This is a genomic window from Roseovarius sp. CAU 1744, assembly GCF_039839345.1.
GTDB lineage: Bacteria > Pseudomonadota > Alphaproteobacteria > Rhodobacterales > Rhodobacteraceae > Roseovarius.
In genome coordinates this window covers 452,341-510,011 of sequence record NZ_JBDOQV010000002.1, presented here as the reverse complement: position 1 = coordinate 510,011, position 57,671 = coordinate 452,341, and the positions used below count along the sequence as shown (strand labels likewise).

The 57,671-nt window shown below is 62.8% G+C and carries 49 protein-coding genes (2 of these 49 only partly in view); 28 read left to right on the top strand and 21 right to left on the bottom strand.

The features are described from left to right. Nucleotides 1–1,060, top strand: the 3' portion of a protein-coding gene (locus AAFO92_RS06375; RefSeq protein ID WP_347533832.1) for an FAD-binding dehydrogenase. Its footprint begins 584 nt before the window's first position; the window shows 1,060 of its 1,644 coding nt (coding positions 585–1,644); its start codon lies off the left edge, out of view; it ends in the stop codon at nt 1,058–1,060. A 108-nt stretch (nt 1,061–1,168) separates the two neighbouring features. Here the strand turns inward: AAFO92_RS06375 and sucD are convergent, their stop codons facing one another. From sucD to AAFO92_RS06350, 5 genes are all read right to left on the bottom strand, one after another. Beyond that, nucleotides 1,169–2,050, bottom strand: coding sequence for a succinate--CoA ligase subunit alpha (gene sucD, locus AAFO92_RS06370; protein ID WP_347533831.1), 882 nt, complete (start codon nt 2,048–2,050; stop codon nt 1,169–1,171). After that, complete coding sequence (locus AAFO92_RS06365) at nt 2,050–3,240, bottom strand: malate--CoA ligase subunit beta (protein WP_347533829.1); 1,191 nt, start codon at nt 3,238–3,240, stop codon at nt 2,050–2,052. The genes sucD and AAFO92_RS06365 overlap by 1 nt, the downstream gene beginning before the upstream one ends. 12 nt (nt 3,241–3,252) lie before the next feature. Next, nucleotides 3,253–4,194 (bottom strand): CoA ester lyase, encoded by a 942-nt coding sequence (locus AAFO92_RS06360; protein ID WP_347533828.1) that lies wholly within the window; start codon nt 4,192–4,194, stop codon nt 3,253–3,255. A gap of 590 nt (nt 4,195–4,784) precedes the next feature. Continuing rightward, nucleotides 4,785–5,759, bottom strand: coding sequence for a D-glycerate dehydrogenase (locus tag AAFO92_RS06355; RefSeq protein ID WP_347533827.1), 975 nt, complete (start codon nt 5,757–5,759; stop codon nt 4,785–4,787). Between the two features lie 10 nt (nt 5,760–5,769). Next, entirely contained in the window at nt 5,770–6,942 is a 1,173-nt protein-coding gene (locus AAFO92_RS06350; RefSeq protein WP_347533826.1) for an aminotransferase class V-fold PLP-dependent enzyme, read from the bottom strand. Between the two features lie 257 nt (nt 6,943–7,199). Here AAFO92_RS06350 and AAFO92_RS06345 point away from each other — a divergent pair, with 257 nt between their 5' ends. Next, complete coding sequence (locus AAFO92_RS06345) at nt 7,200–7,826, top strand: response regulator transcription factor (RefSeq protein ID WP_347533825.1); 627 nt, start codon at nt 7,200–7,202, stop codon at nt 7,824–7,826. A 67-nt stretch (nt 7,827–7,893) separates the two neighbouring features. Here the strand turns inward: AAFO92_RS06345 and AAFO92_RS06340 are convergent, their stop codons facing one another. Both AAFO92_RS06340 and AAFO92_RS06335 read right to left on the bottom strand, forming a co-directional pair. After that, the gene (locus tag AAFO92_RS06340) at nt 7,894–8,649 is read right to left on the bottom strand and encodes an SDR family oxidoreductase (RefSeq protein ID WP_347533886.1); all 756 of its coding nucleotides are present in this window, start codon (nt 8,647–8,649) and stop codon (nt 7,894–7,896) included. A 217-nt stretch (nt 8,650–8,866) separates the two neighbouring features. Further along, a complete protein-coding gene (locus AAFO92_RS06335) occupies nt 8,867–10,921 on the bottom strand; it encodes an ASKHA domain-containing protein (protein WP_347533884.1) in 2,055 nt (684 codons plus the stop codon). A 249-nt stretch (nt 10,922–11,170) separates the two neighbouring features. On the opposite strand from AAFO92_RS06335, the gene guaB reads away from it, so the two are divergent. From guaB to AAFO92_RS06305, 6 genes are all read left to right on the top strand, one after another. Continuing rightward, entirely contained in the window at nt 11,171–12,619 is a 1,449-nt protein-coding gene (gene guaB, locus AAFO92_RS06330; RefSeq protein WP_347533823.1) for an IMP dehydrogenase, read from the top strand. Between the two features lie 39 nt (nt 12,620–12,658). Beyond that, nucleotides 12,659–13,825, top strand: a complete 1,167-nt coding sequence (locus tag AAFO92_RS06325; RefSeq protein ID WP_347533822.1) for an RsmB/NOP family class I SAM-dependent RNA methyltransferase — start codon at nt 12,659–12,661, stop codon at nt 13,823–13,825. A gap of 220 nt (nt 13,826–14,045) precedes the next feature. Then, nucleotides 14,046–16,226: an ATP-binding protein gene (locus AAFO92_RS06320; protein ID WP_347533882.1), complete on the top strand. Its 2,181-nt coding sequence runs from the start codon at nt 14,046–14,048 to the stop codon at nt 16,224–16,226. A 534-nt stretch (nt 16,227–16,760) separates the two neighbouring features. Beyond that, nucleotides 16,761–17,855 carry a recombinase RecA gene (recA, locus tag AAFO92_RS06315; protein WP_347533820.1) on the top strand — a complete coding sequence of 365 codons (1,095 nt, stop codon included), beginning with the start codon at nt 16,761–16,763 and terminating at the stop codon, nt 17,853–17,855. A 125-nt stretch (nt 17,856–17,980) separates the two neighbouring features. After that, nucleotides 17,981–20,644 (top strand): alanine--tRNA ligase, encoded by a 2,664-nt coding sequence (gene alaS, locus AAFO92_RS06310; RefSeq protein ID WP_347533880.1) that lies wholly within the window; start codon nt 17,981–17,983, stop codon nt 20,642–20,644. A 1-nt stretch (nt 20,645) separates the two neighbouring features. Continuing rightward, nucleotides 20,646–20,933 (top strand): DUF1330 domain-containing protein, encoded by a 288-nt coding sequence (locus AAFO92_RS06305; protein ID WP_347533818.1) that lies wholly within the window; start codon nt 20,646–20,648, stop codon nt 20,931–20,933. 23 nt (nt 20,934–20,956) lie between these two features. Here AAFO92_RS06305 and typA read toward each other — a convergent pair whose 3' ends face one another. Together typA and AAFO92_RS06295 are read right to left on the bottom strand one after the other, a co-directional pair. Continuing rightward, nucleotides 20,957–22,777, bottom strand: coding sequence for a translational GTPase TypA (gene typA, locus AAFO92_RS06300; RefSeq protein WP_347533816.1), 1,821 nt, complete (start codon nt 22,775–22,777; stop codon nt 20,957–20,959). An 86-nt stretch (nt 22,778–22,863) separates the two neighbouring features. Continuing rightward, nucleotides 22,864–23,784, bottom strand: a complete 921-nt coding sequence (locus tag AAFO92_RS06295) for a GNAT family N-acetyltransferase (protein WP_347533815.1) — start codon at nt 23,782–23,784, stop codon at nt 22,864–22,866. Between the two features lie 45 nt (nt 23,785–23,829). Between AAFO92_RS06295 and AAFO92_RS06290 the strand changes: the two genes are divergently transcribed. Beyond that, a complete protein-coding gene (locus AAFO92_RS06290) occupies nt 23,830–23,967 on the top strand; it encodes a hypothetical protein (RefSeq protein WP_347533813.1) in 138 nt (45 codons plus the stop codon). Between the two features lie 59 nt (nt 23,968–24,026). Here AAFO92_RS06290 and ssb read toward each other — a convergent pair whose 3' ends face one another. Continuing rightward, entirely contained in the window at nt 24,027–24,506 is a 480-nt protein-coding gene (gene ssb / locus AAFO92_RS06285) for a single-stranded DNA-binding protein (RefSeq protein WP_347533811.1), read from the bottom strand. A gap of 191 nt (nt 24,507–24,697) precedes the next feature. On the opposite strand from ssb, the gene AAFO92_RS06280 reads away from it, so the two are divergent. Further along, nucleotides 24,698–25,291, top strand: coding sequence for a lytic transglycosylase domain-containing protein (locus tag AAFO92_RS06280; RefSeq protein WP_347533809.1), 594 nt, complete (start codon nt 24,698–24,700; stop codon nt 25,289–25,291). Between the two features lie 12 nt (nt 25,292–25,303). On the opposite strand, the gene AAFO92_RS06275 is transcribed toward AAFO92_RS06280, so the two are convergent. Further along, the gene (locus AAFO92_RS06275) at nt 25,304–26,116 is read right to left on the bottom strand and encodes a helix-turn-helix domain-containing protein (RefSeq protein WP_347533807.1); all 813 of its coding nucleotides are present in this window, start codon (nt 26,114–26,116) and stop codon (nt 25,304–25,306) included. A 73-nt stretch (nt 26,117–26,189) separates the two neighbouring features. Continuing rightward, a complete protein-coding gene (gene miaA / locus AAFO92_RS06270; protein ID WP_347533805.1) occupies nt 26,190–27,071 on the bottom strand; it encodes a tRNA (adenosine(37)-N6)-dimethylallyltransferase MiaA in 882 nt (293 codons plus the stop codon). A 145-nt stretch (nt 27,072–27,216) separates the two neighbouring features. On the opposite strand from miaA, the gene pyrH reads away from it, so the two are divergent. The 13 genes from pyrH to AAFO92_RS06205 all read left to right on the top strand — a co-directional run bounded on the left by pyrH (nt 27,217) and on the right by AAFO92_RS06205 (nt 40,192). Continuing rightward, complete coding sequence (gene pyrH, locus AAFO92_RS06265) at nt 27,217–27,948, top strand: UMP kinase (protein ID WP_347533803.1); 732 nt, start codon at nt 27,217–27,219, stop codon at nt 27,946–27,948. A 49-nt stretch (nt 27,949–27,997) separates the two neighbouring features. Beyond that, complete coding sequence (gene frr / locus AAFO92_RS06260; protein WP_347533802.1) at nt 27,998–28,561, top strand: ribosome recycling factor; 564 nt, start codon at nt 27,998–28,000, stop codon at nt 28,559–28,561. Continuing rightward, the gene (locus AAFO92_RS06255) at nt 28,561–29,304 is read left to right on the top strand and encodes an isoprenyl transferase (RefSeq protein WP_347533801.1); all 744 of its coding nucleotides are present in this window, start codon (nt 28,561–28,563) and stop codon (nt 29,302–29,304) included. Before frr ends, AAFO92_RS06255 begins: the two co-directional genes overlap by 1 nt. Continuing rightward, a complete protein-coding gene (locus AAFO92_RS06250; protein WP_347533800.1) occupies nt 29,301–30,086 on the top strand; it encodes a phosphatidate cytidylyltransferase in 786 nt (261 codons plus the stop codon). Before AAFO92_RS06255 ends, AAFO92_RS06250 begins: the two co-directional genes overlap by 4 nt. Beyond that, on the top strand, nt 30,083–31,255 hold the full coding sequence (gene dxr, locus AAFO92_RS06245; protein ID WP_347533799.1) for a 1-deoxy-D-xylulose-5-phosphate reductoisomerase: 1,173 nt from the start codon (nt 30,083–30,085) through the stop codon (nt 31,253–31,255). The genes AAFO92_RS06250 and dxr overlap by 4 nt, the downstream gene beginning before the upstream one ends. A gap of 9 nt (nt 31,256–31,264) precedes the next feature. Continuing rightward, complete coding sequence (gene rseP, locus AAFO92_RS06240; protein WP_347533798.1) at nt 31,265–32,614, top strand: RIP metalloprotease RseP; 1,350 nt, start codon at nt 31,265–31,267, stop codon at nt 32,612–32,614. A gap of 428 nt (nt 32,615–33,042) precedes the next feature. Next, a complete protein-coding gene (bamA, locus tag AAFO92_RS06235; protein WP_347533878.1) occupies nt 33,043–35,292 on the top strand; it encodes an outer membrane protein assembly factor BamA in 2,250 nt (749 codons plus the stop codon). Continuing rightward, nucleotides 35,292–35,930: an OmpH family outer membrane protein gene (locus AAFO92_RS06230; protein ID WP_347533796.1), complete on the top strand. Its 639-nt coding sequence runs from the start codon at nt 35,292–35,294 to the stop codon at nt 35,928–35,930. Before bamA ends, AAFO92_RS06230 begins: the two co-directional genes overlap by 1 nt. 68 nt (nt 35,931–35,998) lie before the next feature. Next, nucleotides 35,999–36,463: a 3-hydroxyacyl-ACP dehydratase FabZ gene (fabZ, locus tag AAFO92_RS06225; protein ID WP_347533795.1), complete on the top strand. Its 465-nt coding sequence runs from the start codon at nt 35,999–36,001 to the stop codon at nt 36,461–36,463. Nucleotides 36,464–36,468: 5 nt separating this feature from the next. Then, complete coding sequence (gene lpxA / locus AAFO92_RS06220) at nt 36,469–37,272, top strand: acyl-ACP--UDP-N-acetylglucosamine O-acyltransferase (protein WP_347533793.1); 804 nt, start codon at nt 36,469–36,471, stop codon at nt 37,270–37,272. After that, on the top strand, nt 37,272–38,078 hold the full coding sequence (gene lpxI / locus AAFO92_RS06215; RefSeq protein WP_347533792.1) for a UDP-2,3-diacylglucosamine diphosphatase LpxI: 807 nt from the start codon (nt 37,272–37,274) through the stop codon (nt 38,076–38,078). Before lpxA ends, lpxI begins: the two co-directional genes overlap by 1 nt. After that, on the top strand, nt 38,078–39,229 hold the full coding sequence (lpxB, locus tag AAFO92_RS06210) for a lipid-A-disaccharide synthase (RefSeq protein ID WP_347533791.1): 1,152 nt from the start codon (nt 38,078–38,080) through the stop codon (nt 39,227–39,229). The genes lpxI and lpxB overlap by 1 nt, the downstream gene beginning before the upstream one ends. Nucleotides 39,230–39,556: 327 nt before the next feature. After that, complete coding sequence (locus AAFO92_RS06205; RefSeq protein WP_347533790.1) at nt 39,557–40,192, top strand: hypothetical protein; 636 nt, start codon at nt 39,557–39,559, stop codon at nt 40,190–40,192. Nucleotides 40,193–40,196: 4 nt separating this feature from the next. Here the strand turns inward: AAFO92_RS06205 and AAFO92_RS06200 are convergent, their stop codons facing one another. From AAFO92_RS06200 to AAFO92_RS06190, 3 genes are all read right to left on the bottom strand, one after another. Further along, nucleotides 40,197–40,409 (bottom strand): hypothetical protein, encoded by a 213-nt coding sequence (locus tag AAFO92_RS06200; protein WP_347533789.1) that lies wholly within the window; start codon nt 40,407–40,409, stop codon nt 40,197–40,199. Next, nucleotides 40,406–41,566, bottom strand: coding sequence for an aromatic ring-hydroxylating dioxygenase subunit alpha (locus AAFO92_RS06195; protein WP_347533788.1), 1,161 nt, complete (start codon nt 41,564–41,566; stop codon nt 40,406–40,408). The genes AAFO92_RS06200 and AAFO92_RS06195 overlap by 4 nt, the downstream gene beginning before the upstream one ends. Before the next feature lie 114 nt (nt 41,567–41,680). After that, the gene (locus AAFO92_RS06190; RefSeq protein WP_347533787.1) at nt 41,681–42,505 is read right to left on the bottom strand and encodes a helix-turn-helix transcriptional regulator; all 825 of its coding nucleotides are present in this window, start codon (nt 42,503–42,505) and stop codon (nt 41,681–41,683) included. Between the two features lie 237 nt (nt 42,506–42,742). Between AAFO92_RS06190 and AAFO92_RS06185 the strand changes: the two genes are divergently transcribed. Continuing rightward, nucleotides 42,743–43,102 (top strand): hypothetical protein, encoded by a 360-nt coding sequence (locus AAFO92_RS06185; protein WP_347533786.1) that lies wholly within the window; start codon nt 42,743–42,745, stop codon nt 43,100–43,102. A 43-nt stretch (nt 43,103–43,145) separates the two neighbouring features. Here the strand turns inward: AAFO92_RS06185 and ilvN are convergent, their stop codons facing one another. Beyond that, a complete protein-coding gene (gene ilvN / locus AAFO92_RS06180) occupies nt 43,146–43,706 on the bottom strand; it encodes an acetolactate synthase small subunit (protein WP_347533785.1) in 561 nt (186 codons plus the stop codon). A gap of 65 nt (nt 43,707–43,771) precedes the next feature. Continuing rightward, nucleotides 43,772–45,526 (bottom strand): acetolactate synthase 3 large subunit, encoded by a 1,755-nt coding sequence (locus tag AAFO92_RS06175; RefSeq protein ID WP_347533784.1) that lies wholly within the window; start codon nt 45,524–45,526, stop codon nt 43,772–43,774. A gap of 387 nt (nt 45,527–45,913) precedes the next feature. Here AAFO92_RS06175 and AAFO92_RS06170 point away from each other — a divergent pair, with 387 nt between their 5' ends. After that, on the top strand, nt 45,914–47,797 hold the full coding sequence (locus AAFO92_RS06170; RefSeq protein ID WP_347533783.1) for a PhoX family phosphatase: 1,884 nt from the start codon (nt 45,914–45,916) through the stop codon (nt 47,795–47,797). A 51-nt stretch (nt 47,798–47,848) separates the two neighbouring features. Here AAFO92_RS06170 and AAFO92_RS06165 read toward each other — a convergent pair whose 3' ends face one another. Next, nucleotides 47,849–50,251: an FAD-dependent oxidoreductase gene (locus AAFO92_RS06165; RefSeq protein ID WP_347533782.1), complete on the bottom strand. Its 2,403-nt coding sequence runs from the start codon at nt 50,249–50,251 to the stop codon at nt 47,849–47,851. A gap of 183 nt (nt 50,252–50,434) precedes the next feature. Here AAFO92_RS06165 and AAFO92_RS06160 point away from each other — a divergent pair, with 183 nt between their 5' ends. After that, a complete protein-coding gene (locus AAFO92_RS06160; protein ID WP_347533780.1) occupies nt 50,435–51,952 on the top strand; it encodes a trimethylamine methyltransferase family protein in 1,518 nt (505 codons plus the stop codon). A 190-nt stretch (nt 51,953–52,142) separates the two neighbouring features. After that, a complete protein-coding gene (locus tag AAFO92_RS06155) occupies nt 52,143–52,997 on the top strand; it encodes a DUF4394 domain-containing protein (protein ID WP_347533779.1) in 855 nt (284 codons plus the stop codon). A 64-nt stretch (nt 52,998–53,061) separates the two neighbouring features. Here AAFO92_RS06155 and AAFO92_RS06150 read toward each other — a convergent pair whose 3' ends face one another. From AAFO92_RS06150 to AAFO92_RS06140, 3 genes are all read right to left on the bottom strand, one after another. After that, complete coding sequence (locus AAFO92_RS06150) at nt 53,062–54,045, bottom strand: LysR family transcriptional regulator (RefSeq protein ID WP_347533777.1); 984 nt, start codon at nt 54,043–54,045, stop codon at nt 53,062–53,064. A 79-nt stretch (nt 54,046–54,124) separates the two neighbouring features. Continuing rightward, a complete protein-coding gene (locus AAFO92_RS06145) occupies nt 54,125–56,665 on the bottom strand; it encodes an ATP-binding protein (protein WP_347533776.1) in 2,541 nt (846 codons plus the stop codon). A 33-nt stretch (nt 56,666–56,698) separates the two neighbouring features. Next, a complete protein-coding gene (locus AAFO92_RS06140; RefSeq protein ID WP_347533775.1) occupies nt 56,699–57,184 on the bottom strand; it encodes a molybdopterin-dependent oxidoreductase in 486 nt (161 codons plus the stop codon). A gap of 239 nt (nt 57,185–57,423) precedes the next feature. Between AAFO92_RS06140 and AAFO92_RS06135 the strand changes: the two genes are divergently transcribed. Next, nucleotides 57,424–57,671, top strand: the 5' portion of a protein-coding gene (locus AAFO92_RS06135) for a response regulator transcription factor (RefSeq protein ID WP_347533774.1). It continues 358 nt past the right edge of the window; the window shows 248 of its 606 coding nt (coding positions 1–248); its start codon is at nt 57,424–57,426; the stop codon falls past the right edge of the window.

The following is a 57,671-nucleotide window of genomic DNA, read 5'->3' as shown; positions in this document are numbered from 1 at the left end:
TCCGGCCCGGCGCGGCGCCTCGACCAACCGGGACGTGATCGGTGAATTCCTGTTCGAAGCCGACAGTATCGTCATTGCCTCCGGTGGCATTGGCGGCGATCACGATGCTGTCCGTGCCCTCTGGCCCCGCGACCGGCTGGGCGCACCGCCCACGCGCATGGTGTCGGGTGTGCCCGATTACGTCGATGGCCAGATGCAGGCGGTGGCCAAATCCGCCGGTGCGGGGGCGATCAACGAAGATCGCATGTGGCATTATTGCGAAGGCATCCGAAACTGGGATCCGATCTGGCCCAATCACGGTATCCGTATCCTGCCGGGGCCGTCGTCGATCTGGCTGGATGCCGATGGCAACCGGATGGAGCCGCCCTGCCTGCCGGGTTTCGATACGCTCTCGACGCTCAAGCGCATTCTGTCCACCGGCCACCAGCACAGCTGGTTCATCCTGACGCAGAAGATCATCGAAAAGGAATTCGCGCTTTCGGGCAGCGAGCAGAATCCTGACCTGACCTCGGGCAAATGGCTGAACGTGTTGCGCGAACGGCTGGGCAAGGGGGCCACGGGCGCGGTCGAGGCCTTCAAGGAAAAGGGTGCCGATTTCGTCGTGGCCGGTGATCTGGCAACGCTGGTTGCCGGCATGAATCGCCTGACCCCCGATGCACCGCTGGACCCGGAACACGTCAGAAGCCAGATTGCCGCCCGCGATGCCGCGCTGAATGGGTCAGGTGCCGGCGATGCCCAGATCGACGCCATCCATCACGCCCGCACCTATCTGGGCGACAAGCTCATCCGCACTGCGCGGCCGCACGCGATCCTCGATCCGGCCAACGGTCCGCTGATTGCCGTGCACCTAAATATCCTGACCCGCAAGTCACTTGGCGGGTTGCATACCGATCTGAATTCACAGGTGCTCCGCCCCGATGGCACGGTGTTTGACGGGCTCTACGCGGCAGGCGAGGTTGCCGGCTTCGGCGGCGGCGGCTATCACGGCTATAACGCGCTCGAAGGTACGTTCCTGGGCGGCTGTATCTTTTCCGGAATCAAGGCGGGGCAGAACGCATGAACCCTGATCGGCTGCGGGATGGCCTTGACGCTGTTGCAAACTGCAACCTGTCTGTCTGCCGCTTGGTGACGCGGTCCCGGGGAGGGGCGGGACCGCGTCGGGGGCGGGTCAGGCGATCATCTTTTCCACGACCTCGCCGAACGAGGACGGGGTGGGGACGATGGTGACGCCTGCCTCTTTCAGTATCTCGACCTTCTCCTGGGCGGATTCGCCAAAGGCCGAAACGATGGCGCCGGCATGGCCCATCCGGCGGCCCTTGGGCGCCGACAGACCCGCGATGTAGGCCGCGACCGGTTTCTTCATGTGATCGCGGATATATTCCGCCGCCTCGGCCTCTTGCGGGCCGCCGATTTCACCGACCAGCACCACGGCATCGGTATCCGGGTCATTCTCGAACAGTTCGAGGATGTCGCGGAAGCTTGATCCGTTGATCGGGTCGCCGCCGATGCCGATGGAAGAGGAGACACCGATGCCCTTTTCCTTCATCTGGCTTGCGGCCTCGTATCCCAGCGTGCCCGAGCGGCCAATGATGCCAATGCGGCCCGGCGCGTAGATATGCGGCGGCATGAGGCCCGCGAAGGCCTGACCGGGGGTGATGATACCGGCGCAGTTGGGGCCGATCAGGCGCATCCGCTTCTCTGACTTGTAGCGGCGCATGTAGCGTTTGACGCGGATCATGTCCTGCGCCGGGATGCCGTCGGCGATGCAGACGCAGGTCTTGATGCCGGCATCCGCCGCCTCCATGATCGCATCCGCCGCGAAGGGCGGGGGGACAAAGCAGATGGCCAGCGTCGCGCCGGTTTCGGCCACCGCGCCCTTGACGGTGTTGAAAACAGGCAGCCCGTGATGGGTCGTGCCGCCCTTGCCGGGGGTCACGCCGCCCACGACTTTGGTGCCGTGGTTGATCATGTCCTGGGCATGGAAGCTGCCGATCCGGCCGGTGATGCCCATCACCAGAACCTTGGTATCCTTGTCGATCAGAATGGCCATCACGCGGTCTCCATTTCCTTGGCTTCGGCTGTTTTCCACTGGGCGACGACCTTCTCGGCGGCCTCGGCCAGGGTATTTGCGGTGGTGATGCTCAGCCCACTTTCGTTGAGGATCTTCTGACCCTCTTCGACATTTGTGCCGCTGAGCCGCACCACCAGCGGCATTTTCAGGTCAAGCTCCTGAACGGCGCGCACGACGCCTTCGGCGATCCAGTCACAGCGGTTGATACCGGCGAAGATGTTCACCAGGATCGCCTCGACATTGGGGTCGTTCAGCACTGCCTTGAAGGACATCAGAACCCGTTCCGGGCTGGCGCCGCCGCCCACGTCGAGAAAGTTCGCGGGCTCGCCGCCGGCCATCTTGATCATGTCAAGCGTGGCCATCGCCAGACCCGCGCCGTTGACGATGCAGCCGATCTTGCCCTCGAGCCCGATATAGTTGAGCCCGCGATCGTTGGCATAGGTTTCGCGCGGGTCTTCCTGGCTCTTGTCGCGCAACTCGGAAATCTCGGGGCGGCGGAACAGGGCGTTTTCGTCAAAACTGAGCTTGGCGTCGAGCGCCACGATCTCGCCGCTGCCGGTCACCACCATCGGGTTGACCTCGACCATGGTGGCGTCAAGCTCGTCCATGGCGCGGTAGCAGCCGATGATGGCCTTGACCGCCTGCGGGATCAGCGCCGCATCCAGCCCCAGCGAGAAGGCGATCTCGCGCGCCTGGAAGGCCTGCATCCCCACGGCCGGATCCACCACCGAGCGGATGATCGAATCCGGCTCATTGGCGGAAATCTCCTCGATCTCCATGCCGCCCTGCGCCGAGGCCACGACCACGACACGCTCCTCGGTACGGTCCATGACGAAACCCAGGTACAGCTCCTGTGCGATGTCGGTCGCCTCTTCGATATAGAGCCGGTTGACCAGCTTGCCCTGCGGGCCGGTCTGGTGGGTCACCAGCTTGCGGCCCAGCATCCAGCCGGCAGCATCCGAGATCTCGTCATCAGAAGAACATACCCGCACCCCACCCGCCTTGCCGCGGGCGCCGGAATGGATCTGCGCCTTGACCACGCATTTGTCGCCCGACAGCTCCTGCGCGCGGTAAACCGCCTGTTCGGGGCTGTAGGCGATGCCGCCCCGCGGTACGTTCACGCCGAACTTCTTGAGAAGCTCCTTGGCCTGATATTCATGAATGTCCATTTGCGGGCCTCCTCACCCTTTGGCTTCGATCGCGTCGGCGACCGAAATCACGTTGTTGGCCATCCGCTCGCTGGCGGCGTCGATCATCTTGCCGTCAAGGCTGGCGGCGCCCTTGCCCTCGGCCTCGGCCTTGCGCAGTTCCTCGATGATGCGCCGCGCGCGGGTCACTTCCGCCTCGGGCGGCGAAAACACCTGGTTGGCCAGTTCGATCTGGCTGGGGTGGATGGCCCATTTGCCCTCGATCCCAAGCGCGGCGGCGCGTTTGGCCGACAGGACGTAGCTGTCGGGATCGCTGAAATCGCCGAACGGCCCGTCAATGGCGCGCAGCCCATAGGCGCGGCAGGCAACGGTCATGCGGCTGAGCGCGAAATGCCACTGGTCGCCCGGATAGTCGGGATTTAGCCCGCCGATCACCACGGTGCGGGCCCGGTTCGACGCGGCATAGTCGGCAACCCCGAAATGCAGCGCCTCGAGCCGGCCGGGGGTGGCGGCAATCGCTTCGACATTGGCCATGCCAAGCGCGGTTTCGATCAGCGCTTCAAGCCCGATCTTGTGGGTGAAGCCCATCGCCTCTTCGATCTGGCTGACCATGGTTTCGACCGTATAGAGATCACCCGGAACCCCGACCTTGGGTACCAGGATCGTATCGACATGCTGCCCGGCCTGTTCGATGATCTCGACCACGTCGCGGTACATGTAATGGGTGTCCAGCCCGTTGATGCGGATCGACATGGTCTTGCCCTTGGCTTTCCAGTCGATATCGTTGAGCGCCTGAATGATATTGGCCCGCGCCTGAACCTTGTCCGGCGGTGCGACCGCGTCTTCGAGATCGAGGAAGATGTAATCCACGTCCGAGTCGGCGGCCTTTTCGATCATCGAGGGGTTGGAGCCGGGCACCGCCAGTTCCGATCGTTGCAGCCGTTGCTTCTTGAGAGGGTGCAGCGTGTAGCTCATGCAGTCGTTCCTTATGCCAGCCGGACACGCGGTATTGCGTTCCTTGGGTTGCACCAATGGTCGCGAAGATCGCCGATCAAAGACACTTTCCCCCGGGTAAGAATGCGTGCTTGGGGTTGGTGTCGCGGACCGAACGGGTAGGGCGGGACTACCCGCTACGGGTGTTCTGAATGCGATTGAACACAGGAAAGCCTGACAAAGTCCTGTAAAGAATCCAGGTGTTTACGATAGGAAACTTGGTTCGGAGAAACCGGAATTTTCGAAAATTCCGGTGCGGAAAATTGCAATTTTCCGGTCCGTTTTCTGCGAAGAAAACGGTTACGTGATTCGCCGGATGGGTTCCTGATTGCAAAAGATGACGAGTTGCCCGGCATTTTCCACCGCCGGGTAGCCGCGCCTTTTCAGTTCAGCCACGAAGCGTTGGCGCCCGACATATCGGTCGATATCGCGGAGGTTTCGCCGGATCACACGCCCGTCTCGCGCGGCTTTCGAACTGAAGAGGTCGCGCATCCAGGATTCAGCTGTAACCGGGCCATTGCAAATCTGCATGGCCCGATCATCGCGTATTCCTGGTAAAGGGAACGTAAAGATCAGCTGACCAGGTCGCGCGGTTTTTCACCGGCCAGGAACGCCTCGAGATTGTCGATGGCGCGGTGGCCCATGGCGTTGCGGGTGCCGTCGGTGGCGCTGCCCAGATGCGGGGCCAGAACCACGTTCTCGTATTTCAGGAAACGCGGATCAAGCGCCGGTTCCCCCATGTAGACATCCAGTCCGGCGGCGGTCAGCGTGCCCTTGTCGAGCGCGTCAAAGAGCGCGTCCTCGTCCACCACGTCGCCGCGGGCCGAGTTGACCAGCACGCAGCCCGGTTTCATCGCCCCGAATACCTCGGCATTGATCAGCTTGTAGGTGTCGGCCCCGCCGGGACAGTGCAGCGACAGGAAGTCGGATTGTGCGGCAACCTCTTGGATACTGCCAAGTTGCGTGGCATTGCCGGCTGCCGCCTTGATGTCTTCGGGCACGTCCCAGGCATCCTGGAACACGATCTTCATGCCAAATCCGAAATGCGCCCGTTTTGCCATCGCCTGACCGATCCGGCCGAAGCCGACGATCCCCAGCGTCGCGCCCGAGACCTTCTTGCCGATCATGTGGGTCGGGCGCCAGCCCTCCCACTGTCCGGCGCGGGTTTCGCGTTCACCCTCGCCGATGCGGCGCGCGGCCGCCAGCAGCAAGCCCATCGCCAGGTCGGCGGTGCAGTCGGTCAGCACGTCGGGCGTGTTGGTCACGGCGATGTTATTGGCGCGCGCCGCGTCCACGTCGATATGGTTGTAGCCGACGCCGTAGCTGGCAAGGATCTTCACCTTGCCCTTGGCCGCGGGGTAGAACTCTGCCGGGATCTTGTCCGACACCGTGGGCATGATCACATCGTATTCCGTGGCCGCCGCCATGAACTCGTCATGGCTCATGGTGGTATCGGGGTCGCGGAAAGTGACATCGCCCAGCGTCGCCACACGGTTCAGCGTTTCTTGCGGCCAGCGGCGGGTGACAAGGATCTTGGGTGTGCTCATGGGGCCCTCCTTAGCTGGCATGTTCGCGGTAATGTTCCTGCGCGGCAGCCACGCCTGAGCCGGGCTCGATCCTGGCCCCTGCATCGCGCAGGGCCATTTCCGCAGCCGAGATCGCCCCGCAGAGCATCACCGGGTTCAGTGACCCAAGATGCCCGATCCGAAAGGCCTTGCCCATCAGTTTATTGAGGCCGGTGCCAAGCGAGGTGCTGTATTTGCTGTAGGCGCCCGAGATCACGTCACGCGCATCGACACCGTCGGGCGCATAGATGGCCGACACCGTGTCCGAGGCCCATTCCGGGCCGCGCGCCACCAGCTCGCAGCCATCCCAGGCGGCCACGGCCTTGTGAACGCCCGCTGCCAGCCAGGACTGGCGTTTCCACACGTTTTCCATGCCCGCTTCCAGAAGCATGTCGAGCGACACGCGCAGGCCGCGGAAGAGCTGGGTGGCGGGGGTATAGGGAAAATACCCGTCGCCGTTCAGGTTCAGCATGTCCTGCAGGTCGAAGTAACAGCGCGGCATCTTGGCGTTTTCCCGCATGTCCAGCGCCTTCTGGCTGACGCCCAGGATGCCCAGACCGGCGGGCAGCATGAAGCCCTTCTGCGAGCCGGATACGGCGCAGTCGACACCCCATTTCTCCATCTCGAACTCGACCGAACCGATGGAGCTGACGCCATCGACGAAAAGCAGCGCGGGGTGGTTGGCATCGTCCAGCGCCTTGCGCACGGCGGCAATGTCCGATTTCACGCCGGTCGCGGTTTCGTTCTGGGTGGCAAAGACCGCCTTGATCCGGTGTTCCTTGTCGGCGGCAAGCTTCTCGGCATATTGCTCGACCGGCACACCTTTGCCCCATTCCACCTCGCAGAGGTCCACATCCAGCCCCAGGCGTTCAGCCATGTCGACCCACAGAAGCGAGAACTGCCCGAAGCGCGACATCAGCACCCGGTCGCCCGTGTTCAGCGTGTTGGTGATTGCGGTTTCCCACATGCCGGTGCCCGAGGAGGGATAGAGGAAGACGGTGCCGGTTTCGGTCCGGTACACCTTTTTCAGATCGGCCAGCAACGGCTTGGTGAAGGCGCCGAAATCCGGGGCTCGCATATCCTCCATCGGGATGTTCATCGCCTGGCGGACGGGTTCGGGCACATTGGTCGGGCCGGGAATGAAAAGGTGAGTGTTGCCGTACATGGGGTGTCTCCTGAGTTTTGAGTAGTATCGGCAGGTTTCGCGCATTTCATACGCCCGGTCAGATGGGGGTGGTTAACCGTGGCGTGATCCGGCCAACGAACGGGTAGGGCGCACTACCCGCCCGGGGAAAGCGCCATGAGCCGGCCCAGGCACAGCATACTTCTGCATACCGATTTTTCTTTTGGATTCATCGGTTTCCGGCGTGATATTGTCGGAATCCGGACCACAGCCAACAGTACTGACGATAGAAAGGGCACATGCAGGATCGTAGCGGAACAGGGCCGGAAGTGATTGTTGCCGACAGGCAGGTGATTGTCTGTCAGGGCATTGGTTCGCTGGTGACAAACATCCCCGAGGTCCGGCTGGGCAGCTTCGCGACCGATCAGGCCAGCCTGCGCAAGGCGCTCACGGCGGCGGGTGGCAAGGCGATCGTCATATTGGGTGTCCGGCTGACGGATTGTGACCTGAACCAGTCGCTGGCGATGCTGCAAAAGGAGTTCCCGGGCGCGATGATCGTCGTCGTCGCCGAGGATACCGAATTCGCGTTCATACGCACGGCGATCAAGTCCGGGGCCAATTCCGTCTGCATGATGAGTCAGATCCTGGTCAGCCTGCCCAAGATCCTGGGCAAGCTGGTTGACGGGCATTCCATCGTGCCCACGGAGATCCTCAAGCGGCTGACCTCCGAGAATACCGATACGCTGACCCGGCGGGAACACGAGATCCTGGCGCTGCTGGTCAACGATCTGACCAATTTCCAGATCTCCGCCCGGCTGGGCCTGAGCGAGAACACGGTGAAATATTACCTCAAGGCGATCTACCAGAAGCTGGATGTCAATTCCCGTGGCGGCGCGATTGCGAAATACGTGGCGGGGAATTACTGAGCGTGATGCGTGCTTGCACCGCGGGAAGGAACTGCCGTTGACCGCAACGCGGCCAACGGCCGAAATTTCAGAGCAACCGGGTCGCGATGCCACCATCAACCGCCAACGGGGACCCCGTTACAAAACTTGCCCGATCCGACAACAAGAACAGCGCTGACTGAGCGATCTCTTTCGGGTCGGCCATCCGTTTGAGCGGATGCAGATCGGCGATAAGGTCCTGGGTTGCCGGATCGTCGCCGGTCATTTCCGTCTTTGTACCGCCCGGCAGGATCGTGTTGATGCGAACGCCCTGTGCCGCGTGCTCTGAAGCCAGGGATTGTACAAGCCCGATCAATCCTGCCTTGGAGGCCGCATAGGCCCCCATGCCGGGCATACCACCGTTGCTGAAGCCAACAAACGTACCGGTAAAGACGATCGCCCCGCCGCCGCGTTTCATCAAGGCGGGAAGTTGGGCTTTGGCCGCAAAGAACGCGCTGGTGAGGTTCGTCGCAAGGACGGATTGCCAATTGTCGGTTTTCATCTCCGGTACCGGGCCCATGTCACCCATGATGCCGGCATTGTTGAATGCGCCATCGAGCCCGCCAAACCGATGTTCCGCCAAGTCGACTAGGTTCCTCGCGTAAGCCTCATCGTCAACATCGCCGGCCAGGCAGGCGGCCCGACCGTTACTTTGCGTGATCTGCGCGACAAGCGTGTTCAGCCGCGACTCCCTGCGCGCCCCCAGCACGACATTTGCCCCTTCTGCGGCAAACAACAGCGCTGCTGCCGCGCCGATTCCGCTGCTTGCGCCGGTGATGATGATGGTCTTGTCCTTGAGTTCCATGGTCATGCCTTTCCTGAGTTGCATGCCCATCGACTAGGGATTGAAACCGGCGCAAGGCGACCCGTTTCCTGCTTTTGTCGAACGCGTTGCCCTGAAAGCGCAAGAAACGGGTCCGGCTGATGGCTTCAAACGAAAGATGCGGCCACGTCACCGGGCCGCATACGATGGTTTGGGCCCACGGCTGTCAGCGAAAGCCGTCGCATGGCCGTCCGCGCGTTCAGCCCCGCCGTCTGCGCCGGCGGCCACCCCCTTCGCCCTCGCCGCCGTCGCGCCCGCCGGTGTTGAAGTTGGGCGCGGGCAGGGTGACGATCTTGGCAAGCTCGGGGAAGGGCGCGGTTTTGTGCGGGATCGCGTTGGCGGCCACGAAATGTTCCTGGAATTTCGGTTCGATCGCGGTCTCGACCTTGGTAATCTGGCGCACGATCTTCTCGATCTCGCGCCGCGATTCCACGTTGCAGAGCGCGATGCGCGCCCCGGTGCCCGCGGCATTCCCGGCGGATGTCACCTTGTCCAGATGCGCATCGGGGATCATGCCCAGCACCATCGCGTGCAGGCTTGAGATATGCGCACCGAACGCCCCGGCCAGCACCACCCGGTCCACCTTGTCGACCCCGCGCTCGTCCATCAGCAGGCGGGCGCCCGCATAGAGCGCGGATTTCGCCAGCTGGATGGCGCGGATATCGCCCTGGGTCACGGTGATGCGCGGGCCGCCCTCGGCGGTGGCATCTTGGATCAGGTAGGAATGGGTGCGCCCCTCGGGCACCGCCCGTGCCGTGCCGGTCTGTTCCGCCGATCCGATCAGCCCGTTCTCATCCATCAACCCCGCGAGGCGCAGCTCGGCCACCGCCTCGATGATGCCCGAGCCGCAGATGCCGGTGATCCCGGTGGTGGCGGTCGCCGCGGCAAACCCGTCCTCGTCCGACCAGAGATCGGAGCCGATCACGCGGAAGCGCGGTTCCTTGGTTTCAGGGTCGATGCGAATGGCGTCGATCGCACCCGGCGCGGCGCGCTGCCCCGAGGAGATCTGTGCGCCTTCGAAGGCCGGACCGGTGGGCGAAGAACAGGCCAGCACGTGGGATTTGTCGCCCAGCAGGATCTCGGCATTGGTGCCAACGTCGATGATCAGCACCAGATCCTCGGACTTGTTGGGCTCTTCGCTCAGCGCCACGGCGGCGCAGTCGGCACCCACATGGCCCGCGATACAGGGCAGGATGTAGGTGCGCGCACGGGGGTTGATCGCCGTCAGGTCCAGATCGCGCGCATCCATCGAAATACTTTCCGACGTGGCCAGCGCAAACGGCGCCTGGCCCAGTTCCACGGGGTCTATGCCCAGCAACAGGTGGTGCATGACCGGGTTGCAGACGAAGACGGTTTCGACAATGAGGTTGGCGTCGATCTCGGCCTCCTTGGCGATCTCCTCGGCCAGGGTGTTCATCGCCTCGCGCACGGCGGCGGTCATCTCGCGGTCGCCGCCGGGATTCATCATCGAATAGCTGACCCGGCTCATCAGGTCTTCGCCGAACCGGATTTGCGGGTTCATGATGCCCGAAGATGTCTTGACCAGCCCGGTTTCCAGATCGGTCAGATGCGCGGCAATGGTGGTCGAGCCGAGGTCGATGGCGAGGCCATAAAGCCCGCTTTCGTGCAGGCCGGGCCAGATTTCCGTAACCCGCGCTACCGCGTCGGTATGGGATTTGTGCAGCGCGACGGTGACCTTGAACTTGCCCTTGCGCAGCACCGGCTGCAGCTTGGAAATCAGGGTCTGGTCGGCACGGATCGCCTCGATCTCCCATTGCTCGCGCAGGGCGCGTTCCAACCGCTCCAGATCGCCGGTGGGCGAGTGCATGTCGGGTTCTTCCACCTCGACGAAATAAAGCCGCGTGGCCGGGTCCATGATGATGGCGCGGGCCGAAGCCGCCTTGCGCACGACCTGCTTGTGCACCTGGCTTTCGGGCGGCACGTCGATGACGATATCGCCCATCACCTGCGCCTGGCAGCCCAGCCGGCGGCCGGGCTTAAGCCCGCGCTTGTCCTGATAGCGCTGTTCGACCGCGTTCCACTCCGACAGGGCATCCTGGTGCACGGTGACGCCATGTTTGGAGAACTCTCCATAACCCGGCGTGATCTGACATTTCGAGCAGATGCCGCGCCCGCCGCAGACCGAATCCAGATCGACCCCCAACTGCCGCGCGGCAGTCAGAACCGGCGTGCCCTTGGGAAAATGCCCGCGCTTGCCGGACGGGGTGAAAACGACAAGGGGATCGGTGCTCATGCCGGTGCCTTTCAGCAATGTGGTCATCTTGCGCAGATCATAGATCAGCCGCGCGCGCATGGAAGACTGCAACCGGCAAAAAATGATGTCCCAGCGTCATGTTCTCAACGAAGAAGCCGTCAGATCACGCGTCGGGCCAGGATCGGCGGCCATTCGGGTAAATCCGCATCTCCGTTACGCGGCCCCTTTCCATTCCCGCCGACCCGTGCAATAGGGAGGCGTCAAACGATCTGTCCATGGAGAAATGCAATGGAGATTCGTGAGGCGCTGACCTTCGATGATGTTCTGCTGGTACCTGCCGCGTCCAATGTTCTGCCCAACACGGCCGACACGCGGACCCGGGTCACACGTTCGATTGACCTCAATATCCCGCTTCTGAGTTCGGCCATGGACACCGTGACCGAGGCCCGGATGGCGATCTGCATGGCACAGTCGGGCGGGATGGGCGTGATCCATCGCAACCTGGATATCGACGAACAGGCGGCACAGGTCAGGCGGGTCAAGCGGTTTGAATCGGGCATTGTCTACAACCCGATCACGCTGACCGCCGATCAGACGCTTGCCGATGCCAAGGCGCTTCAGGAACGTTACCGTGTCAGCGGGTTCCCGGTGGTCGATGAAAGGGGCCGTGTCGTCGGGATCGTGACCAATCGCGACATGCGCTTTGCCGAGGATGACAACACCCCCGTACGGGTGATGATGACCAGCGACAACCTGGCCATGCTGCAGGAGCCCGCGGATCTGGATGAGGCGCGCAGCCTGATGAAGGCCCGGCGGATCGAGAAGCTGCTGGTGACCGATGGCCAGGGCAAGCTGACGGGCCTGCTGACGCTCAAGGACAGCGAGCAGGCGGTGCTGAACCCGCAGGCCTGCAAGGACGGCCTTGGCCGTCTGCGCGTGGCGGCGGCCTCGACCGTCGGCGATGCCGGGTTCGAACGTTCCGAGGCGCTGGTGGATGCGGGCGTGGACATGATCGTGATCGACACGGCGCATGGTCATTCCGAAGGTGTGGCGCTGGCGGTCGAGCGGGCGAAGAAACTTTCGAACGAGGTGCAGATCGTGGCCGGCAACGTTGCCACGGCCGAAGCCACGCGGGCGCTGATCGGGGCAGGCGCGGATGCGGTCAAGGTCGGCATCGGACCGGGCAGCATCTGCACCACGCGGATGGTCGCCGGCGTGGGCGTCCCGCAGCTGACCGCGATCAGCGACTGCGTCGACGGGGCCGGCGGCATCCCGGTGATCGCCGATGGCGGCATCAAGTTTTCCGGCGATTTCGCCAAGGCCATTGCCGCGGGGGCGTCCTGCGCGATGGTCGGCTCGATGCTGGCGGGCACCGATGAAAGCCCCGGCGAGGTGATCCTCTACCAGGGCCGGTCGTTCAAATCCTATCGCGGCATGGGGTCCTTGGGTGCGATGGCCCGCGGCAGTGCCGACAGGTATTTCCAAAAGGACGCGGCCAGTGACAAGCTGGTACCCGAGGGGATCGAAGGGCAGGTGCCCTACAAGGGTGCCGCCGGTGGCGTCATCCACCAGCTGGTGGGCGGGTTGCGCGCGGCCATGGGCTATACCGGCTGCGCCACGGTCGAGGCGATGCGCTCGCAATGCGAATTCGTCAAGATCACCAATGCCGGCCTGCGCGAGAGTCATGTCCATGACGTGCAGATTACGCGCGAAAGCCCAAATTACCGTGTTGGATAACAATATCAAAAACGTAGAACCAGAAGCTAAGGTGCATTAGTGACCCCCGGCGCGCGGATTCAGGCGGCGATCGAGCTTCTGGACGAGATTTTTGACGGCACGCCCGCGGAAAAGGCAATCACCGGCTGGGCCAGACGGTCCAGGTTCGCCGGATCGAAAGACCGCGCGGCGATACGCGATTACGTGTATCAGGCCCTGCGGTGCCGACGCTCCTACGGGTGTCTTGGCGGGGCGCATACCGGCCGGGGGGTGATGGTCGGGGCGTTGCGTGCCGCCGGGGATGATGTAGATGAGTATTTCAGCGGCGAGGGCCACGCGCCGAAGCCGCTGACTTGCCAGGAACGTGCTGCCGGAGGAACACCCACTGAACCCGGCGATCAAATGGATCTGCCGGATTGGGTTATACCGCGTTTTATCAATTCTCTAGGTGATGAAGTTCAGGCAAGGAAAACCGCTTCTGCCTTGCAGGAACGGGCGTCGGTGATGCTGCGGGCAAACCTCAGGAAAGCCTCGGTGGCGGACGCGGTGGCGGCTTTGGCGGCTGACGGGGTCATGGCGCAACCGGCTGCGATTGCCCAGACCGCGCTGCAGGTTACCCAAGGCAGCAGGCGTGTGGCGCTGTCGCGCGCCTATCAGGACGGGCTGGTAGAGCTTCAGGATGGCGCCAGCCAGGCCGCGATGGAGATGCTGGAATTGCCGGGATCTGCCCGCGTGCTGGATTACTGCGCGGGCGGTGGCGGTAAGGTACTGGCCCTCGCCGCGCGTCTGGAGGCGGCGTGGTTCGCCCATGACGCCCTGCCGCGGCGTATGAAAGACCTTCCCGCTCGGGCGATCCGTGCAGGGGTCAACGTGGCGCTGCTGGACGATGCTGACCCGCGGCAACCGTTCGATATGGTCCTGTGTGATGTGCCTTGTTCGGGCAGCGGGACGTGGCGGCGGACACCGGATGCGAAATGGCGCCTGACCGCGGATGACCTGCAGGCGCTGACCCGGACCCAGGATGGTATTCTGGATCGCGCGGCGGAGCTTGTGGCGCCCGGCGGGCGGCTTGTCTATGCCACGTGTTCGGTTCTGCGCGACGAGAACGAGGCGCGCATCGAGGCTTTCCTGTCGCGGTCATCCGGGTGGCGCATGGTGTCCCAGCAACGCTGGCCGGTGGCAGAAACCGGTGACGGGTTTTTCTTGGCGCAGCTTCAGCGGGCATAGTCATTTGAAGCACAACCTTGACGGGTTGAGCCGGTTTCCGTTAAGTCCGGGTTAAGTCTTTTCGGCCAGAAACAACGGTACCGAATCGACAACTGGAACGCGGATATTGGCCTTTACGACGACCACAACCGGACCCATCCAGCGCGCCGCGGATCATCTGCGGTCACGTGTTATCCCGGTCGTGGGCGCGGCGCTTGTCTTTGCGCTTGTCGCGTGGTTCATGCCTGCGGGTACGGCCCGGATGGCGCTGGCCGCGGTGGCCGGGACGCTGGGCCTCGTGGCGCTGTGGACGGAATTGGCCGCACGGTTGGGCGGTGTCGGCCATCGCGGGTCGCGCGGCTTGGCCGATCTTATCCGGGAGGATACGGCGCCCACGATCGTGACCGCCGAAGATGGCAGGATCCTGTGTCACAACCCGGCGGCCGAAGGGGTTTTCGACGTGGCCGAGGCCGGTTCCCTGTCGGATGCCCTGCAGAAGGTGCTGGCCAATCCGGATGCTATCCTCTGCCGCATGGGATCGGCTGCGGGCGCGATTGGCGCGGCGCAGGAGGATGTGGTGACGCGGCAGGGCCATATCCGCCTGGCGGTTCATCGCGTCGGTGCCGAAAACTACCTGTGGCGGATCGAAAAATCGGCGGATCGGCCGCAGCGGAGCAGTGATCCGGTGCCGCTTCCGATGCTCACCGTGGGCCGGAACGATGCGATCTTGTTCATGAACACTGCCGCCCGCGAACTGATCGGTGAACGGGCACGCAACCTGGGCCGGATCTGCCCCCAGCTTCCGCTGCGATCCGGGCAATTCAACGATATCATCACGCCTGACGGCCCTTCTTCGTGCATGGTGGTCGAGCTGGAAGGCACGGCAGGGCGCCGCGAGTTTTTCCTGCTGCCCGGACTGGATGCCGAGGCGCGCCAGCCCGACGGATGGGCGTTTTTCGATGAAATGCCCGTGCCCCTGCTGAAGCTCAGCCGTGATGGAAAGATCGCGCTGTCGAACCGCCCGGCGCGCGAGTTGCTGGGGGTAGATGATTGCACGGACAAGGTTCTGGGCGACATGATGGAAGGGCTGGGGCGGTCGATCTCGGAATGGCTGGAGGATGCCGCGGATAACCGTGGAACCGTGCATTCTGAATTCCTGCGCGTGAAGCGTGAGGACCGCGAAGTGTTCCTGCAGGTCACGCTCAACCGGGCGATCGAGGATGGCGAAACGGTTCTGATTGCGGTGCTGAATGACGCAACCGAGCTGAAATCGCTTGAGGCGCAGTTCGTGCAAAGCCAGAAAATGCAGGCAATTGGCCAACTGGCGGGCGGCGTCGCGCATGACTTCAACAACCTGTTGACGGCAATATCGGGCCATTGCGACCTGCTGTTGCTGCGCCATGACGAAGGCGATGCCGACTATGGCGATCTGATACAGATCAACCAGAATGCCAATCGCGCGGCGGCGCTTGTGGGGCAGCTGCTGGCCTATTCCCGCAAACAGACATTGCGCCCCGAGGTGATGGATCTGCGCGACGCGCTTTCCGATCTGACCCATCTGCTCAATCGCCTGGTGGGTGAGAAGGTGACATTGTCACTCAGCCATGACCCGATGCTCTCGGCGATCCGCGCCGACAAGCGCCAGCTGGAACAGGTGCTGATGAATCTTGTCGTGAACGCGCGCGATGCGATGCCCGAAGGCGGCGACATTCGGATCGAGACCCAAAATCTGGTCCTGACCGAGCCGCTGCGGCGCGACCGTGCCGTTGTGGCCCCGGGCCGCTATGTCTCAGTGGAGGTGATCGACGAGGGAACGGGGATTCCCGCCGACAAGTTGCAGAAGGTCTTTGAGCCGTTTTTCACGACCAAGCGCACGGGCGAGGGCACCGGGCTTGGGCTTTCGACCGCTTACGGGATCATCAAGCAGACGGGTGGCTTTATCTTCGTCGACAGTACACCGGGCACGGGCACCAGCTTTCAGTTGCTGTTGCCGGCCTATGACGTCGTCGAAGAACGTCCGGCAAAGGAAAAGGCTGAAACCACGGTCGATACCCCGGCCGAGGGTGTCGTGCTGCTGGTCGAGGACGAAGCCCCGGTCAGGGCCTTTGCCAGCCGGGCCCTGCAGCTGCGCGGATTCACCGTGCTCGAGGCGGAATCGGCCGAGGATGCGCTGGAGCTGCTGGAAGATGACGAGCTCGACATCGATGTGTTTGTCACCGATGTGGTGATGCCGGGGATCGATGGTCCCAGCTGGGTACAAGAGGCGTTGAAGAAACGCCCCGATGTCAATGTGGTGTTCGTATCGGGCTATGCGGAAGAGACCTTTGGCGACACCCAGGCCAAGATCCCGAATTCGGTTTTTCTGCCCAAGCCGTTTTCATTGACCGAACTGACCGAAACGGTACAGCGCCAGTTGAACTGACCTGGCCCCCGCAGGCAACGCGCCGGGCGGCCGGTCCTGCACATGATGGTGTTTTCAGGGACAATTGACCGGAATGACTAGATCAAGCCGGTGTCTGGTGTGGGTTGCAGGGACCGTGATGGCGTGCCAGCTATCGGCTTTGCTGAGCGGCTGAGCGGCGGCGGCGGTGACAACCAGGCTGAGGCAACGAAACCACTGGTCGGGCGCCTGGCAAGACCCGCGTGCAGCGACCGTCGGAGCGGGTTTCGGCGCGGGCGCCGAGACGGGACTTTCGCAAGATGATTTGCTGCACACCCGGCTGCTTGCTGCGGAGGCGCATCGGCCTGACCCTTGAAAAATGGGGGTACGGGGGCCTGACCGCGGGGTTGGCGGTTTTTGGCAGTCGTAAACGACTCTTTAACTCTTGTCGGAAAAAGTGGGGTTACGAACAATTTTCTTGAAATGTTCTCCTTTTGTCTTCATACGTTGAGAACAAGAGGTGAACAAGGCAGTGATTGCCGCCCTGAGCTGGGTGTGGAATAAGGAAACTCTAACATGGCAACAGCAGATCTTTTGGCGATGGACAGCAAGAAAAACGCAGACAAGCAGAAGGCGCTGGACAGCGCCCTGGCCCAGATCGAACGGCAATTCGGCAAAGGTTCGATCATGAAACTGGGCGCGGACAACCCGGCGCAGGATATCGAGGCCACCTCGACCGGCTCGCTGGGGCTGGACATCGCGCTTGGGATCGGCGGGCTGCCCAAGGGGCGGATCGTCGAGATCTACGGGCCGGAAAGCTCGGGGAAAACCACGCTGACGCTGCATTGTATCGCCGAGGAACAGAAAAAGGGCGGGGTTTGCGCCTTTGTCGACGCCGAACACGCGCTGGACCCGATCTATGCGCGCAAGCTGGGTGTGGACCTGGACGAGCTGCTGATCTCGCAACCCGATACGGGTGAGCAGTCGCTGGAGATCGTCGATACGCTGGTGCGCTCGGGCGCCGTCAGCATGATCGTGGTCGATTCGGTGGCCGCCCTGACCCCGAAATCCGAGCTTGAGGGCGAGATGGGCGACAGCAGCGTCGGCGTCCATGCCCGGCTGATGAGCCAGGCGATGCGCAAGCTGACCGGGTCGATCAACCGCAGCAAATGCACGGTCGTCTTCATCAACCAGATCCGCATGAAGATCGGCGTGATGTTCGGCAGCCCCGAAACCACCACGGGTGGCAACGCGCTGAAATTCTACAGCTCGGTCCGGCTGGATATCCGCCGCATCGGTGCGCTCAAGGACCGCGACGAGGTGGTCGGCAACGCCACCCGCGTCAAGGTGGTCAAGAACAAGGTGGCGCCGCCCTTCAAGCAGGTGGAATTCGACATAATGTATGGCGAAGGCATCTCGAAGATGGGTGAGCTGCTGGACCTGGGCGTCAAGGCCGGGGTGGTCGAGAAATCGGGCAGCTGGTTCAGCTATGGCGACGAGCGTATCGGCCAGGGGCGTGAAAACGCCAAGGCTTTCCTGAAGGAAAACAACCGGATCGCGCTTGAGATCGAGGACAAGATCCGGGCGGCGCACGGGCTGGATTTCGACATGCCCGAGTCTGACGCCAAGGCCGAACGCGCCGCGTCGGACGACGACATACTGGAGGCGTAAACCGCCCGATGAGACATCTGAAAAAGCCCGGGCCGCGGCCCGGGCTTTTTCTTGCGGTGGACATGGGCCACGGGCGGGGATACATCAGCGGGACGCCAGGCCATTTTGCCGAAGAAGAGACGCCCATGCCGACGCTGAACGAAATCCGCTCGACCTTCCTGAATTTCTTTGAACGCAACGATCACGCGATCGTCGACAGCTCGCCCCTGGTGCCGCGCAACGACCCGACGCTGATGTTCACCAATTCGGGCATGGTGCAGTTCAAGAACCTGTTCACCGGCGTGGAAACCCGCGACTACAAGCGCGCCTCGACCAGCCAGAAATGCGTGCGCGCCGGCGGCAAGCACAATGACCTGGACAATGTCGGCTATACGGCGCGGCATCACACGTTCTTCGAGATGCTGGGGAATTTCAGCTTTGGCGATTATTTCAAGGAACAGGCGATTCCCTTTGCCTGGGACCTGCTGACCAAGGATTTCGAACTGGACAAGTCCAAGTTGCTGGTCACGATCTATCACACCGATGACGAAGCGGCGGAGATATGGAAGAAATACGCGGGCCTTTCCGATGACCGGATCATCCGCATCGCCACGGATGACAATTTCTGGTCGATGGGCGCCACCGGCCCCTGCGGCCCCTGCACCGAGATTTTCTATGATCACGGACCTGAAATCTGGGGCGGCCCGCCGGGCAGCGCCGAGGAGGATGGCGACCGGTTCATCGAAATCTGGAACCTGGTTTTCATGCAGAACGAACGGTTCGAGGACGGCACTCAGATCGACCTGGAGATGCAGTCGATTGACACCGGCATGGGGCTGGAACGGATCGGCGCGCTGCTGCAGGGCAAGCACGACAATTACGACACCGATCTGATGCGCAGCCTGATCGAGGCCAGCGCCCACGCCACCAGCCAGGATCCGGACGGGCCGGGCAATGTGCATCACCGGGTGATCGCCGATCATCTGCGCTCGACCTCGTTCCTGATCGCCGACGGGGTGATGCCGTCGAATGAGGGGCGCGGCTACGTCCTGCGCCGGATCATGCGCCGGGCGATGCGGCATGCACACCTGCTGGGCGCGAAGGATCCGGTGATGTACCGGCTGGTGCCGGCGCTGGTGGCGCAGATGGGGCAGGCCTTTCCCGAGCTGGGCCGCGCGCAGGCGCTGATCGAGGAGACGCTGAAGCTGGAAGAGACCCGGTTCAAGACAACCCTGGACCGGGGCTTGCGCCTGCTGGAGGATGAGCTGGGCGGATTGCCGGAGAACGTGGCCTTGCCGGGGCAGACGGCGTTCAAGCTCTATGACACTTATGGCTTCCCGCTTGACCTGACTCAGGACGCCCTGCGCGAAAAGGGGCGCGAGGTGGACGTGGCGGGCTTTGACGCCGCCATGGAAGAACAGAAGGCCATGGCGCGGGCGGCCTGGTCCGGCTCTGGCGAGGCGGCGGATGCATCCATCTGGTTCGACATCGCCGACGAGACCGGCACGACCGATTTCCTGGGCTATGACACGGAAGTGGCCGAGGGGCAGATCGCGGCGCTTGTCCGCGATGGCGCGCAGCTGCAAAAGGCCAGTAAGGGTGACAGCGTGCAGATTTCCCTGAACCAGACGCCGTTTTACGCCGAGGCGGGTGGCCAGGTCGGCGACAGTGGAACCCTGACAACCGATACCGGCGTGGCCAGGATTACCGATACGCGGAAAACTGCAGGCGTTTTCATCCATGTCGCCGAGGTGACCGAGGGCGAGATTTCCCGGGGCCAGCCTGCGCAGCTGGAGGTGGACCATGCCCGCCGGACGGCCATTCGTGCCAACCATTCGGGCACGCATCTGCTGCACGAGGCGCTGCGCAAGGCGCTCGGCGATCATGTGGCGCAGCGCGGCTCGCTCAACGCGCCGGACCGTTTGCGGTTCGATTTCAGCCATACCAAGGCGCTGACCCTGGATGAGCTGCGCCGTGTCGAGCAGGAGGTGAACGCCTATATCCGCCAGAACGCCCCGGTGGAAACCCGGATCATGGCGCCCGACGACGCGCGCGCCCTGGGTGCGCAGGCGCTGTTCGGTGAAAAATACGGCGACGAGGTGCGCGTCGTGTCGATGGGGGTCGAGGACGGGTCGGGCAAGGGGCTGGATGGCCGGACCTACTCGATCGAACTGTGCGGCGGCACGCATGTCCGCCAGACCGGCGATATCGGCGTGTTCGTGACGGTGGGCGAAAGCGCGTCAAGCGCGGGGGTGCGCCGGATCGAGGCGCTGACCGGCGAGGGCGCATTCCGGTATCTGAGCGATCAGGATCACCGGCTGGCCGAGGTGGCGCTGGAGCTCAAGGCGCAGCCGCAGGATGTGCCGGGCCGGGTCCGCGCGCTGATGGATGAACGCAAGGCGTTGACGAACGAAGTGGCGCAGTTGCGCCGCGAGTTGGCGATGGCCGGGGGCGCCGGGCAGGGCGACGGCCCCGCGGCGCAGCAGATCAACGGCGTGAATTTCCTGGCACAGGTGCTGAGCGGCGTGTCGGGCAAGGATCTGCCCGCCCTGATCGACGAGCACAAATCGCGTCTTGGTTCTGGCGCGGTGTTGCTGATCGCGGATACCGGCGACAAGGTGGCGGTGGCCGCCGGCGTGACGGACGACCTGACCGGCAGCATATCGGCCGTCGACCTGGTGCGCGCGGCGGTGCCCGAACTGGGCGGCAAGGGCGGCGGCGGCCGGCCCGACATGGCCCAGGGCGGCGGCCGGGACGCAAGCAATGCCGAGGCGGCGATCAAGGCCGCCGGCGCAATATTGGGAGAATAGGATGGCAGCACTCTGGATCGCGCGCGTCGATGTGAACGACGCTGAACTTTACGGGAAATACATCGAGGTCGCCTCGGTCGTGATCCCCGATCACGGTGGCGAATTCATCGCCCGCGGCGGCCGGGTCGAGCAGCTGGAGGGGCAGGGGCGCGCCCGCAATGTGGTGGCGCGTTTCCCGTCGGTTGACGCGGCGATGGCGGCCTATAACGACCCACGCTACCAAGAGGCGGTTGTCTGGGCTAAAGAGGCGTCAGATCGTGAGATTGTGGTGGTTGAAACCACCGATTGAGAAAGGTCACGGCCTGACCCAGATCAGGCCGTTTTCGACATCCGCTTGCGTTCATGCGGGTCAAGGTAACGTTTGCGCAGGCGGATCGCGTTGGGCGTGACCTCGACCAGTTCATCGTCGTCGATATAGGCAATCGCTTCTTCCAGGCTCATGGTAATCGGCGGGGTCAGGCGCACGGCCTCGTCGCTGCCGCTGGCGCGCACGTTGGTCAGTTTCTTGCCCTTCAGCGGGTTCACCTCGAGATCGTTGTCGCGGCTGTGTTCGCCGATGATCATGCCGGTATAGACCTTGGCCTGCGCGCCGATGAACATGCGGCCACGCTCTTCGAGGTTCCACAGCGCGTAGGCCACCGAATCGCCGTTTTCCATCGAGATCAGAACACCCGCGCGACGGCCCGGTATCGCCCCCTTGTGCGGCGCCCAGCCGTGGAATACCCGGTTCAGGACGCCGGTGCCGCGCGTGTCGGTCAGGAATTCGCCGTGATAGCCGATCAGCCCGCGCGAAGGCACATGGGCGATGATCCGGGTCTTGCCGGCGCCGGCCGGCTTCATCTCGGCCAGTTCGCCCTTGCGGGCGCCGGTGATCTTTTCGATGACCGCGCCGGAATAATCGTCATCGACGTCGATTGTGACCTCTTCGATCGGCTCCAGCCTGGCGCCGTTTTCATCTTCGCGCAGCAGAACCTGCGGGCGCGAAATGCTGAGTTCGAATCCCTCGCGGCGCATGTTCTCGATCAGCACGCCCATCTGCAATTCGCCCCGGCCGGCCACCTCGAACGCCTCGCCGCCCGGCGTGTCGCTGACCCGGATCGCCACGTTGGATTCGGCCTCTTTCATCAGCCGTTCGCGAATGACGCGCGATTGCACCTTCTTGCCGTCACGGCCCGCCAATGGGCTGTCGTTGATCCCGAAGGTCACGGTGATGGTGGGCGGGTCGATCGGCTGTGCCTCCAGCGGTTCGTCCACGGCCAGCGCGCAGATCGTGTCGGCGACGGTTGCCTTGGACATGCCCGCCAGGCTGACGATGTCGCCGGCCACTGCCTCGTCGATGTCCTGTGTGGCAAGGCCGCGGAAGGCCTGGATCTTGGTCACGCGGAACTGTTCGATCTTCTGGCCCACGCGTGACAGCGCCTGCACCGTCGCCCCGACCTTGAGCTTGCCCGATTCCACCCGGCCGGTCAGGATGCGACCGACGAAGGGATCGCTGCCCAATGTCGTTGCCAGCATCCGGAAATCATCACCCTGACGGGCGATCTGACGCGGGGCGGGGACGTGATTGACGATCAGGTCGAACAGCGCCGACAGGTCCTTGCGCGGCCCGTCAAGATCGTGATCGGCCCAGCCGGAGCGGCCGCTTGCATACATATGCGGGAAATCGAGCTGATCTTCGGACGCGTCAAGATTGGCGAACAGGTCGAAACACTCATCCAGCGCACGGTCAGGCTCGGCATCGGGCTTGTCGACCTTGTTGAGCACGACGATGGGGCGCAGCCCAAGCGCCAGCGCCTTGGAGGTCACGAACTTGGTCTGCGGCATCGGCCCCTCGGCGGCATCCACCAGCAGGACAACACCGTCGACCATGCTGAGGATCCGCTCGACCTCGCCCCCGAAATCGGCGTGGCCGGGCGTGTCGACGATGTTGATGCGGGTGCCCTTCCATTCGACGCTGGTCGGCTTGGCAAAGATGGTGATGCCGCGTTCGCGCTCAAGATCGTTGCTGTCCATCGCGCGCTCGTCCACCGCCTGGTTATCGCGAAAGGCGCCGGATTGCTTGAGCAGCTCGTCCACCAGCGTGGTCTTGCCGTGGTCGACGTGGGCAATGATGGCGATGTTGCGCATATCCATGGGGGCGGTGTCCTCGGGTTGTTTGCCCGCGCCCTATACGCCGCGGCAGCGAAAGGCCAGAGGCAAAGCGACAGAGGGCCGGTGTTTCAGGCGGCTGCGTGGCGGATGAGCCTGCGCAGCGGGAATTGCGGCAGGTACAGGCAGGTGGGCCCCAATGCGCGGATACCGGCGCCGCTGCCGATCTTGAACCGGGCCAACCCCGGTGCGTTTTGGGTATCCACGCTACCCAGGTCAAACCGCGTGTAGCCCTTGCGCGCCAGCCAGGCCGCCGCTTCCCAGAGCGCCAGGTTATGCGCCGACAGCGCCCTGCCGTGATCGCCGGACCAGCCGATGTGATAGGTGGCGACCGGATGGTGCAGCAGGATCAACATATGGGCCACGCCGGCACCGTCATGGATAACGGTAAACAGCCTGCTGTCCCGCGGATTGGCCGATGCCCAGGCATCAACAAAGGCGGCGGGCAGCGCCCTGTAGCTGCGGGCCCGCTGCTGATCGGTTTCCCGGCGGATCACGTGATTGTCCCGCGCTGGATCAAAACGCCGATGGCTGACGCGCAGGCCGGATCGTTGGGCATGGCGCAGGCGGTTGCGCCATTTCACATGCTGCCGCGCCATCCGGGCGCCGGCGTCCTCGCCCAGGTCGATTTCGGCCACGTGCTGGGGCGAGATAAACGGCGTCTGCCGGATCAGGTGCGTATCGGCGGGGTGGTCGGGGGCAATGATCCACAAACCTGCCGTCCCTGTGGCGCGGGGAAGGCCGCGCAGAATCTCGGCGCGCGCCGCCTCGGACGGGGCGTTCAGCCAGACCGGGCCGCGCGGCACCCATGACACGGGCAGCGGGCCGAACCGGCGCCGGACGATCTGGATCCGGGCAAGCGGGCCGGACCCCGCGTCGGCAATCCACGTCTCGACATGCGCCCCCATCTGGTCCAGCGCGCGGGCGTATTGGGCCGATTGCTGCAACGCGGCAGGGGCCGCCGGCAGGGTGGATGCGCGGGTGAATTCCATGCGCCAATTAACCGAATGAAAACCTAATTCATGGTTAATCATCCCATGGCCCATAAAAAACACTACGTCCTTGGAATATATGCCCCGTCCCCGCGTCCGACCGTTAGCGCGGCGCTGCTGGTGGCACTTGCGCTCAGCGTGCCGGTTTCGGTCTTTCTGACCCTGGCCGACATGCTGTTCTAGAAACGCAAAGGCCGCCCCGGTACGGGCGGCCTTTGACCATCGGATGCTGGTTCAGGGGGTCAGAACGGGATTTCATCGTCGATATCGCGCGCAGGTGCGCCACCCATCTGATCGCCTTGCGACGGGCCGCTGTCATAACCGCCCTGACCGCCGCCATAGCTGCCACCGCCGCCGCTGCCACCGCCATCGCGCCCGTCAAGGAAGGTAAGCTCGCCTGCATAGGGGCGCAGCACGACTTCGGTTGAATACCGGTCCTGGCCGGACTGGTCCTGCCACTTCCGGGTTTCCAGCTTGCCTTCGACGTAAACCTTCGACCCCTTCTTCAGATATTGCTCGGCCAGCCGGGCGAGGTTCTCGTTGAAGATCGCGACGCTGTGCCACTCGGTGCGTTCGCGGCGCTCGCCGGTGTTCCGGTCCTTCCAGGTCTCGGAGGTGGCGATGCGCAGGTTGCACACCTTGCCGCCGTTCTGGAAGGTCCGCACCTCGGGGTCACGGCCCAGATTGCCAATGATTATCACCTTGTTCACCGATCCGGCCATCGCGACCTCCTTGTCGTGTCTGTCAATTTTCGTTGCAGACGGTTACACCATCTCAAGCACTTGAAGAAAAGCGTTAAGGTTCAATTAATTTCTTCGGTTTGGCGGGATCGGGCCGAAGCGCCCGTGAAATCTGGATATTTTTTTCAAACTGCGTATATTGCGCCAAATCGAATTTGGGGGCAGAGAAGAAAATGCGTGTTATTGTGGCGGGCCTGCTGATGGTCGGGCTCGGTTTGCCGATGGGGGCAAGCGCCGAGACATTGTCGACGAAATCCCGGGCCAAGCTGTTCAAGTCGCAAACCCGTGTCCTGGATTCGCGTGCCCGTCAGCAATACAACAACTCGGTCCGGCTGCAGCCGCAGAAGGTGATCACGCCGACCAAGTGGGGCGACACCTCGACCAAATCCTACGAAGGGCGCTATCGCGGCCAGTATCTGCAAATGGCCAAGGATGCGGCACGGCGCCACGGCGTGCCCAGTGACCTGTTCCTGCGGCTGGTACAGCAGGAATCAGGCTGGAAAGCCACGGCGCGGTCGCACAAGGGGGCGATCGGGCTGGCGCAGCTGATGCCCGGTACCGCCCGCAAGCTGCGGGTGAACCCGCATGATCCCTATGAGAACCTCGAAGGCGGCGCGCGCTACCTGGCAGAGCAATACCGCACCTTTGGCTCATGGCGGCTGGCGCTGGCGGCGTATAATGCCGGCCCGGCGGCGGTCAGGAAGTACGGCGGCGTGCCGCCCTACAAGGAAACCAAGAACTACGTGCGCATCATCTGGGGCAGCTGAGCGGGGCGCCGGTCAGCCGGAGCGGACCAGCTCGGATTTCTTTGATTTCCGTTTGCGCAACGCGGATGGCGTATGGCCGGTATTCTGCAGGATGAAGCGCGAGAAATAAGCGGCGCTGTTGAAACCCAGATATGAGGCGACGTTCTGGATCGGCTCGGTGCCGTCCTCCAGCATCTCGCGGGCGGCGTGGACCGTGCGCTGCGTCAGCATCTCTGCCGCGGTCAGCCCGCAGCTCTGCCGGCAACTGCGGCTCAGATGGGTGGGCGTGACCCCAAGCGCGCGGGCATAGTCAGCCATCGGTTTGCCGGTGCGGTAATCGCGTTCGACCAGCGCCGAGAACGCCCTGAGCAGGTTCTCGGTGGCGGTTGCCTTCTTCAGCGGGTCTTCCTCGGCAATCATCGCCCGACGCAGCCAGACGGTCAGAAGGTGCGCCTGCGCGACCATCGCCTCGTCCGCGAAATCGCGCGCGGCCGTCTGTTCGCGTTGCAGCGCTTCCAGTATCGCGGCCAGTTCCGCCTGGGCCTGGGCATCGCGGATACGCAGGTGCTGCGGTTCATCGGGCATCAGAATCGGGCTGCCGGGCGGAATCAGCGTGATCAGGCCAAAGACCTGCTTGCCCATATCGAAGGAAAAAAGCGTCCGGGCGGGCAGGGCGATGGCATTGTGGACGCCAACACCGCGCCTGCGCCCCTCGATGATGCTCAGCCCCTGGCCCCGCGTTGTCCAGATCAGCGCATGGGCATCCAGGCTGTGCTGCAGCTCCCAGCGCCAGGGGTCGCCGTCGGACCACTGCGACAGGGTCAATATGCGGATCGGGGGGGACATGCCGTTATTCGGGCCTGCTGTTGCGCTCAGGGTGCGAATTAATCCCGTTTATCAGGTATTCCCCAAGCCCATGTCAAAGCGATAGCGGATCGATCGGCATCCAGCCGCCCATGCGGGCGCGAAACCATGTGCGCTGACGTTTGGCAAACTGGCGGGTGGCGATGGTGGCGGCCTCGCGGGCCTGATCCAGCGTCAGCTCTCCCCTGAGATGGGCAATCAACTCGGCTGCGCCGATGGCCCTGGACGAGAGCGCGCCAGGGTTCCATCCCGACAGGTTGGTCCGGGCTTCTTCCAGCGCGCCGCCGGCGAGCATCTGGTCGAACCGGCGGGCGATGCGCTGGTTCAGCCATGTTTTCTCGGCGTCCAGCAACAGCGGCGTCGCCTGTGCCAGGGGCAGCAGCGGCGGCGGTGTACTGTCCTGCCAGTGGGCCAGCCCGCGACCGGTTGTTGCCTGCACTTCCCAGGCGCGCTGCACCCGCATCGGGTTCCTGATGTCGATGCGTGACCGTGTTTCCGGGTCGATATCGGACAGCAGCGCCGGTATCCCGTGGTCTTTGCGCAGGGCATCGGCGCGGGCGCGGATTGCGGCGGGTGTCGCCGGAATGTCGGCCAGCCCTTCGGTCAGCGCCGAAAAGTAAAGCCCGGTGCCACCGACGATGATCGGCCGGTCCCCGCCGGACAGGAGCGGTGCGACCTCGCGCAGCCAGTGGCCGACCGAATAATCGGCCTCCGCCGCGACATGGCCATAGAGGCGGTGGGGGGCACGCCTTTCATCCTCTGCCGAGGGGCGCGCGGATAAAATCCGCCAGTTGGCAAAGACCTGCAGCGCGTCGGCATTGATGACCGCACCCCCCTGTTCACGCGCGATCTTGAGCGCCAGCGCGGATTTGCCGGACGCGGTGGGCCCGGCAATCAGAACCGGACGGTCCGCGGGAATATCGACAGGCAGGGTCATCGGCCCCGCAGATACGGCAGTTCCCGGGTCATTGCGAGACCGATTTGCGCGAAATCACCCGGCTGGCGGACTCTGTGATTGAACCTCTGGTCGTTTTCATACATTTTGCGCGCGATTGTCCGATCGCCAATAACAGAGAGTGCAAATGTCCCAAACCCACCCCTCCGGTACGAGATTCAGCCGCGTCATGTTGAAAATATCCGGCGAGGCATTGATGGGGGACCAGGGGTTCGGCCTGCATCCGCCCACGGTCGAGAGAATCGCGCGCGAGGTCAAGACCGTGCATGACCTGGGGGTCGAGATCTGCATGGTCATCGGCGGCGGCAACGTGTTTCGCGGCCTGCAGGGTAGCGCCCAGGGGATGGAGCGAACGACGGCTGATTACATGGGGATGCTGGCCACGGTGATGAACGCGCTGGCAATGCAGAGCGCGCTGGAAAAGCTGGGCGTGTTCTGCCGGGTGATTTCAGCCATCCGCATGGACGAGGTGGCCGAGCCCTACATCCGCCGCCGCGCCGTGCGGCACCTTGAGAAAAAGCGCGTCTGCATCTTTGCCGCGGGCACCGGCAACCCCTATTTCACCACCGATACCGCGGCGACCCTGCGCGCCAATGAAATGGCCTGCCAGGCGATCTTCAAGGGCACCAAGGTGGACGGCATCTATGACAAGGATCCGGTGGCGCACGCGGATGCCAAACGCTATGACAACGTCACCTATGACGAGGTGCTGGCGAAGAACCTGAAGGTGATGGATGCCAGCGCGATTGCGCTGGCGCGCGACAACAACCTGCCGATCATCGTGTTTTCGCTGGATGAGCCGGGCGGGTTCCGGGGGATACTGGCGGGCGACGGAACCTATACAACCGTGCACGGTTGACGCTAAGGAAGAACAAAGGCGATAAACGCCCAGCAAAGGAAGAACCGTAATGGCGGAAGACTTCGAGATTGATACAGGCGACCTGCAGCGGCGGATGGACGGTGCAATCGCGTCGTTGAAGACGGAATTTGCCTCTCTGCGGACGGGGCGCGCATCGGCCAGCATGCTGGAGCCGGTGATGGTGGATGCCTACGGGCAGATGACACCGATCAACCAGGTGGGTACGGTCAACGTGCCCGAGCCACGCATGGTCACGGTCAATGTCTGGGACAAGGGTCTGGTGGGCAAGGTCGAAAAGGCCATTCGCGAGAGCGGCCTGGGGATCAATCCGCAGCTCAACGGCACGATCATCATGCTGCCCATCCCCGAACTGAACGAGGAACGCCGCAAGGAACTGACCAAGGTGGCCTCGCAATATGCCGAACATGCCCGCGTCGCGATTCGCAATGTGCGGCGCGACGGGATGGACCAGATCAAGAAGGCCAAGGGCGACGGCATGTCCGAGGATGATCAGAAATTCTGGGAAACCGAAGTGCAGGAGCTGACGGATACCTATATCGGCAATGTCGACGCGGCGCTTGAAACCAAGCAATCAGAAATCATGCAGGTCTGATGAACCTTCAACCGGATAAGCCCGAAATCGCGCATCCCGCAACGGGGCCGCGCCATGTCGCCATCATCATGGATGGCAACGGACGGTGGGCGCAGGCCCGCGGGCGGCCCAGGCTTTTCGGGCATCATGCCGGCGCGCGCCGGGTGCGCGAAATCGTCGAATCCTGCCCTGAACTGGGGGTCCGGTACCTGACGATCTTTGCGTTTTCGACCGAGAACTGGAAGCGCACCCAGACCGAGGTTGCCGGGCTGATGAACCTGTTTCGCCGCTACATCATGAAGGAGATGCAGGAATTCGTGAAATCCAACGTGCGGGTGCGGTTCATCGGTGACCGGCTGCGTCTGGACGCGAAACTGCGCGTCTTGATGGACGAAGCCGAAACCATGACCAACCAGTGCACCGGGATCAACCTGACCATCGCGCTGAACTATGGCGGCCGAGACGAGGTGTCGCGCGCGACCAAGCGGCTGGCGCAGGATGTGGCCTCGGGTCGGCTGGACCCCAAGGATGTCGACGAGGAAACCCTGCCCAAATACCTCGATACCTGCGTGCTGCCCGATCCCGATCTGGTGATCCGCACCAGTGGCGAGGCGCGGATTTCCAATTTCCTGCTGTGGCAATCGGCCTATTCCGAATACGAATTCATCGACACGCTGTGGCCGGATTTCACCAAGGACGTGTTCAGAAACCTGCTGGAAGGATACGGCACGCGCGAGCGTCGCTTCGGGGCCCTGACTGCATGAGCGATACCGCCAAATGGTCGGACTTGGCCCCGCGGGTCATTTCGGGTGTGGCAATGGCGCTGATCGGGGCCGTCGATATCTGGATCGGCGGCATCATCTTTGAAATCACCGTCATCGGCCTTTGCGGGATCATGATCTGGGAAGCGGCCCGCATGTTCGGCGCCGAGCAGACCGCGGCGATCCGTATCAGCCTGCTGGGGGCCGCGGCGGTCACAATCGCCACCGTCGTGCCGTTTCTGCTGGTCGTTCCGATCCTGCTGGCCGCGTCCCTAGTCGGCGCGGGGCAGGTTTCGCGCCAGAAAACCCTGTTCACCCCGTTTGCCGCCTGGATATTGGTCGCCGGTTTTTCCGTCTGGGTGCTGCGGGACGAGGCCGGGCTGATCTGGATTTCCTGGGTGGTGCTGATCGTGATCGTGTCGGACATCGCCGGGTATTTCGCCGGGCGCATGCTGGGCGGCCCCAAGTTCTGGCCGCGCATCAGCCCCAAGAAGACCTGGTCCGGCACCGTCGCGGGCTGGATCGGGGCCGCCGCTGTGGGCCTGTGTTTTGCCGGGCCCACGCGGGCCGGGATTGCGCTGGTGCCGTTGTCGATGCTCGTGGCCTTCGCCGGCCAAATGGGCGACATCCTGGAAAGCCTGGTCAAGCGCCGCCTGGGGGTCAAGGACAGTTCGAACCTGATCCCGGGGCATGGCGGCGTGCTGGACCGCCTCGATGCGCTGCTGGGCGCGTCGATGCTGGTGATGATCCTCTGGCTGGCGCGGGCATTGCCGGGGGTCGCATGAAACGGGTGTCAGTCTTGGGGGCGACCGGCTCGATCGGGCAGAATACGCTCGACCTGATCCGCCGCAACCCGGCGCAGTTCGAGGTCGTCGCGCTGACCGGCGGACGCAACGTGGCGCAACTGGCGAAAGATGCCATCGCGATGCGCGCTGACATTGCCGTGATCGGTCAGGCCGACCTGCTGGAGGATTTGCGCGCGGCGCTCTCGGGCAGCGGGGTCGAGGCAGCGGCAGGTGATGCGGCCATCGTCGAAGCCGCCTCGCGCCCGGCGGACTGGGTCATGTCGGCGATCGTCGGTGCGGCGGGGCTGCGGCCCGGGCTTGCGGCACTGGAACAGGGCGCCACGCTGGCGCTGGCCAACAAGGAATCGCTTGTTGCCGCCGCGCCGCTGCTGCTGAATGCCGCGCGGGCCAATGATGCCCGTATCCTGCCGGTCGACAGCGAACATTCGGCGATCTTTCAGGCGCTGGTGGGCGAAGACCTGGACACCGTACAGCGCGTCATCATCACTGCCAGCGGCGGTGCCTTCCGCGACTGGCCGCTTGAAAAACTTGCGAGTGCCACGATCGAACAGGCCTCGACCCACCCGAACTGGGACATGGGTCAGCGCATCACCATCGACAGCGCGTCGATGTTCAACAAGGCGCTGGAAGTGATCGAAGCGCGCGAGTTCTTCGGGCTTGCGCCGGACCAGATCGAGGTGCTGATCCATCCCGAAAGCGTGGTGCATGCGCTGGTCGGTTTCTGCGATGGCGGGCTGATGGCCCATGTCGGCCCCCCGGATATGCGCCATGCCATCGGCTATGCGCTGAACTGGCCCAAACGCACCGAGCTGCCGGTGGACAGGCTGGACCTGGCGGGGATCGGGCAACTGTCGTTCGAAGCGCCCGACCTGGCGCGCTATCCCGCGCTGCGGCTGGCGCGCGAGGTCATGAAGCTGGGCGGGTTGAGCGGCGCGATTTTCAACGCCGCCAAGGAACGCGCGCTGGATCACTTCATCGGCGGGCGGATCGGATTTTGTGATATGACCAGCCTTGTCGAAGAGGTTTTGACCCGGCAAACGCCCGGTCACGGCCACAATGATGCCGAGATCACCCTTGATACGGTGCTGAAAGCAGACCAAATGGCACGTAACTGCGTCGATGACGTCATGCGTGAACAGGCAGATTAGGAACTCGTTTTGGACATCACCACACTGATCCCGCAATTCGGCAGCCTGTTCACGACCATCCTGGCCTTTGTCGTTGCCCTGTCGGTGATCGTGGCGATCCACGAATACGGCCATTACATCGTCGGCCGCTGGTCGGGGATCAAGGCCGAGGTGTTTTCGCTGGGATTCGGCCCGGTTCTGTTTTCGAGGGTCGACAAGCACGGCACGCGCTGGCAATTCGCCCTGCTGCCGTTCGGCGGCTATGTCAAGTTCCTGGGCGATGCTAACGCTGCCAGCGCCAATACCGACAGCAGCGCGGTGCAGGAGATGACTCCGGAAATGCGGCGCCAGACGATGATCGGCGCGCCTTTATGGGCGCGCTCGGCCACGGTGGCGGCGGGCCCGGTCTTCAATTTCATCCTGTCGATCGTGGTCTTTGCCGGGCTGATCATGTTCCAGGGCCGGGTGGCGGATCCGCTTGTCGTCGGTGAGGTTTCGCCGTTGCCGGGCGAGGGGTACACCCTGCAACCGGGCGACCAGCTTCTGGCGATCGAGGATGTCGCCGTGCCGGATCTCGACGAGACCGGCGCGTTCGACGACTTCATCAATGCGTTGCCCATCTCTTCCAGCCTGACCTATTCGGTGGTGCGCGACGGCCAAGAGGTGGATGTGACCGGCCCCTATCCGATGCCGCCCCGGGCGGTGAACATCTCGCCACAATCGGCGGCCTATAACATCGACATGCGCCAGGGCGATGTCATCACCGCGGTCGACGGACAGCCCATTTCCGCCTTTTCCGAACTGAAAGATATCGTCGAGACATCGGATGGCCGGGCCTTGCAGCTGAAAGTCTGGCGCGAGGGCGAGATACTGGATTTCGCGCTTGCCCCGCGCCGTGTGGACGAACCGCAGCCCGAAGGCGGGTTCAAGACCAGTTGGCGCATCGGCATCTCCGGTGGCCTCGCGTTCGAGCCGGCAACCGAAAGGCTGGGCCTGGGCGATGCCGTGATCGGCGGGGTCGAACGCACCGGGCAGGTGATCGAAACCTCGCTGTCGGGCCTTTACCATCTGATTGCCGGCAGGATCAGCAGTTGCAACATTAGCGGTCCCATCGGTATCGCCCAGGTCTCTGGTGCGATGGTACGGCAGGGGGCGGACAGCTTCATCCTGTTCATCGCTTTCCTGTCGACGGCAGTGGGCCTGCTGAACCTCTTTCCGATTCCGGTTCTAGATGGCGGTCATCTTGTGTTCTACGCCTACGAGGCTGTTGCCGGCCGGCCGCCCAGCGACCGGGCGCTGCGCCTGCTGATGACCATCGGATTGACCCTGATACTGGCGGTCATGGCATTTGCGATCGGCACGGACCTGTTGTGCCCCTGACAGGCATCGTCACAATATCGCCACATTTCACAACCTAAAGCTGACACATTCCTCGGGCATCCTCGGATCAGTCGAAGGAATAATATCGCAAGATCATGCAACATATCATGCACGGATACCGCGGGCTCAGCCTGCTTTTCAATCTGAACTGGGACCGTCTGGTTTACCTGGCGACGATTCTTGTTGCGCTGATGCTTGGCGGTTTCGTCGGCTCGCTCTGATCCCCTAAATTTTTGCATAATTGAGCCTCTTTACGCTTTGTTCAAAGGCGTGGTCATTGGCATTTTGACAAGGCCGGGCAATCCGGTTACTGACATTTGCAAACGGGGTGACTGACTGGGTTTTGACCAATGAAGTATGTGACGGGGCGGCTGAATTCCAACGGGGCAGGATGGGGAACATATCTAAGCCGCTTCAGGTTGGTCTTCATGGCGCTGCTGGCGGTCACGCTTTTGTCCGTGTCCCAGGGGGCCTCGGCGCAGACCTACCGTTTCGGCGCGATCACGGTTGAGGGCAACCAGCGGGTCGAAACCGCAACCATCCTGACCTATGCAAACATTCAGCGCGGACAGACCGTATCCGCCGCCCAGGTCAATGACGCCTACCAGGCCATCCTTGGCAGCGGTCTTTTTGAAAGCGTCGAACTGGAGCCGCGCGGCGGTACGCTGCTGATCAAGGTCGTCGAGTTTCCGACCATCAACAGGATTGCCTTCGAAGGCAACCGGAAGATCAAGGATGAAGAACTGGAAGGCTTCATCGAAAGCCGCTCGCGCCAGGTATTCAGCCCGACAAAGGCAGAACGCGACGCGGCGGTCATTGTCGATGCCTATGCCCAGAACGGCCGCAGCGCAGCACGGGTGACACCGCGTGTCATTCGCCGCAGCGACAATCGCGTCGATCTTGTGTTCGAGATTTTCGAAGGCAAGGCGATCGAGGTTCAGCGCATCAGCTTTGTCGGCAACAAGGCCTATTCCGACCGCCGCCTTCGCCGGGTGATCGAAAGCAAGCAGGCGGGGCTTCTGCGGTTCCTTGTTGCCCGCGATACCTTTGTCGAGGACCGGCTTGAATTCGACAAGCAGGTGCTGACCGATTTCTACCAGTCGCGCGGCTATGTCGATTTCCGTGTCACCGGCACCAATGCCGAGGTTGCCCGCGCGCGCGACACTTATTTCGTGACCTTCAACATCCAGGAAGGCCAGCAGTTCCGCTTTGGCGAGATCACCACCGTCAGCGAGATCGACGAGGCCGATGCCGATGAATTCCAGGCCGCGCTCAAGGTCCGCTCGGGCGTTGTCTATTCGCCCACGCTGGTCGAGAACTCGATCGCGCGGATGGAGCGGCTGGCGGTCCGGAAGGGCATTGATTTCCTGCGCGTCGAACCCCGGATCACCCGCAATGACCGCGCCCTGACACTGGATGTCGAATTCGTCCTGACCCGCGGGCCGCGCGTCTTTGTCGAACGCATCGACATCGAGGGCAACACCACGACGCTTGACCGCGTCATCCGCCGGCAGTTCGATGCGGTCGAGGGCGATCCGTTCAACCCGCGCCAGATCCGCGAGGCGGCCGAGCGGATCCGTGTGCTGCGTTTCTTTTCGAACACCGACGTGAACGCGCGCGAAGGCTCGCGCCCCGATCAGGTGATCGTCGATGTGGATGTCGAGGAAACCACGACCGGTTCGTTGTCCTTTGGTGTGACCTACTCGACCAGCGGCGGTGTTGGCGCCTCGGTCGGCTTCCGCGAACGCAACTTCCTGGGACGCGGCCAAACGCTTGGCTTCTCCTTCGCCGGGCGCGCGGACAACCTGAACTATTCGATCGAATTCCGGGAACCGGCCTTTCTGGGGCGGGATGTCGAATTCGGGCTTGATTTCTCACTGATCGAAACCGACAGCGATTTCAGCCTGTTCGACACGATCATCGGCGTCTTCCGTCCCAGCCTGACCTTCCCGATCAGCGAAAACGGCCGGTTCGAAGTTTTCTACAATGCCGAATACAAGGAAATGAACGACTATACCGGCGTCGCCGGCATCCTGGCCTCCGAGGTCGCGCAGGGCGATACCTTTGCCAGCGCGCTTGGGTATACGTTCAGCTACGACACGCGGCGCAGCGGCCTGAATCCGAACGCCGGCGTGCTGTTGTCCTTCGGGCAGGAATTCGGCGGGCTGGGCGGCGACCGCGATTATATCGAAACCACCGTGCGTGCGGTGGCGCAGACCAGGGTCCTGAACGAGGAAGTCACGCTGCGGGCAATCGCCGAAGGGGGCGCGCTGAACTACCTTGGCAGTCAGGATAGCCGTTTTGTCGACCGCTACTCGCACCAGATCATTCGCGGGTTCGAACCCAACGGGATCGGCCCGACGGAATCGGGCGAACAACTGGGCGGCAACTTTTTCGCGGCCCTGAAGTTCGAAGCCGAGTTTCCCCTGGGTACGCCCGAGGAATTCGGCCTGTCAGGCGGTGTCTTCTACGACATCGGCGCGATCTGGGATGTCGATACAACGGGTGCGACCGGGCCGCTGGCCTCGACAGGGTTCAATGATCGCCACGTGATCGGCTTCTCGCTGTTCTGGGCGTCACCGTTCGGACCGCTGCGGCTGAATTTCTCGCAACCGCTGAAATCCGAACCGGGCGACCGCAAGCAGGAATTCGACATCACGGTCAGGTCGGACTTTTGATGATGCACAGGGTATCGGCCATCATCTGCATGATGGTCGCCCTGACGGTCATGTCCGCGCCGCCGGCGATGGCCCAGCAAGTGGGGGTCGTGCAAAGCGATATTCTGGTGCTGGACCCGGACAGGCTGTTTTCCGAGACCCTGCTGGGCCAGCGGATCAACCGCGAATACCTGGCCGAGCGGGAAAAGCTGATTGCCCGCAACCGCAAGATCGAGGCTGAACTGGAAGCCGAAGAACTGTCTCTGACGGAACTGCGCGCCGAAAAGACGCCCGAGGAATTTCGCGACCTGGCCGATGCGTTTGATGCCAAGGTACAGGAAATCCGGCGCGACAGCGAACGCGCCGTGCGCGACCTGGAACGCCGCCGCGACCGCGCGCCCGTCACCTTCATGCGCATGGTCGAACCGGTTCTGGTGCAGTTGATGCGCGAAACCGGTGGCGCTGTCATTCTGGACATCCGCACCGTATTGCTGCGGGCCGATGTCGTCGACATAACGCCGCTGGCAATCAGCCGGGTCGACGCCGAGATCGGCGAAGGGGCCGGGCCCCGCAAGGAAAACGCGCCAGAGAACGCACCACAGAATGTGCCAGAGAACGCACCGGAAAACGTGCCAGAGGAAGAGCCCGCGCAGCAATAGCCTTGCTTGCCCAATGCCACCCGACTTGCTAGGGACAAGGACCAGAGCGCAGTGCGAAAGGACACCTTATGACAGAGCCGCTGAAATCTGCGGATATTCACCTGATCCAGCGGCTTATCCCGCATCGGTATCCGTTTCTGCTGGTGGACCGGGTCGTGGATATCGACGGCTATCAAACCGCGCGCGGCATCAAGAACGTCACCATGAACGAGCCGCATTTCCAGGGGCATTTCCCCGGCAAGCCGATCATGCCGGGCGTCACGATCGTCGAGGCGATGGCGCAGACGGCGGCGGTGATGGTCGGTACGTCGCTGGGCATGGAAGATCGCAACATGCTGGTCTATTTCATGTCGATCGACAATTGCAAATTCCGCCGCATGGTAACGCCCGGCGACGTGCTTGAGATGAAATTGACGACGCTGCGCGGCAAGCCCGGCGGCAAGGTCTGGAAATTCGGCGGCGTGGCCGAGGTGGGTGGCGAAATGGCGGCCGAGGCCGAGTTCACCGCGATGATGGACCTTCCGTCGGAGTGACCGCCATGGCCGATAGTTCCGAGACGCTCATCCATCCCTCCGCGGTGATCGAGCCCGGCGCGCAGCTTGGGCAGGGGGTCCAGATCGGCCCGTTCTGTCATATCGGCCCCGAGGTTCGACTGGGGGACCGGGTGGTGCTGAAATCCCATGTGGTGGTGACCGGCGTGACCCGGATCGGAGAGGAAACCACCGTATTCCCGTTTGCCTGTATCGGCGAGGTGCCGCAGGACCTTAAATTCAAGGGCGAAAAGACCCGCCTGACCATCGGTGCGCGCAACCGCATCCGCGAGCATGTCACCATGAACACCGGCACCGATGGCGGCGGGGGTGAGACCCGCGTAGGCGACGACGGCCTGTTCATGGCCGGGTGCCACGTGGCCCATGATGCCATCGTCGGGAACCGGGTGATCATCGTCAACAACGCCGCCCTGGCGGGCCATTGCGTGATCGGCGATGACGTGATCATCGGCGGGCTATCCGGCGTGCACCAATGGGTCCGCATCGGCGAGGGCGCTATCATCGGCGCCGTGACGATGGTGGCCAATGACGTGATCCCCTACGGCCTCGTGCAGGCGCCGCGCGGCGCGCTTGATGGGCTCAACCTCGTGGGGCTCAAGCGCCGCGGCGTGGCGCGTTCCGACATCACCGCGCTCAGGGCCGCGTTCCAGATGCTGGCGCAGGGCGAGGGCGCGTTCCAGGACCGCGCGCGACGGTTGGGCGAGGAAACCGAAAGCGACTATGTGCGCCGGATCGTCGAGTTTGTCACCAGTGCAAGCGATCGGTCCTTTCTGACGCCGGGGCAGGGGTAATGGCGGGCAGCCTGGCCATTCTGGCCTGCAACGGCGCCCTGCCGGTGCAGATCGCCGGGGCCTATCCCGACGCGCTGAAGATCACCCTTGCCGGCATCCCGCATCAGCTGGGTGTCGATACCGACGAGTACCCGATCGAAAAATTGGGCAGCGTCTTTGCGGCGCTCAAAGAAGCCGGGATCACTCGCCTGGTATTCGCCGGTTCCCTGGCCCGTCCGGCGATGGACCCGTCCGCCTTTGACGAGGTGATGACCGCGGTTGCGCCGCGCCTGCTGGCGGCGATGCAGCGCGGGGACGACGCGCTGTTGCGGACAGTGATTGAAATCTTCGAGGAACAGGGGGTGTCGGTCGTGGGCGCGCATGAATTGCTGCCTGAACTGACAGCCGATGAGAATTTGCGAATCGGGCCGGAACCGACCGCTGCGGACATGGATGACATGAGGCGGGCGTGCGAGATCCTGTCGGCGCTGTCGCCGCTGGATGTGGGGCAGGGTTGCGCCGTGGCGGGGGGGCAATGCCTCGGGATCGAAACGGTGCGGGGGACCGACGCGCTGCTGGATTACATCGCCGCGACGCCCGACAATCTGCGCCGGGGCCACAAGGGGGTATATGTCAAGGCGGCCAAGACCGGCCAGGATCTGCGGATCGACATGCCGGTGATCGGGCCTGCAACCGCGCGCGCTGTCGCCGCAGCGGGCCTTGCCGGCCTGATGATCGAGCCCGGGCGGGTCATGATCCTTGACCGGGAAACCACCTTCGGACTGTTCGAGGAAGCGGGTGTCTTCCTGATCTCGAAGGCGCTGTGATGCGGGTGTTCCTGGTTGCTGGCGAGGCCTCGGGTGACCGGCTGGGCGCCGCGTTGATGGCCGGGCTGAAATCACTGACCGAAGTGACGTTTCAGGGCGTTGGCGGCCCGCTGATGCAGGCCGAGGGAATGCAGAGCCTTTTCCCGATGGACGAGCTCAGCGTCATGGGGTTGGCCGAGATCCTGCCGAAATACCTGCATCTTCGGCGGCGGTTGCACCAGACCGCCGAGGCGGTGCTGAGCGCTGAACCGGACGTCCTGATCACCATCGACAGCCCGGATTTCAGCCTGCGCGTGGCAAAGCTGGTAAAGGCGCAAAGCGATATCAGAACGGTGCATTACGTGGCCCCCAGCGTTTGGGCCTGGCGGGCCGGCCGGGCGCAAAAGATGGCGCGGGTGATCGACCATGTGCTGGCGCTTCTCCCGTTCGAGCCGCCCTATATGGAAGCAGCCGGGATGGCGTGTGATTTCGTTGGCCATCCGGTGGTGGCAGAGCCCGTCGCCACCGGGGCGGAGGTCAGCACCTTCAGGGCGAAGCACGGACTTGGCGAGGCGCCTGTTCTGCTGGTTCTGCCCGGTTCCCGCCGCGGAGAGGTCAGCCGCCTGGCGCCGGTTTTCGGCGGAGCCCTGGGACCGGTCCTGGCGGCCAACCCGGACATGCGGCTGGTGCTGCCCACCACCGCCACGGTTGCCGGTCTGGTGCGGGAACTGACGGAGAACTGGCCGCAACGGCCGATCCTCCTTGATCCGGGACAGATGACGGCCGATGCCTACAAGGCTGAGAAGAACGCGGCGTTTCGCGCCGCGGATTATGCACTGGCGGCGTCCGGTACCGTTTCGCTGGAACTCGCCGCGGCCAGGACGCCGATGGTCATTGCCTATGACATGAACTGGCTTAGCCGGGCGGTGATCTCGCGGATGTTGCGGGTGGACACGCTGACGCTGGTCAATCTGGTCAGCGACACGCGCGCGGTGCCGGAATGCCTGGGCAAGGACTGCCGCGCCGACGTGATCGCGCCCAGGCTTCTGGATCTGATCGAAAACCCCGGCGACCAGAACGCGGCCATGCGGCTGACGATGGAACGGTTGGGCGAGGGCGGTGAGGCACCCGGCTTGCGCGCCGCCCGCGCGGTGCTGGACCGCATGGGCTGACGGCGGAATTTCGTGGTAATTCTGCGCTTGGGCAGGGGGGCCACTTTGCATCACCGCCGGCCATGGGCCTCTACCGCCGTACAAGCGTTGGTTTGACAGCGAACGTGGATCGGCACCACTGCTGTAATTTTAGGCATACCCCAAAACTTGGGTCAGTATCCCTTCCATTTGACCGCAATCACAGGTAGCAAACGTAATATGGCTGTGACCCCGATTGATCAGCCATTCCTTTGAGGCGAAGAGACCAACGCCGCTGACGAAGTATTTACGTTTTTAGTCCAGTTTTAGTGAAATTACCCAACTGAAACTCTAAGACTGGATCGCGACATGACCTTGGATTTTCTCCGGCAACTCTTTCTGGATGACCCGGCAACTACCATCAAAACCGGCCTGCGTTTCGTGCATTTCATCGCCCTGGCACTTGGCCTCGGCGGGGCGACGCTGCTGGACCTGATGTTGTTCCGGTTCTTCCTGTGCCGGCGGATCGGTCATGAGACCTTCAGCGTGTTCCTGTTTTCAACCCGGATCATCGACAACGGCCTTCGGGTGCTGTGGCTGAGCGGGATCGGGTTTCTGATTTTCTATGCGATGACGGATGTTGCAAAGCTTGCCAATCCCAAGGTGCACGCGAAATTCGTGATCGTGACGATCCTGACGCTGAACGGCATTTTCATCCATCGCTATATCCTTCCGACGCTCCAGGGACAGGTCGGCAGGGCGCTGTTTGACGGGTTCACCGCGTCACAGCGGGCTGTCTTCGTCGTCTCGGCGTCGGTTTCGGTGGTGTCGTGGTATGTGCCGGTTGCGCTTGGCGTGTTCTCGCAGCTGAACAATACGGTTCCCGCGCTGACCATCCTTTCGGTCTACCTGCTGATGATCCTGCTGGCCATCGTCGTCATGAATTTGGTGACGCGGCTGGCCTGTCCCTCGGTGGAAAAGCCCACGCTGATCCCCGGGGAATGATCCGTCATTCCTCTCGGCCATGCGCCTTGAGCCGGGCATGCAGGGTCGCGATCTCGGGCGCACCGGCCTCCAGCGCGAACACGTAGGCATGGGTCAGGTAGAAACAGGCAGCGGTCAGATCATTGGCCTGATCCGCCGCCTGCGTGTATAACCGGATAAGCGCCTGCTGATCCTGCGCTTCGTGCGCCGCGATCATCTGCGCATCCAGATCACTCATTCAGCCGCCTGTGCCATGCCGCGATACGTGTCGATCTTTTCGGCGACCCATTGGTGGAACATCAGGGTGGGGCTGTCCATCACCGGCGAGAAACGCCCACCGTCGAACATGTCGGCATGACGCCCTTTCTGCATGCCTTCGACCACAAAGATATCCTCTTCGAACACGGTCTTCCACAGCCGGGCATTGCGATCCCGCAGGCCGCCGTCGCTGTTCGGCACGGAATAGTACAGGTGCACGTGTTCCACCGTGCGCTCCGTTCCCTGCGGTTCAAGAACGATCGCAAAGGCGTGATCCCGGTGCACCCCCAGCAGGACGTTGGGATAGACGGCGATATATTCGGCCTGCTCGTTCCACTTGGCGCCGACATCGTCGAAATCGGGAAAGGTTTCGCCGTTCTCATTGGTCAGTTGGCGATAGACCATCGTGCCCTGGCCGGAAAACCGCCCCGGCTCCTCGATGTGATAGTGATCTTCCAGCCGGGAATAGCTGTTCAGGCCCGGATGCACCCAGGGCAGGTGGTAGCTTTCGCAATAGTTCTCCACCGCCAGTTTCCAGTTGGTCGCCACCTCGAGGGTGAATTTGCTGTCGGCCCCGCCGTGATAGAGCGGTTTTTCGAAATCCTGCCAGCGCCTGATCAGATCCGCATGGACGTCCTCGAAGGCCGGCGCATCACCCGAGACGTTGATCCAGACCACGTCGCGCCAGACATGGCTGCGCACTTCGTTCAGGCCCAGATTGTCGCGCTTGATCGCCTCATGGGTGTTCTGGCCGGGTCCGCCCACATGCGGCGTGCTGACCAGTTTGCCCTTGGTCGAATAGCACCAGGAATGGTAGGGGCAGCGGATGGCGCCCTCGATCTTGCGCGGTTCTTCCACCAGGATCATGCCGCGATGGCGGCAGATGTTCTGAAAGACGCGCACATCTCCGTCCTTGTCGCGAATGAGCAGCAGCGGCATCCCGAGAAATTCCAGCGGGACCGCATCGCCCGGTTCGGGCACGTCCGCCGCCACGGCCAGCCCCGCCCATTGGCGGTACAGCAGGGCGTTGCGTTCCTCGGCAAAGACGTTTTCGTCAATATAGTGGGCATTGGGCAGCCCGTTGGCGGCGTCGATGCCGACACGGACATTGGACAGATCGGTGACATTCTGGGTCATGACGGGCTCCTGGATAGCGTTAGCATATCATGCCAGCGCCGCCAGGAAGGGAACCGACAATTCACGACGATACTTGTCCCAACACGACAGAAATCATCGCCGTGCCGGCCGCGATCAGCTGAACGCCTGGTCGGGTTGCAGCAGGCGCGCGTGGAAGGGCGGAACCTCTTCGCGCGGGATCAGCCCGGCCCCGCGTGCGGCGCGGAATATGGCGGCGCGGTCCGTTCCCAGATGTTCGTAAACCATCCGGGTGGCGCGGCGCCCGGTCACCTTCTCGCGGACGGTGCGGGTGGCGTAACCCTCCCAGAGGTTGGATTGAAACGACCTTTCCGGCGTCAGGAAGTTCAGCGAACAGGCCAGCGCGTTGCGGTGGGTGACGATGGCCATCACGCCCTCTTCCTGGCGCATGACCAGGCCGCGGAACTCGCGCGCTTGCGGATTGGTCGACAGGCCCTGTTTGCGGATTGCCTGGCGCGGCTCGTAACCCCGCAGGAACGTGTATCCGCCGTCGCGTTTGACAAAGACCAGCCCGGTCATGAAATCATGCGTGCCGATAAATGCCTGCCGGACAAAGCGGTAGAACCCGTTCGGAAACAGCCGTTCATCAACCGCCACCGGCTCGGGGCCGAAGAATTGCGCCAGCATGGGATGGTTCAGCAGGTCTGACGTGGCCGGCCCGATATCCTCGACCCGTTCCAGCAGGATGCGGGCGTCAACGCCGAAGAAACTGCAAATCTGGTGCAGCACGTCTGGACGCGGAAAGCTTTCGCCGGACAGATAGCGGTTGAACTGGGTCCGGTTTATGCCCAGGTCGCGGCACAGACCCGAGACCGACGGGTAGGCGGCGCTGAGGTGACGCAGGTTCTGCCCGAAGATCCCCCGCAATTCCGCCGGATCAGGCGAGCGATCCCGCCCTCTGTGTTGGGTTTTCTGTGCCAAAATTGTCCTCGCGTCGGGCGCATTCCATCCAGAATTCCGTTTGTGTTCAAATAATGTTGAGTCGGCAATACCCCGCCCATTTTCTTAATACGTCAAATTTGATGCTATATAGCGTCAGAAATCCGGTTAACTGACACAAGTTTTACGCATTACAGGCAAAATTAAAAGTGTCGTAACCCTTCTTAACAACGCAATATCGGACCTGGGGGTAAATAAATATGACAAATTGGGGAAGAAATGTTTGGCGTAGTACTCTGGAGCGATCAAGTTAGAAATCGGGCCGTTATCTGGTGCGAAGACCACGGCGACCTGGCCTTCTTCAACGGCGATGGGTCTGCCGGCATCGAAAACGCCGAGATGGAACCGGGTGATCTGGTGCAGTTTGACGTCAGGGCCGACCGGAACATGCGGTTGGCCAGCAAGCCTCGGCTGGTATCCTCCGACGAATATCCGACATTGGCGCGTGATCTCAAACAGGCCGGCAAACTGCCCGAAGCCGCGGCAACGGCCGACGCGGCATCGTCGAAAATCGTCGCTTTCGAACCGAAACTCGCGAAACCCGCCCCGGCGACCGGAAAAGTCCGGCGCGTGATCTAATCCCGCCCAGGGCCGAGGCGATGTGACATCGGCCTGATGCGGGTTAGCGCCCCCTGGGCAGGGCGGCCACGCCTGTGCGGGCAATCTCGCTCAGGCCAAGCGGGCGCATCAAGTCGGCAAAGGCGTCGATCTTGTCCGGCGTGCCGGTGATCTCGAAGACAAAGCAATCAAGCGTGCTGTCGACCACGCTGGCGCGGAAGATATCCGCCAGCCGCAGCGCCTCGACCCGCTTGTCGCCTTCGCCCGCGACCTTCAGCAGCGCCAGTTCGCGTTCGACGGATTTGCCCTCGACCGTCAGGTCATGCACGTCATGCACCGGCACGATCCGGCCCAGCTGTGCCTTGATCTGCTCGATCACCTGCGGCGTGCCGGTGGTGACAATGGTGATGCGCGACTGGTGGCCCTGATGATCGATCTCGGCCACGGTCAGGCTGTCGATGTTGTAACCCCGCCCCGAGAAAAGGCCGATCACCCGCGCCAGCACCCCCGGTTCGTTATCAACCACGATCGCCAGCGTGTGGGATTCGGTCAGATCCGAGAAGGTGGGCCGCAGGTTATAGGCGGAATGCTTGGTGGAGCCTTTTTTGATTTTCAGGGCGGACATTTTTCGTTTCCTTTCGGGAAGGCGCGCACAGGCACGCATCCTACATTTGATTCAATCGGCTCGTCCTAGACCATCACCGCGCCCTTGGACCCGATGGCATCTTTGGTGGACGCCTCGCCCAGCAGCATCTTGTTATGCGGCTCGCCCGACGGGATCATCGGGAAACAGTTCTCGTGCTTTTCGACCAGGCAGTCGAACAGCACCGGGCCGTCATAGGTGATCATCTCCATGATCGCATCGTCCAGATCCGCCGGATCCTTGCAGAGGATGCCCTTGGCGCCAAAGGCCTCGGCCAGCTTGACGAAATCCGGCAGCGCCTCGGACCAGGAATGCGAATAGCGCTCGCCATGCAGAAGCTCCTGCCACTGGCGGACCATGCCGAGGCGTTCGTTGTTGAGGATGAATTGCTTGACCGGCAGGCGGTATTGCGCCGCGGTGCCCATCTCCTGCATGTTCATCAGCCACGAGGCCTCGCCGGCCACGTTGATCACGAGCGCATCCGGATGGGCGATCTGCACGCCGACCGAGGCCGGGAACCCATAGCCCATCGTGCCCAGACCCCCGGATGTCATCCAGCGGTTGGGATCCTCGAAGGTCAGGTATTGCGCCGCCCACATCTGATGCTGGCCGACCTCGGTGCAGATATACCGGTCATGATCCCTGGTCAGCGCCTCAAGCCGCGCGAGCGCGTGTTGCGGTTTGATCGTCTTGCCCGTCTGCGTGTAAGCAAGGCAGTTGATCTTTTTCCAGTCCTCGATCTTGGCCCACCACGCCTGCAGCCCCTCGCGGTTGACCTTTCGGCCGCGCGATTTCCAGACCTTGAGGATATCCTCAAGCACATGGGCCACGTCGCCCACGATCGGGATGTCGGTGCGGATGACCTTGTTGATCGAACTGGGGTCGATGTCGATATGGGCCTTTTTCGAGTGCGGGCTGAAGGCATCGACGCGGCCGGTGATCCGGTCGTCGAACCGCGCGCCGATATTGATCATCAGATCGCAATCATGCATCGCCATGTTGGCCTCGTAGAGCCCGTGCATCCCCAGCATCCCGATCCAGTTCTTGCCGCTGGCGGGATAGGCGCCCAGGCCCATCAGGGTCGAGGTGATCGGCACGCCGGTGGCATCGACCAGCTCACGCAAGAGCTGGCTGGCCGCCGGGCCTGAATTGATCACGCCGCCGCCGGTATAGAAAACCGGGCGCTTTGCCTTTTCCAGCGCGGCGACCAGTTCGGTGATCTCCTCCATGTCGCCCTTGACCTGCGGCTGGTAGTGATCGGTGCGGGCCTTCTGCGGCGGCGTGTAATCGGCGCTGGCAAATTGCACGTCCTTGGGAATGTCCACCAGCACCGGGCCGGGGCGCCCCGAGGTGGCGACATGGAACGCCTGATGCAGCACGTCCGAGAGCTGCTTGGTATCGCTCACGAGCCAGTTATGCTTGGTGCAGGGGCGGGTGATGCCCACGGTGTCGGCCTCCTGAAAGGCATCGTTGCCGATCATGAAGGTGGGCACCTGGCCGGTCAGAACCACCAGCGGGATGCTGTCCATCAGCGCGTCGGTCATGCCGGTCACCGCATTCGTGGCGCCGGGGCCGGACGTGACCAGCACGACACCGGGCTTGCCGGTCGAGCGGGCATAGCCCTCGGCCGCATGCACCGCGCCCTGTTCGTGGCGGACCAGGATGTGGCGGATGTCGTTTTGCTGAAAGACCTCATCATAGATCGGTAGCACGGCACCGCCAGGATATCCGAATATGACATCCACGCCCTGATCCTTGAGGGCCTGGACCACCATTTTCGCTCCGGTCATCTGACGTGTCATTGCTTCACTCCGTTCATGACATCCATCTCTTGCTCACGCGGCATAAAAAAGCCCCCGATCTTTCGGGGGCGCATGGGGAACCGTTATGGTGTCCGTTACCGGCCCATGCGCCATTTTCCCACGATGACCACTAGCGTTACCACGCCTGCGACTCCTCAATGCTGCGTGCGCGAGACATTATGGGCGGCGGCGAGGGGCGTCAAGCGCGTTTTGCGAAAAAGATGTCGCCACAGCCCCAAAAACCTTTCCATTTATTGCGCCAGGGGGCGTTTTGGCGAAATGAATTTCAGCGCCGCCGCGCCGCGGGCGAAAAAAAACATCGTATGGTTGTTACAGGAATCAGCTAGATTCTCAGGCAGAGCATCGACCCAGATTATAGGCAGAGCCATGAACGACATTGATCTGAACACCCTGTCCGCCGACGCATGGGACGAAATGAATGATCCCCGCCCGCAAGAAACCACGTTTGACCGCGTCGTCGAGGCCGCCCTGACGCGGCGCAGCTTCCTTGGCGGCGTCCTGGCGATGGGATCGGGCGCCTCGGCGATGGGCGCGCTGGTCTCCTCGACCGCGATGCCCGCCCGTGCCGGAAACCGGTTCCGCTTTGTTCCGATCCGCGCGCAGACAGACAGCACCGTGCATGTTCCCGAAGGCTACCGCTGGCAGGTCCTGATCCGCTGGGGCGACCCGTTGTTCTCGGATGCGCCTGCCTTTGACAATGCCACCGGTGGCGGCGCCGAAGGTGCGGACCGCATATTTGGCGAAAACACCGACGGTATGGAAACCTTCACCATCGGCGACCGCCAGGTGATCGCGGTGAACCACGAATATTCCAATCGCGACATCAACCTGCCGCAACGCGCCGAGGGCACACCGGATTCTGCCAGCGACGTCGAAAAGCTGCAAAAGCTTCAGGGTGTTTCGGTGATGGAAATCGCCCGGAACGAGCAGGGCTGGGAGGTGGTCGTCGACAGCCCGTTGAACCGGCGCATCACCCACCTGACCCCGATGCGGATCGCCGGCCCGGCGGCGGGGCACGACCTGCTGAAGACCGAGGCCGACCCGACCGGGACCAGCTCCCTTGGGACGTTCAACAATTGCGGTTCGGGGCGCACCCCCTGGGGTACCTTCCTGACCTGCGAGGAAAACTTCAACGGCTATTTCGGGTCCTCCGACCCGGATATCGCGCTGCCCGACGGATACCAACGCTACGGGGTCGGCACAAAGGGCTGGGGCTATGATTATCACCGGTTCGATCCGCGGTTCGACATCGCCAGGAACCCCAATGAACCGCACCGTGTCGGCTATGTGGTCGAGATTGATCCGGCGGATCCGGCCTCGACCCCGGTCAAGCACACGGGGCTGGGCCGGTTCAAGCACGAAAATGCCGCCGTTACCCTGGCACCCGACGGGCGCGTGGTTGTCTATATGGGTGACGATGAACGCGGCGAATACCTGTATAAATTTGTCTCGAACGGCATTTACACGCCGGGCGCGTCCACGGATGGCCTGCTGGATGACGGGCAGCTCTATGCGGCCAGGTTCCACGATGACGGGACAGGCGAGTGGCTGGCGCTGACACCAGAGGCCACGGGGATGGATACCGCCCAGATCGCCATTTTCACGCGGGCTGCCGCGTCGAACGTGCAGGCGACCACGATGGACCGCCCGGAATGGGTGTCGGTGAACCCGGTCGAGGTCGAGGCCTATTGCTGCCTGACCAACAACAAGAACCGCGGCGTGAAACCGAATGCGGGGGGTGACGAGACGCCCATGAACGGCCCCAACCCGCGGGCCGAGAACCGCTATGGCCAGATCGTCCGCTGGTATCCCGCCAATGATGACCATGCCGATACCCGCTTTGCATGGGATCTGTATGTGATGGCCGGAAACCCGCTGGTGCATCAGGATGCCAATGCCGGTTCCGACAACATCAACGAGGGCAACCTCTTCAACTCACCGGACGGGATGCAGTTCGACAGCACCGGCATGGTCTGGATCCAGACCGACGGCAAGGACAGCAACGAAGGCGATTTCGCCGGGATGGGCAACAACCAGATGTTGCTGGGCGATCCGGTTTCCGGGCGGATCGAACGCTTTCTGACCGGGCCGAAAGGGTCCGAGGTGACAGGGCTCTGCTGGTCGGCGGACCGGCGCGCGATGTTCGTCGGCATCCAGCACCCGGACGCGCCGTTCCCGGATGGCGAGGGACGGTTGCCGCGGTCAGCCGTGATCGTGGTCGAACGCGAAGATGGCGGTTTGGTGGGGTAACGGGTTTAGCTTTTTGTACAGGTCAAGAGTGCGCGGTCCCTGCGCCCGGCGTCAGAATTGCCGGGGGTAGGGGCCGTCTTCGATCACCGTGGCCGGAACCAGCTGCCCGATGATGTCGATGCTGGTCCGCGTACCTGGCGCTGCGAGATCCGGCGCGACAAAGGCATAGGCGAGGTTCTTGCCGACGCGGTGCCCCCAGTCGCCCGAGGTGACGGTGCCCACGACCTTATCCCCATCCATCAGCGACGCACCCGGATGCGCCGGAGCCTCGGTGCCATGCACTTCCAGCGTGACAAGCCTTCTGCTGGGGCCATTGGCCAGGCGTTCCTGCACCGCGGCCTTGCCGATGAAATCCTTGTCCATGTTCACGAAACGCCCAAGCCCGGTCTCGAACGGGTCGAATTCGGTCAGGATGTCGGATTTCCAGTGCAGATACCCCATCTCCAGCCGCATCGATTCGACCGCGCGCGCCCCGAAAAGGCCGAGGTCGTGATCCGCGCCCGCCTTGCGCAGCGCCAGGTAGGCCGCATAGAGCTGGTTGTTGGGGACGTGAATTTCATAGGCACGCTCGCCCGAGAAACTGACCGACATGACCGTGGCGGGGGCGATGCCGATGAAACATTCCCTGACCGAGAGCCAGGGAAAGGCGTCATCGGACCAGTCGGCGCGGCTGACCGCCCGCATCACGTCACGCGATTTCGGCCCCGCGAGAACCAGAATGGTCTGGTCATTGGTCAGCGCGCGGATCTGCATATCCTCACCCGGGCGCAGATGGGTCTGCAGCCAATCCATGTCGTGCCATTCCGCGGCGGCGGCAGAGCCGTACCAGACCCGTCCATCCGGCAGGTTGGCGATGGTGGCCTCGGATTTGACCATGCCGTGATGGTTGAGCAGATAGCCCAGCCCCACGCGACCCGCCTTGCGCGGCACACGCCCGCAGATCATCCGATCCAGGAAGTCATGCACGCCGCTGCCGGTCAGCTCAATGCGGTTGAACCCGTTGACCTCGGCCAGACCAACGCCCGATTGGACAGAGGCAATTTCAGCTTTAACAACGTCGAATACCTCGTTGAACTTGAACGAATGTGTTTCGTGAAATTCCGGGGTGGGTCTGAAGTAATCCGCCCTTTCCCAGCCGTTCACCACGGTAAATTCCGCACCTTCGGCGGCCAGGATCGGCGTCAGCGGCGTGGTCTTGGCCGGGCGGCCGGCTGGGCGGTGCTCATGCGGGAAATGGAACCGGAATTCGTTCTGGTAATCCTCGATCGCCTTGAGCGCGCAGAGTTCGACATTGCCGTGGCCGGTAAACCGGCGCGGGTCAAGCACCCAGGTGTCGTAACAGGCCTCGCCATGCACGATCTGCTGTGCCAGCAGCCAGCCGTGGCCGCCGCCTTCGCCCAGCCCCGCGCGCAGCCCGATGATGCAGAACGCGTTGCGCCTGCCCGGGATCGGGCCGACCAGCGGCGCGCCGTCGATCGTATAGGTGATCGGGCCGTTGACCACGGTATGAATGCCCACCTCGGTCAGTGCGGGCATCCGGGCGAAGGCGCCCTCCAGCACATCCGTCACCCGGTCCAGGTCGTCGGGGCAGAGCGCGTTGACGAAATTCGGGTCGATCCCGTCCATGCCCCAGGTCTTGCACTCCTGTTCGTAAAACCCGACGAGCAGGCCGTTTTTCTCCTGCCGGCAGTAATAGTCGCTGATCGGGCAGCGCAGCAGCGGCATCCGGTGGCCTGCGTCGATGATCGCCTGGATCGGCTCGGTCAGGAAATACTGGTGTTCCATCGACATGACCGGATGGTGCACCCCCATCATCGCACCCACCTCGTTGACACGGTATCCGCAGGCGTTGACCACCACTTCGCAGGATATGTCGCCCTTGGTCGTGTGCACGGTCCAACTGTCATCCTTGTGTTGGCTGAGGCCGGTCACGGGCGTGTTGCGATAGACCTCGGCGCCCGCGTTCCGGGCCCGGCGGGCAAGCGCCTGACAGAGCTGCGCGGGGTCGATATCACCATCCATCGGGTCCCAAAGGCCGCCCAGCAGGTTGTCGGTGGAAATCAGCGGGTGGCGGCGGGCGCATTCCTCGGCGTCGATCACCTCGAAATGCACATCCATGCCGCGCGCCATCGAGGCGAAATGGCGATAGCCGTCCATCTGCGCCTGCGTGTTGGCCAGCCGGATGCCGCCATCGCCGTGATGGTAGTTGATCGGATAGTCAGGATCGTCCGCCAACTCTTTGTAAAGGTTGATCGAATGGGTTTTGAGCCCAACCATCGTCTGGTTCATGCCGAAATTCGTCACCTGCGCGGCGGAATGCCATGTGGTGCCGGATGTCAGTTCGTCACGCTCTACCAGCACCACGTCGGTCCAACCCTCTTGCGTGAGGTGGTAGAGGGTCGAGCAGCCGGCGATGCCACCGCCGATCACAACGCAACGGGTCTGGGTTTTCATGGGTCTCTCCATTCATCTGAGATGATCAGAGGCCGCGAAAACCGTTTCGGGTCAATGGTGCGGCGCGAGTTTCCAAGTTATCGAAACAGAAATTCGATTAATTGCTACGGCGCGAATTCTCCTTGCCGGAAGGGCGCTGCCTGATTTCCAATGAGCCATCTCGGGCTAACGGAGGCAAACAGCATGGCGGTCACCAACCGCAGATCGGGCCGGCGGGAACGCATGGCAAAGCGCGCCGCGGGTCCGGCAGCCAATCCGGCGCCGCCGGGTCAGCCGGGCGGGCGGTACAAACCGCTGACGGACGCGGAAATGCGCGATATCTACGACACCGCCCTGCGCCTGCTTGAACATCTGGGCATGGGCGAGGTGCCCGGGCGGCTGGCGGATGTGCTGATCTCGGCCGGGGCCGTTCCGCTGGACAATGAACGGATCAGCCTGCCGCCGGCGCTGGTCAAGGAGATGATCGCGAAGGCGGCAAAGACATTCACCTTTCACGCCCGCGACCCGGCGCGCTCGATCCAGGTGGGCGGGGATGCGGTGCATTTTGGCACTGGCGGTGCGGCGGTGCAAGTGCTGGACCTGGAAACGCATGTCTATCGCGCCTCGACCCTGCGCGACCTGCATGATTTTGCCCGGCTGCAGGACACGCTTGCCAATGTCAGCTGGTTCACCCGTTGCTGCATCGCGACGGATGTGCCGGACCCGTATGACCTGGACGTGAACACCGCCTATGCGCTGCTCAGGAACACCACCAAGCCGGTTGCCACGGCGTTTACCCTGGCCGAACATGTCGGCCCCATCGTCGAGATGTTCGATATCGCCGCCGGTGGCAAGGGCGCCTTTGCCGCCCGTCCGTTTGTCAAGGCGCATATCAGCCCGGTGATCTCTCCGATGCGCTACGGAGAGGACGCGGTGGACGTGACCTTTGAATGCCTGAAACACAACATCCCGGTGTCCTGCATTACCGCGGCACAGGCAGGGGCCACCGCCCCGGCAACCCTGGCCGGGTTCCTGGCGCAGTCTCTGGCGGAAACCCTGGCCAGCCTAGTCATGGTCAACGTCATCAAGCCCGGCCATCCGATGGTCTTTTCCAACTGGCCGCTCGTGATCGACCTGCGTACCGGGGCCTTCGCGGGGGGCGGCGGAGAGATCGCCGTGTTGAACGCCGCCTCGGCGCAATTGTCGAACTGGTTGGGCCTGCCGTCGGGCGTGGCCGCCTCGATGACCGATGCCAAGGCGGTCGATGCGCAATACGGGATCGAAAAGGGCATTACCTCTTTGGCGGCAGCGCTGGCCGGGGGCAATCTGATCTACGAAAGCTCAGGGATGATGGCCTCCCTGCTGGGGGCGAGTTTCGAGGCCTTCATTCTGGACGACGAAATGCACTCGGCCACCTACCGGGCGCTGCGCGGGATCGAGGTGAGTGAGCAGAACCTGGGCTATGACGCGATTTGCGAGGCGGTGTTGGGCGAGGGGCATTTCCTGGGCGGTGCGCAGACCATGGCGGCGATGGAGCGCGACTATTTCTATCCTGCACTGGCAGATCGGGACGATCCGAAATCGTGGCAGGACAAGGGGGCGCCCGACGCCTGGGAGAGGGCGCGCGAGAAGGCGCAGAAGGTGTTGGCCACGCATCATCCTGCCTATCTGAGCGATCCAGTGGACGCGGAAATCCGAAAAAACTTCAAAATCCTGTTGTGAGTTAATTTAAACCCGTAAGTATCAGAAGAAACAAGAATATCTTGCTATCTATGCCCCTGAATGGCGGCTCTGACCCATTGTTGGGGCAAGGAATTTATGCACGGCTGAAACTTTTTGCCTTCCTGCATCGTGGCTTCAAAACATACCGGGTGCCCTTCGCGCGCGGTGAAAACGATGAGAGAGGATAGTTATGACATTTCGCACGTTAACAGCCGTCTCGGTTCTGGCGCTTACCGCCAGCTCCCTGTTCGCCGCCGGACATGCCAGTGACAAAGGCTATGCGCTGGCCGAAAACGGCAAGACGCTGGTGGTGATGGGCGACATCAAGAAGCCGGGCGAGGTTGAAACCTTTGCGTTGTCCGAGGAACTGGACGCGATTGCCTGGCGTCCGGTGACGCAGGAACTGCTGGGTTTTGCCGATGGCACGATCTATGTGATCGACACCGCCTCGGGCGCGTTGACCGACTTGGGCGCGACGTTCATGGAAGACGCGAAAATCGCTGACGATGCCATGGTCGCGCTGGACTTCAACAACAAGATCGACGCCGTGCGCGCGGTTTCGACCAATGGCGACAACCTGGTCTATTTCCCCGACGGGTTCGGCGGCGGCGATGAAAAGGCCAACTCGGTGCGCCGCTTTACCAGCCTGGCCTATGCCGATGGCGACGCCAACGCGGGCGCCAAACCGATGGTATTCGCCAACGCCTATACCAACGCGATCAACGACAAGACCGCGGGCAGCACGTTCCAATATGCGCTGGACGCGGAAACCGATGCGCTGATCAGCCTGGCCAACAACAAGGGTACGCTGGATACCATCGGCAAGGTGATGATCGGCGGGGCGCCGGCCGATATTTCACCCTGGGGCGGTTTCGACATCAAGTCGCCGGCCGAAGATGAGAACGCCGCCTATGCCATTCTGCAAATGGAAGGCGCGGACAGTGCCGGGTTCTACACGATCAATCTCGATACCGGCGAAGCCACGCTGATCAGCGATCTTGGCATGGGGGGCTTCAGCGGCCTCGCGGTGCAGCAACACAAGTAGCCACCACTCGACATACGAGTTTCGGGCCGTCCTTCGGGGCGGCCCTTTGCGTTGATGCGGGCCATCAAAGATCTGGCTGCGGGGGGGCCGTCAACAGGCAGAACTGGCCGGCCAGCCAGGGCAGTTGTGCGACTGCCGGGTCGATGGCCCGGGTCTGAATCAGTTGCCGCAGGGTGGCGATGACCGTGGCGCTGGTCCGGGTGTCGTGAACCTCGGGCATGAAGGCGGAAAGGGTGCGCGAAAACCCCTTGCCGGGAAAGGGAACCAGGCGCAGCTGCCGGTGAAAGCGCCCGTCGCGGGCGTAGCAGGCGGGCGTGGTGATAGCCCAGCCACATCCTTCGGCCACCATGTTCATGATCGACTGGTTGCTCTCGAACTCGAACCTGTTGGGCAGCGAAATGCGCAATCGCCGCAGCTGCGCCTCGATCATCGCGCCGATGATCTGGCTCTGACTGTAGCGCAGGAAGGGCAGGGGGCTGGTGCCGCTCAGGAACTCCTCGGGCGCGGTGGCGGCGTCCAGCGGCACCGCCAGCACGAAGGGATCGCGCAGCAGGGGCGCCTCCACCAGCCCGGGCTGGCTGAATTGCGGGCGCGTGGCGATCCCGATGTCGACGTCCTGGTTGCGCAGCAGGGTCAGGATATCGTGGCTGGGCCGGGTCAGTTGCCGGAAACTGCACCCCGGCAATTGTGTCAGCAGGATGCGGGCCAGTTCCGGCGCGATCTCGCTGTCGAAATCCTCGACCAGCGCCAGGCTGAGATGGCGCGCATCAGAGAGCGGGCCGGATTGTGCCTCGATTTCCGCGTGGCGCAGCAGGCTCATGGCCTCGTCCACATTGCGCAAGAAATTCGCACCGGTGGGCGTGACCGGCATGGGCCGGCGGCTATGGTCGAACAGCGGCGCGCCTAGCACGTCCTCAAGCTTGGACAGGTGGTGCGACACGGTACTGACGGATAGCCCGGCCTGTGCAGCCGCCGTCTGCACCGATCCGCTGCGCGCAACCAGCTGAAAGACTTCGAGCCACTTGAGACTGAGCTGGGATTTCTTCATCGGACATGCCAGCGTTCATTTCTAACTTCTCTGAATGAACATTTGACGGGATCGAAAGTAAAGCGATGATTGACCGTGACTAGGCGGCGCGGCGGCTGTCGATCTGGCTCAGCGTGTCGCGCCAGAGGTCGGGCAGGGTGGCCAGAACGCGCCGCAACGCCTCGGTATCGTCGGAGCGCGCGGCGATTTCGGCGCGGAAAAGGGCGGATTGCAGCGCCACCGCCCCGAAAGTAGCCGCCGAGCCGGCAAACTGATGCAGTTCAGCGGCCAGTTCCTGACCCGGAACCACCTTGGCCGCGTCCAGCCTGTCGACAATACCCTGGCCCTCGGCGACGAAGGCATCCAGCACACGGGTCAGGTTTTTCACCGGCAGCACGGCATAGAGTTGATCCAGCACCTGGGTGTCGACGCTGGCCGGTCCGGGCCTGGGCGCCTCGCGGACGGGACCACCGGCCAGGATGTCACGCAGGGCGGCGCGGCGCAGCGGCTTGGTGCAGATGGCATCAATCTGAACCCCGCGGAAACGCTCGTTGAGTTCCGGCTGGAAATGCGCGGTCAGCGCCACGATGCGGCTGTCGCGGGACGGGCCATCGCCGGTCCGTATCTGCCTTGTGGCTTCGATCCCGTCGAGACCGGGCATGTTGATATCCATCAGGATCAGGTCGAAACGCCGCTTGCCGGCTTCGGTCACACCCTCATGCCCGTCTGTGGCCAGCACGACCTGATGCCCGTCCTTTCGCAGCATCTCGTGCAGGACGAAACGGCTGCTGTCGTTGTCTTCGACCACCAGGATGTCCAGTTCCCGTGCCGGGATCTGATGCAGGCGCGCCGCGTCGGCGATATCATCGCTATCGTTCGCGCGCGGCAGGGGCAGACGCACCCAGAACAGGCTGCCCTCGTGGCGTTCGCTTTCGGCACCGATCTCGCCGCCCATCAGCGTGACGAGGTGCTTGGCGATACCAAGTCCAAGCCCCGTGCCTTCGGCGCCGCCGTTGTCGTCCAGCCGCACGAAATCCTCGAAAATGCGGCTCAGGTCCCGTTCGTCGATGCCCATGCCGGTGTCGCTGATCTGGAATTCGACCTCGTCAGACGGCGCTTCCACCGGGCCAAGGCGGGTGACCTCGATGGTGATCAGCCCGCCACGGGTGAATTTGATTGCATTCGACAAGAGGTTGAGAAGCACCTGATGCAGCCGGTTCGGATCCCCCGTTACGCTGCCAAGCGGAACGGTCGAGCGTATCAGCTCGACGGTGTTGCCATGGGCCAGCGCCTGGGCCTGCTGACCCTGCAGCAGTTCCGTCAACAGCCCATCCAGGTCAAAGTGGTCGCTGACCAGGCTCAGCGGCTCGCCCTCGGCCTGGGTGACTTCGAGCGCATCGTTGATCTGGTTGAGCACCAGCTGCCCCGAGGATTGCATGATCTGGGTATAGCGGGCCTGCTCTGGCGACAGTTGGGTTTCGTCGAGCAGGTCGAGCGCGCCGAGAATGCCGTTGAGCGGGGTGCGCATCTCGTGGCTGATCATGCCCAGGAAACGGGCCTTGGCCCTTTCCCCGGCAAGCGCCTTGTCGCGGGCGGCGCGCATCTCGGCTTCGGTGGCGACCCGCTGCGAGATGTCGCGCAGGAAACAGACGCAGACATTGTCGCCCGAGCGCGACGCCAGGTTTGCCGACATCTCGACCGGAAAGATGCGCCCGGAATTGTCGCGCGCGGATAGCTTGGTACAGAGGTTGGGACCATTGGCGCACGATCTGATCAGCATCTCACCGGTCACCGGGTTCAGGGTACCGTTGGCATCTGCCTTGAACAGAATTTCCGAAATGTCGGGTCGGTTCTTGCCGTCATGCGGCAACCCGAAGATCGTCTTGGCGATCCTGTTACCTTCGAGTACCGCGCCGGACGGGTTCATCACGATAATCGCGTCCTGCGACGTGTTGATGATCGTCGCAAGCCGGTTAAGCGTATTGCGGTTCTGCATCGCCCGGCGGCGGTACCGGATGTAAAGCTGCCAGAAGAGCGCAAGCAGGGCGGAAAGCGTTGCCAGCAGGACCAGGCTGAGCGCGATCATCTGAACCAGCTTGTTGGCCAGCACGGTTCGCTGGGTTTCACGCCGGTTCACGTCATAGGCGATGCCGACGCTGGACAGGCGTTGTGTTGTCTGGACAAGGTCGTCGGCCATCGCCAGCAATTCGTCGCGGCGCCGGAACACCGAGGATTCGGGGCCGTCAATCAGGTCGGCCTGCCGGTCGGCGCCGTCGCGCAGGGTCGCGACAAGTTCCTGCGCGCGGTTGGAGCTGAGTGCTTCCTGGTACGTTTCCGCCGACGACAGCGTGAAGACCCGGCTGTAGAAGATGTCGAAACGCATCCGCAGATCGGCCAGGGTGGCCGGATCGGTGGGGGTCAGGCGTTCGATGGCGTGAAGGTATCGTGCATGTTCGACTTCCAGCTTGGCCACAGACCACTGGATGTTATCGCTGTGGGCCGTACGATACTCGTCGAGTTTCAGGAATACTTGCGTGGTCAGAATGACAGTGGCCAGAAGGCACAGCGCCGCGGCCACGCTCAGCAGGGTCAGCTGGGTGCGCCGGGCCATGATGCGTCTGATCAGCTTTCGTATCGCCAAGAAACCTCCGTTCGATCCGGCAGCAATCTTTTGCTACCGCGAAATGATGATCCGGTCCAGTTGCCAGACGCTGCGCGAATAGACCGACTCTGTCCGGAATTTCCGGTCGGAATCGTAGTCGTAGACCAGCCAGAGCGGGCCCTTGCCACGGGCGGACATCGGTTTGCCGTTCATCAGATAGGCCAGCATCGCCCCGTCACTGGTGGGATCATCAAGCGGCAGGAAAACACTGTAGTGATTGATCGCGATAAGTTCAATTTCGCCGTCCGTGACGTCCAGCGGGTCCAGCAGACTGCGTAAGGCGACGCCCGTGAAATGAGGGGTGCCCGCAGTCCAGTTCGTGCTGGTTTCAAACGTGACCGCCGGCAGTGCCATCAGGTCGGATCTGGTGAATGTCACGATCTTGTCTTCGCGCCCGTCATCTCCTTCGATATTGATGGTCAGCAAGACCGGCTGCTGATTTGCAGCCGCAGTGTCAATCAAGCCCGAAACGGTCAGGAAAATGACAGAAAATAACATGGATAAGTTGTTAGCTTTGACCATATTCGTTAACGATTCCAAACGGATCAGGAAAGAAAATGAAATCAGCTTCGGGCCGGCGGCACCATCCCCCTATGCAATCGTATAGCCAGCGCGTATTATCGACTGGCATTACAAAAAAAACTGAAGCACAAAACGCGCGTCTTGCAGGCTTGCGCAGCTATGGGAAATCGAAGCTGCGAAGTACCGAACTTTATATGGTTACCGAAAGAACGCTCATGCGGAAATTACTTCTGGCAGACGATCATGAATTGGTTCGCGAGACGATTGCGGATTATCTGCGTCTGCAGGGCGGATTCGACGTGTCGACGGCGCAGAACCTGGACGAAGCACTGGAGGTGGCGCGCAGGGAAGGTCCGTTTGAACTGGCGATGCTGGACTATTCGATGCCGGGGATGGATTCGCTTTCAGGCCTGGCGCGGATGCGTTCGCAGACGGGGTATCCGGTGGCTATTCTGTCCGGAAC

Bases quoted from the DNA above. Each gene is read 5' to 3' on its own strand.
- AAFO92_RS06335 (WP_347533884.1), bottom strand. From the start codon at position 10,921: ATGAGCACCGATCCCCTTGTCGTTTTCACCCCGTCCGGCAAGCGCGGG.
- AAFO92_RS06195 (WP_347533788.1), bottom strand. From the start codon at position 41,566: ATGACCCAGAATGTCACCGATCTGTCCAATGTCCGTGTCGGCATCGAC.
- AAFO92_RS06320 (WP_347533882.1), top strand. From the start codon at position 14,046: ATGCCTGCGGGTACGGCCCGGATGGCGCTGGCCGCGGTGGCCGGGACG.
- AAFO92_RS06175 (WP_347533784.1), bottom strand. From the start codon at position 45,526: ATGACACGTCAGATGACCGGAGCGAAAATGGTGGTCCAGGCCCTCAAG.
- guaB (WP_347533823.1), top strand. From the start codon at position 11,171: ATGGAGATTCGTGAGGCGCTGACCTTCGATGATGTTCTGCTGGTACCT.
- lpxB (WP_347533791.1), top strand. From the start codon at position 38,078: ATGCGGGTGTTCCTGGTTGCTGGCGAGGCCTCGGGTGACCGGCTGGGC.
- AAFO92_RS06200 (WP_347533789.1), bottom strand. From the start codon at position 40,409: ATGAGTGATCTGGATGCGCAGATGATCGCGGCGCACGAAGCGCAGGAT.
- miaA (WP_347533805.1), bottom strand. From the start codon at position 27,071: ATGACCCTGCCTGTCGATATTCCCGCGGACCGTCCGGTTCTGATTGCC.
- ssb (WP_347533811.1), bottom strand. From the start codon at position 24,506: ATGGCCGGATCGGTGAACAAGGTGATAATCATTGGCAATCTGGGCCGT.
- AAFO92_RS06305 (WP_347533818.1), top strand. From the start codon at position 20,646: ATGGCAGCACTCTGGATCGCGCGCGTCGATGTGAACGACGCTGAACTT.
- ilvN (WP_347533785.1), bottom strand. From the start codon at position 43,706: ATGTCCGCCCTGAAAATCAAAAAAGGCTCCACCAAGCATTCCGCCTAT.
- AAFO92_RS06155 (WP_347533779.1), top strand. From the start codon at position 52,143: ATGACATTTCGCACGTTAACAGCCGTCTCGGTTCTGGCGCTTACCGCC.
- AAFO92_RS06160 (WP_347533780.1), top strand. From the start codon at position 50,435: ATGGCGGTCACCAACCGCAGATCGGGCCGGCGGGAACGCATGGCAAAG.
- dxr (WP_347533799.1), top strand. From the start codon at position 30,083: ATGAAACGGGTGTCAGTCTTGGGGGCGACCGGCTCGATCGGGCAGAAT.
- AAFO92_RS06170 (WP_347533783.1), top strand. From the start codon at position 45,914: ATGAACGACATTGATCTGAACACCCTGTCCGCCGACGCATGGGACGAA.
- AAFO92_RS06355 (WP_347533827.1), bottom strand. From the start codon at position 5,759: ATGAGCACACCCAAGATCCTTGTCACCCGCCGCTGGCCGCAAGAAACG.
- AAFO92_RS06280 (WP_347533809.1), top strand. From the start codon at position 24,698: ATGCGTGTTATTGTGGCGGGCCTGCTGATGGTCGGGCTCGGTTTGCCG.
- sucD (WP_347533831.1), bottom strand. From the start codon at position 2,050: ATGGCCATTCTGATCGACAAGGATACCAAGGTTCTGGTGATGGGCATC.
- AAFO92_RS06345 (WP_347533825.1), top strand. From the start codon at position 7,200: ATGCAGGATCGTAGCGGAACAGGGCCGGAAGTGATTGTTGCCGACAGG.
- typA (WP_347533816.1), bottom strand. From the start codon at position 22,777: ATGGATATGCGCAACATCGCCATCATTGCCCACGTCGACCACGGCAAG.
- bamA (WP_347533878.1), top strand. From the start codon at position 33,043: ATGGCGCTGCTGGCGGTCACGCTTTTGTCCGTGTCCCAGGGGGCCTCG.
- AAFO92_RS06365 (WP_347533829.1), bottom strand. From the start codon at position 3,240: ATGGACATTCATGAATATCAGGCCAAGGAGCTTCTCAAGAAGTTCGGC.
- AAFO92_RS06275 (WP_347533807.1), bottom strand. From the start codon at position 26,116: ATGTCCCCCCCGATCCGCATATTGACCCTGTCGCAGTGGTCCGACGGC.
- AAFO92_RS06360 (WP_347533828.1), bottom strand. From the start codon at position 4,194: ATGAGCTACACGCTGCACCCTCTCAAGAAGCAACGGCTGCAACGATCG.
- AAFO92_RS06295 (WP_347533815.1), bottom strand. From the start codon at position 23,784: ATGGAATTCACCCGCGCATCCACCCTGCCGGCGGCCCCTGCCGCGTTG.
- AAFO92_RS06165 (WP_347533782.1), bottom strand. From the start codon at position 50,251: ATGAAAACCCAGACCCGTTGCGTTGTGATCGGCGGTGGCATCGCCGGC.
- AAFO92_RS06230 (WP_347533796.1), top strand. From the start codon at position 35,292: ATGATGCACAGGGTATCGGCCATCATCTGCATGATGGTCGCCCTGACG.
- AAFO92_RS06140 (WP_347533775.1), bottom strand. From the start codon at position 57,184: ATGTTATTTTCTGTCATTTTCCTGACCGTTTCGGGCTTGATTGACACT.
- AAFO92_RS06340 (WP_347533886.1), bottom strand. From the start codon at position 8,649: ATGGAACTCAAGGACAAGACCATCATCATCACCGGCGCAAGCAGCGGA.
- AAFO92_RS06150 (WP_347533777.1), bottom strand. From the start codon at position 54,045: ATGAAGAAATCCCAGCTCAGTCTCAAGTGGCTCGAAGTCTTTCAGCTG.
- lpxA (WP_347533793.1), top strand. From the start codon at position 36,469: ATGGCCGATAGTTCCGAGACGCTCATCCATCCCTCCGCGGTGATCGAG.
- AAFO92_RS06250 (WP_347533800.1), top strand. From the start codon at position 29,301: ATGAGCGATACCGCCAAATGGTCGGACTTGGCCCCGCGGGTCATTTCG.
- AAFO92_RS06255 (WP_347533801.1), top strand. From the start codon at position 28,561: ATGAACCTTCAACCGGATAAGCCCGAAATCGCGCATCCCGCAACGGGG.
- fabZ (WP_347533795.1), top strand. From the start codon at position 35,999: ATGACAGAGCCGCTGAAATCTGCGGATATTCACCTGATCCAGCGGCTT.
- AAFO92_RS06185 (WP_347533786.1), top strand. From the start codon at position 42,743: ATGTTTGGCGTAGTACTCTGGAGCGATCAAGTTAGAAATCGGGCCGTT.
- AAFO92_RS06350 (WP_347533826.1), bottom strand. From the start codon at position 6,942: ATGTACGGCAACACTCACCTTTTCATTCCCGGCCCGACCAATGTGCCC.
- alaS (WP_347533880.1), top strand. From the start codon at position 17,981: ATGCCGACGCTGAACGAAATCCGCTCGACCTTCCTGAATTTCTTTGAA.
- AAFO92_RS06290 (WP_347533813.1), top strand. From the start codon at position 23,830: ATGGCCCATAAAAAACACTACGTCCTTGGAATATATGCCCCGTCCCCG.
- frr (WP_347533802.1), top strand. From the start codon at position 27,998: ATGGCGGAAGACTTCGAGATTGATACAGGCGACCTGCAGCGGCGGATG.
- lpxI (WP_347533792.1), top strand. From the start codon at position 37,272: ATGGCGGGCAGCCTGGCCATTCTGGCCTGCAACGGCGCCCTGCCGGTG.
- AAFO92_RS06205 (WP_347533790.1), top strand. From the start codon at position 39,557: ATGACCTTGGATTTTCTCCGGCAACTCTTTCTGGATGACCCGGCAACT.
- pyrH (WP_347533803.1), top strand. From the start codon at position 27,217: ATGTCCCAAACCCACCCCTCCGGTACGAGATTCAGCCGCGTCATGTTG.
- recA (WP_347533820.1), top strand. From the start codon at position 16,761: ATGGCAACAGCAGATCTTTTGGCGATGGACAGCAAGAAAAACGCAGAC.